The organism is Pseudoflavitalea rhizosphaerae (assembly GCF_003991355.1).
Classification (GTDB): domain Bacteria; phylum Bacteroidota; class Bacteroidia; order Chitinophagales; family Chitinophagaceae; genus Pseudobacter; species Pseudobacter rhizosphaerae.
Window position 1 is genome coordinate 57,672 of sequence record NZ_RCSU01000013.1, and the last position, 57,671, is coordinate 115,342.

Annotated in this window: 47 protein-coding genes (2 of these 47 cut by a window edge); 5 read left to right on the plus strand and 42 right to left on the minus strand. The window is 46.7% G+C overall.

The genetic code is table 11. The annotated features are described in order from the left end of the window. From D9Y29_RS20450 to D9Y29_RS20465, 4 genes are all read right to left on the minus strand, one after another. On the minus strand, positions 1-804 hold the 5' portion of the coding sequence (locus D9Y29_RS20450) for a MutS-related protein (protein WP_127131748.1). It extends 510 nt beyond the left edge of the window; 804 of the gene's 1,314 nt are visible here — the first part of the coding sequence; its start codon is at positions 802-804; the stop codon falls past the left edge of the window. After that, positions 801-2,147, minus strand: coding sequence for a MutS-related protein (locus tag D9Y29_RS20455; protein ID WP_127131750.1), 1,347 nt, complete (start codon positions 2,145-2,147; stop codon positions 801-803). The genes D9Y29_RS20450 and D9Y29_RS20455 overlap by 4 nt, the downstream gene beginning before the upstream one ends. 360 nt (positions 2,148-2,507) lie before the next feature. Further along, positions 2,508-2,915, minus strand: coding sequence for a hypothetical protein (locus D9Y29_RS20460; RefSeq protein WP_127131752.1), 408 nt, complete (start codon positions 2,913-2,915; stop codon positions 2,508-2,510). A gap of 237 nt (positions 2,916-3,152) precedes the next feature. Continuing rightward, entirely contained in the window at positions 3,153-9,470 is a 6,318-nt protein-coding gene (locus D9Y29_RS20465) for a T9SS type A sorting domain-containing protein (protein ID WP_127131754.1), read from the minus strand. Between the two features lie 584 nt (positions 9,471-10,054). Here D9Y29_RS20465 and D9Y29_RS20470 point away from each other — a divergent pair. Beyond that, positions 10,055-10,732, plus strand: a complete 678-nt coding sequence (locus D9Y29_RS20470) for a response regulator (RefSeq protein ID WP_127131756.1) — start codon at positions 10,055-10,057, stop codon at positions 10,730-10,732. A 31-nt stretch (positions 10,733-10,763) separates the two neighbouring features. Beyond that, on the plus strand, positions 10,764-13,319 hold the full coding sequence (locus D9Y29_RS20475) for a T9SS type A sorting domain-containing protein (RefSeq protein ID WP_164735500.1): 2,556 nt from the start codon (positions 10,764-10,766) through the stop codon (positions 13,317-13,319). Between the two features lie 214 nt (positions 13,320-13,533). On the opposite strand, the gene D9Y29_RS20480 is transcribed toward D9Y29_RS20475, so the two are convergent. The 18 genes from D9Y29_RS20480 to D9Y29_RS20565 all read right to left on the minus strand — a co-directional run bounded on the left by D9Y29_RS20480 (position 13,534) and on the right by D9Y29_RS20565 (position 33,906). Further along, positions 13,534-14,637 (minus strand): TlpA disulfide reductase family protein, encoded by a 1,104-nt coding sequence (locus D9Y29_RS20480; RefSeq protein ID WP_164735501.1) that lies wholly within the window; start codon positions 14,635-14,637, stop codon positions 13,534-13,536. Positions 14,638-14,665: 28 nt separating this feature from the next. Next, the gene (locus tag D9Y29_RS20485; protein ID WP_127131762.1) at positions 14,666-16,084 is read right to left on the minus strand and encodes a PKD-like family lipoprotein; all 1,419 of its coding nucleotides are present in this window, start codon (positions 16,082-16,084) and stop codon (positions 14,666-14,668) included. Between the two features lie 27 nt (positions 16,085-16,111). Continuing rightward, positions 16,112-16,915, minus strand: a complete 804-nt coding sequence (locus tag D9Y29_RS20490) for a DUF4843 domain-containing protein (protein WP_127131764.1) — start codon at positions 16,913-16,915, stop codon at positions 16,112-16,114. Between the two features lie 12 nt (positions 16,916-16,927). Continuing rightward, positions 16,928-18,388: a RagB/SusD family nutrient uptake outer membrane protein gene (locus D9Y29_RS20495; protein ID WP_127131766.1), complete on the minus strand. Its 1,461-nt coding sequence runs from the start codon at positions 18,386-18,388 to the stop codon at positions 16,928-16,930. Positions 18,389-18,398: 10 nt separating this feature from the next. Beyond that, a complete protein-coding gene (locus D9Y29_RS20500) occupies positions 18,399-21,749 on the minus strand; it encodes a SusC/RagA family TonB-linked outer membrane protein (protein WP_127131768.1) in 3,351 nt (1,116 codons plus the stop codon). Between the two features lie 261 nt (positions 21,750-22,010). Further along, positions 22,011-23,210, minus strand: coding sequence for a FecR family protein (locus tag D9Y29_RS20505; protein WP_127131770.1), 1,200 nt, complete (start codon positions 23,208-23,210; stop codon positions 22,011-22,013). Positions 23,211-23,285: 75 nt separating this feature from the next. After that, positions 23,286-23,888 carry an RNA polymerase sigma-70 factor gene (locus D9Y29_RS20510; RefSeq protein WP_127131772.1) on the minus strand — a complete coding sequence of 201 codons (603 nt, stop codon included), beginning with the start codon at positions 23,886-23,888 and terminating at the stop codon, positions 23,286-23,288. A gap of 185 nt (positions 23,889-24,073) precedes the next feature. After that, the gene (locus tag D9Y29_RS20515; RefSeq protein ID WP_127131774.1) at positions 24,074-24,436 is read right to left on the minus strand and encodes a nuclear transport factor 2 family protein; all 363 of its coding nucleotides are present in this window, start codon (positions 24,434-24,436) and stop codon (positions 24,074-24,076) included. A gap of 421 nt (positions 24,437-24,857) precedes the next feature. Further along, on the minus strand, positions 24,858-25,688 hold the full coding sequence (locus tag D9Y29_RS20520) for a nucleotidyl transferase AbiEii/AbiGii toxin family protein (RefSeq protein WP_127131776.1): 831 nt from the start codon (positions 25,686-25,688) through the stop codon (positions 24,858-24,860). Then, complete coding sequence (locus D9Y29_RS20525) at positions 25,685-26,506, minus strand: type IV toxin-antitoxin system AbiEi family antitoxin domain-containing protein (protein ID WP_127131777.1); 822 nt, start codon at positions 26,504-26,506, stop codon at positions 25,685-25,687. Before D9Y29_RS20525 ends, D9Y29_RS20520 begins: the two co-directional genes overlap by 4 nt. Before the next feature lie 237 nt (positions 26,507-26,743). Continuing rightward, positions 26,744-27,340 (minus strand): hypothetical protein, encoded by a 597-nt coding sequence (locus D9Y29_RS20530; RefSeq protein ID WP_127131779.1) that lies wholly within the window; start codon positions 27,338-27,340, stop codon positions 26,744-26,746. Positions 27,341-27,350: 10 nt separating this feature from the next. After that, positions 27,351-27,983, minus strand: coding sequence for a hypothetical protein (locus D9Y29_RS20535; RefSeq protein WP_127131781.1), 633 nt, complete (start codon positions 27,981-27,983; stop codon positions 27,351-27,353). 338 nt (positions 27,984-28,321) lie between these two features. Then, entirely contained in the window at positions 28,322-29,707 is a 1,386-nt protein-coding gene (gene mnmE, locus D9Y29_RS20540) for a tRNA uridine-5-carboxymethylaminomethyl(34) synthesis GTPase MnmE (RefSeq protein ID WP_127131783.1), read from the minus strand. Between the two features lie 111 nt (positions 29,708-29,818). After that, positions 29,819-30,649: an energy transducer TonB gene (locus D9Y29_RS20545; protein ID WP_127131785.1), complete on the minus strand. Its 831-nt coding sequence runs from the start codon at positions 30,647-30,649 to the stop codon at positions 29,819-29,821. Positions 30,650-30,786: 137 nt separating this feature from the next. Next, positions 30,787-31,626 carry an energy transducer TonB gene (locus tag D9Y29_RS20550; RefSeq protein WP_127131788.1) on the minus strand — a complete coding sequence of 280 codons (840 nt, stop codon included), beginning with the start codon at positions 31,624-31,626 and terminating at the stop codon, positions 30,787-30,789. Positions 31,627-31,682: 56 nt separating this feature from the next. Beyond that, positions 31,683-32,210: an ExbD/TolR family protein gene (locus D9Y29_RS20555; protein WP_127131790.1), complete on the minus strand. Its 528-nt coding sequence runs from the start codon at positions 32,208-32,210 to the stop codon at positions 31,683-31,685. Between the two features lie 29 nt (positions 32,211-32,239). Then, a complete protein-coding gene (locus D9Y29_RS20560; protein WP_127131792.1) occupies positions 32,240-32,914 on the minus strand; it encodes an ExbD/TolR family protein in 675 nt (224 codons plus the stop codon). A 131-nt stretch (positions 32,915-33,045) separates the two neighbouring features. Then, entirely contained in the window at positions 33,046-33,906 is an 861-nt protein-coding gene (locus D9Y29_RS20565; protein WP_127131794.1) for a MotA/TolQ/ExbB proton channel family protein, read from the minus strand. Positions 33,907-34,218: 312 nt separating this feature from the next. Between D9Y29_RS20565 and D9Y29_RS20570 the strand changes: the two genes are divergently transcribed. Continuing rightward, on the plus strand, positions 34,219-36,753 hold the full coding sequence (locus D9Y29_RS20570; protein WP_127131796.1) for a zinc-dependent metalloprotease: 2,535 nt from the start codon (positions 34,219-34,221) through the stop codon (positions 36,751-36,753). A gap of 839 nt (positions 36,754-37,592) precedes the next feature. On the opposite strand, the gene D9Y29_RS20575 is transcribed toward D9Y29_RS20570, so the two are convergent. The 20 genes from D9Y29_RS20575 to D9Y29_RS20670 form a co-directional block, all read right to left on the minus strand. After that, positions 37,593-38,867 (minus strand): ABC transporter permease, encoded by a 1,275-nt coding sequence (locus tag D9Y29_RS20575; RefSeq protein WP_127131798.1) that lies wholly within the window; start codon positions 38,865-38,867, stop codon positions 37,593-37,595. A 103-nt stretch (positions 38,868-38,970) separates the two neighbouring features. Beyond that, the gene (locus tag D9Y29_RS20580; protein WP_127131800.1) at positions 38,971-40,353 is read right to left on the minus strand and encodes an NADH-quinone oxidoreductase subunit N; all 1,383 of its coding nucleotides are present in this window, start codon (positions 40,351-40,353) and stop codon (positions 38,971-38,973) included. Positions 40,354-40,374: 21 nt separating this feature from the next. After that, complete coding sequence (locus tag D9Y29_RS20585; protein WP_127131802.1) at positions 40,375-41,844, minus strand: complex I subunit 4 family protein; 1,470 nt, start codon at positions 41,842-41,844, stop codon at positions 40,375-40,377. Between the two features lie 10 nt (positions 41,845-41,854). Beyond that, complete coding sequence (gene nuoL, locus D9Y29_RS20590) at positions 41,855-43,789, minus strand: NADH-quinone oxidoreductase subunit L (protein WP_206513835.1); 1,935 nt, start codon at positions 43,787-43,789, stop codon at positions 41,855-41,857. Positions 43,790-43,799: 10 nt separating this feature from the next. Beyond that, positions 43,800-44,129, minus strand: coding sequence for an NADH-quinone oxidoreductase subunit NuoK (gene nuoK / locus D9Y29_RS20595; RefSeq protein WP_127131804.1), 330 nt, complete (start codon positions 44,127-44,129; stop codon positions 43,800-43,802). 19 nt (positions 44,130-44,148) lie between these two features. Next, complete coding sequence (locus D9Y29_RS20600; RefSeq protein WP_127131806.1) at positions 44,149-44,652, minus strand: NADH-quinone oxidoreductase subunit J family protein; 504 nt, start codon at positions 44,650-44,652, stop codon at positions 44,149-44,151. A 16-nt stretch (positions 44,653-44,668) separates the two neighbouring features. Then, a complete protein-coding gene (nuoI, locus tag D9Y29_RS20605; protein ID WP_127131808.1) occupies positions 44,669-45,226 on the minus strand; it encodes an NADH-quinone oxidoreductase subunit NuoI in 558 nt (185 codons plus the stop codon). 23 nt (positions 45,227-45,249) lie between these two features. Then, positions 45,250-46,311, minus strand: coding sequence for an NADH-quinone oxidoreductase subunit NuoH (gene nuoH, locus D9Y29_RS20610; RefSeq protein WP_127131810.1), 1,062 nt, complete (start codon positions 46,309-46,311; stop codon positions 45,250-45,252). Between the two features lie 9 nt (positions 46,312-46,320). Further along, entirely contained in the window at positions 46,321-47,409 is a 1,089-nt protein-coding gene (locus D9Y29_RS20615; protein WP_127131812.1) for an NADH-quinone oxidoreductase subunit G, read from the minus strand. Positions 47,410-47,456: 47 nt separating this feature from the next. After that, positions 47,457-48,815 (minus strand): NADH-quinone oxidoreductase subunit NuoF, encoded by a 1,359-nt coding sequence (nuoF, locus tag D9Y29_RS20620; protein ID WP_127131814.1) that lies wholly within the window; start codon positions 48,813-48,815, stop codon positions 47,457-47,459. 61 nt (positions 48,816-48,876) lie between these two features. Continuing rightward, positions 48,877-49,344, minus strand: a complete 468-nt coding sequence (locus D9Y29_RS20625) for a copper resistance protein NlpE (protein ID WP_127131816.1) — start codon at positions 49,342-49,344, stop codon at positions 48,877-48,879. Between the two features lie 23 nt (positions 49,345-49,367). Then, entirely contained in the window at positions 49,368-49,862 is a 495-nt protein-coding gene (locus tag D9Y29_RS20630) for an NADH-quinone oxidoreductase subunit NuoE family protein (RefSeq protein WP_127131818.1), read from the minus strand. Between the two features lie 15 nt (positions 49,863-49,877). Next, the gene (locus D9Y29_RS20635) at positions 49,878-51,113 is read right to left on the minus strand and encodes an NADH-quinone oxidoreductase subunit D (RefSeq protein WP_127131820.1); all 1,236 of its coding nucleotides are present in this window, start codon (positions 51,111-51,113) and stop codon (positions 49,878-49,880) included. A 9-nt stretch (positions 51,114-51,122) separates the two neighbouring features. Further along, positions 51,123-51,635, minus strand: a complete 513-nt coding sequence (locus D9Y29_RS20640) for an NADH-quinone oxidoreductase subunit C (protein ID WP_127131822.1) — start codon at positions 51,633-51,635, stop codon at positions 51,123-51,125. Positions 51,636-51,637: 2 nt separating this feature from the next. Continuing rightward, positions 51,638-52,213 carry an NADH-quinone oxidoreductase subunit B gene (locus D9Y29_RS20645; protein ID WP_127131824.1) on the minus strand — a complete coding sequence of 192 codons (576 nt, stop codon included), beginning with the start codon at positions 52,211-52,213 and terminating at the stop codon, positions 51,638-51,640. Between the two features lie 46 nt (positions 52,214-52,259). Continuing rightward, on the minus strand, positions 52,260-52,667 hold the full coding sequence (locus D9Y29_RS20650) for an NADH-quinone oxidoreductase subunit A (RefSeq protein WP_241237999.1): 408 nt from the start codon (positions 52,665-52,667) through the stop codon (positions 52,260-52,262). A 134-nt stretch (positions 52,668-52,801) separates the two neighbouring features. Beyond that, entirely contained in the window at positions 52,802-54,505 is a 1,704-nt protein-coding gene (locus D9Y29_RS20655; protein WP_127131826.1) for a tetratricopeptide repeat protein, read from the minus strand. Positions 54,506-54,559: 54 nt separating this feature from the next. Beyond that, positions 54,560-55,495, minus strand: coding sequence for a PstS family phosphate ABC transporter substrate-binding protein (locus tag D9Y29_RS20660; RefSeq protein WP_127131828.1), 936 nt, complete (start codon positions 55,493-55,495; stop codon positions 54,560-54,562). Between the two features lie 13 nt (positions 55,496-55,508). After that, the gene (locus D9Y29_RS20665; RefSeq protein WP_127131830.1) at positions 55,509-55,745 is read right to left on the minus strand and encodes a hypothetical protein; all 237 of its coding nucleotides are present in this window, start codon (positions 55,743-55,745) and stop codon (positions 55,509-55,511) included. Between the two features lie 327 nt (positions 55,746-56,072). Next, a complete protein-coding gene (locus D9Y29_RS20670; protein WP_127131832.1) occupies positions 56,073-56,600 on the minus strand; it encodes a hypothetical protein in 528 nt (175 codons plus the stop codon). A 137-nt stretch (positions 56,601-56,737) separates the two neighbouring features. Between D9Y29_RS20670 and D9Y29_RS20675 the strand changes: the two genes are divergently transcribed. Together D9Y29_RS20675 and hisS are read left to right on the plus strand one after the other, a co-directional pair. Further along, a complete protein-coding gene (locus tag D9Y29_RS20675; protein WP_127131834.1) occupies positions 56,738-57,211 on the plus strand; it encodes a low molecular weight protein-tyrosine-phosphatase in 474 nt (157 codons plus the stop codon). Positions 57,212-57,221: 10 nt separating this feature from the next. Then, positions 57,222-57,671, plus strand: the 5' portion of a protein-coding gene (gene hisS / locus D9Y29_RS20680) for a histidine--tRNA ligase (protein WP_127131836.1). It continues 915 nt past the right edge of the window; the window shows 450 of its 1,365 coding nt (coding positions 1-450); it begins with the start codon at positions 57,222-57,224; the stop codon falls past the right edge of the window.

Here is a 57,671-nt window from a genome sequence, read left to right on the forward strand (position 1 = left end):
GGATTTGCCGGCCATATTGGCCCCGGTGAGAAAGAGAACATTCAGGTCTTCGTGGAGGCTCAGCGGATTGGCTACCGCCTTTTCAAGTGCAGGATGACTCAAAGCCGTAGTCCGGAAAACATAATCCTCCTTTGGCAATGCCTTTGCATAATGCAGATTTTTAGCGCGTGCAGTATCGCTGACGGCAATGTATACATCGAGATGATAAATGAGATCGAGTATCTGCTCTACATCGTCCCGGAGTGCATGACGTATGAGATGATCATACTTCGCAAACTGCAGCAATGCAGGTTTTGTGTTCTGAAACTCCTGCAACCACTTCATCTTTGGACTGGAGAATAATTCCTTAACGGTTTTGAATTGTACAGTATCGGGAAAATTCTTTTCCATTTTTTGCAGGAAGTTGCGCAATACGCTGAACACTTCAACTGCGGCGAGCAGGCCACGTTGCAGGTGTTCATACTGTTCATCCTTCACCGCCATATGCAGGAGTTTTTTCTGCAACAAACTGCCTGCAGCTCCCAGGAAAGTACTGCCAGTACCGGCTCCAAGCCAGGCTTCCGCCTCCTGGAAAGTATTCTGATCGAAAGGAAATTGCAGTTTGCGTTCATGAAAAAATTTGAACACCTCACTGCGACAGTTAATGGCCGCAGGATCGGACAACGGCTGGTTGAACATTTTTTCCAGTAATTTTTCCCCACCCACTGTTTGTGTATGGTTGAAAAGATTGAATATGGATTGAGGTTTGAATTTCCCGGTGATATTGAGGTCGTCCAAAGTTTGTTTATCTGTTACAAAACTCATACTGTCATTGTTTTTCGTGGTTTCCTTTTTCCGTTTTTCAGGATGTGGAGGATCTTTTCGTTTTGAATGATCACCATACCGTGGCGATCTCCTGTAATGCCTTGTTCCAGCGTATAAGTGTATTCAGGCTGGTTGCCATTCATGCGCGTAGGAAGGTATACGAAGTTGATATTCCTGTATTTTTCGCGAAGCACATCCCCTGCTTCGATGATATGAGTTGAGATAACGAAAATACTTTTCCTCTTTTTCGCGAAAGCAGATACAATAGCTATGGTGGCTTCATAAGCGTCTTTCACATTAGTGCCGCGGAAGAGTTCATCGAAAACGATGAAAAGATCTTTCTTCGCTCTCAGTTCCTGCGCCATAAGTTTTACACGTAATACTTCCGCGTAGAAATGGCTGGCGCCCATGCCGAGATTATCAGGCAGATTGATGGTGGTGTACACGCCATCCAATACGGTGAATTCCATATTTTTCGCAGCCACCGGAAACCCTGTATGCGCCAGGTACATAGCGATGCTCAGGGATTTCATGAAAGTGGATTTACCCGCCATATTAGCTCCTGTTAGAAAGATGATATTGCTCTCTGCTGTTACATGGATATTATTCGGCACTGCGTTTTTCAACAAAGGATGATAAAGGCCTTCCAGTTTCAACAGTTGCTGCTGGTTTCCGGTGAGCGCTTTTGGGAACACGAACTTCCTTTCGTTCGCTACTTTGGCAATGGACAGGTAAGCATCGAGATTGTAAATCAGTCGCAACATTTTTTCGATCTGCTCCCTGTGCTTAAAGCGCAGCAGTACATCGAAAGCAGCAATTTGACCGTGCGTTAGCTTTCCTTTGCTGTTCAGGATCTCTGCGAATGCAGGAAGGTGGAGGACTGCCAACAATTCTTCTTTTTCCTCACTGTAAAATTCATTCGAAGTCAACTCGTTCATCAGGTCCAGCGCTTTCTTCATCAGCTCTATGAGTGCCTCTGCTCCTTTGTAGATCAGCTGGGTATTCACATCCATGGCGATCATATTGGTGAGCTTACGGGCAACTGAATTGTCCTGCGTAGTTAGTTTGGACCGTTCATCAGTATTTTCCAGGTAAGGCTCAGCTGCATCGAAGTCCGAACTTTTAAAAGGGAAAACAGTTCCCAGTGCGGCAAAGGATTGAATAATGCTGCAACGTTTGTTGATGGCGTCATGGCTGGAAAGCGGATAACGGAACATTTCTTCCAGCACTGCCGCGCCGCCTCTGGTAGAGCAGCGATTGAAAATATTGTAGATGGATTCGCCGCCATGTTTTCCGAAGATATGCAGATCTTCCAGGGTTTGTTTATCAGTTGTAAATGACATGTGAGAGGGTTGTGTATCCTGGCGAATATCAGATATATTTTCGGAAATGGTGGAGCAGGAATTTTTTTAAATCTTCGGGACATTTTTCAAACTGCTTATGAAAAGCAGTAGCAGAGCCAGTTACAGCAATCAGGCATGAATAAAAAGGATATTGCAATTATTCGGAGAGCAGTCGCTCGCCTCCGGCGAGTGACGAATATTTGTTCGCCTCCGGCGAACACCGCGTCGCCGGAGGCGACTAAATACAAGTCACTCGCCAGAGGCGAGCGACTGCCAGCTCTCCGCCTTTTAAGTCAGCCCCTGGGCACTGCGAAATTGGTTCGGCGATCTTTTCGCAGCTTCATTATTCTTTCAACTATTTTATTGCTCCGAAGGTATCAGCACGATCTTGAATTTAATACCGGTTGTTGGTTTGAAACCATCGCTTCCATCCGAGCCCTGTATACTGATGGTCAATCCGCCGGGCTTATAAAAATACGTGTAGCTAAATCCGCCATATACCTGTGGCAATACTTCATAATTGGTGCCATCGAACAGTGCGGCCACCACTACACCATCGTTCTCAAAAACAACATCATCAATTTCAGGCATATCGATAGCAGTTATATAAGTGCCATCGGATGAGTTAAAGCTCCAGGCGGATGGAGGTACTGTATAAACGATTGTTCGGTTAGGTATTTCCGTTACTTCAGTTGTATAATATTCCTTTTTACAGGAAACGCCAAGTACCAGCACAAACAGCAGCGCAATAATGGATAATTTATTCATACGGTGAGTTTACTGGTTAGACAACAAAGGCTGTGCAGAAATTTCTGCACAGCCTTTGATTAACAAAATTTTGCAAAATACAGGACCAGCAGCGGTACTGACTGCAACGACAAATTCTTATCTGTTAGAATACCTACCAAAATTTCCTAAGAGACTTGAACCTGTCATACTTCCTTCATGAAAGTTGCAGCTTTCGCTCCACTGGTCCTGGTACACCACTTGAAATAGCCCTGAGATTTAACGTTTCAGAACCTTGTGCCTGCTGAATGAACCGTTTTCATTTTGAATGCTCAGAAAATAAACGCCAGGCACATATCGCGACATATCGATTAATAATATCTGGTCTTTTTCAACTGAAATTGATCTTACAACCTGACCTGAGATATTTGTAATACTGATCTTGTTCTTTCCCTTCAGTCCTTCGATCCTGAGCTCACCCACCACCGGATTAGGAGCTACAGTGATATTCAGGGCAGGAGAGAATATTGCCATACTAACCGGACTATATTTAGACCTGCCATCAAGATCTATTTGTTTCAGGCGATAGTAGTTCTTATCAGCGAGCGGCGCATTGTCTACATAAACATAATCTTCCCTGCTACTGCTATTGCCGTTCACAGCCTTCGAGCCAACAAAATCTATACGGCTCCAGGTGTTTCCATCTCCGCTTCGTTCAATCTCGAACCCTTTATTGTTCTGTTCATTTGAAGTAGCCCATTTGAGGATTATGTTATTTTTTCCAGCCTGAGCGTTGAACGACAGCAAGGTAACCGGCAATACCGCGCTCAGATTTTGCGTGGAAGACAGATAAACGAAGCTGGAGCCCAGGGGAACATTATGGAACTCTACGAAATAGATCCCATCTTCCACTCCGGAGGCATCGGGCGCTATTGCTTCAGCCTTTCCTCCCGTGAACAGGCCATTATCGTAAACATCTGTTATTACATCATCTGCACTACCATCATACATGAACCAACCATTGGTCAATGCACCCGGAACATTTGTTGCATTCATCTCGTCTGCGCTATAATAGACTCTCAATTTTCCAGTGGAAACCGGTGAAGGATTATTATCCACGATCGATGCAATGCGCGGCATCAGGTTGGTAGTATGAACAGGTCCGCTATAACCAACTCCTTCAGGAGTGATGGTCACATCAAGGTTATCCAGTTCCGGTCCGGAAACCCCGGATACTCCCAATAACTTTTGTGCCGGATCTCCTGCTTTATTAAACTGGGCCCATTCACCTGTTCCGCAGTTATCATTGTATTCTGTGGTAGTTTCAACAACTTCCGGGAGATATACAGTTCCTGTACTTAATGGTGTTACTCTTCCGAAAGTGAAATAGCTTGCTCCGTTGGGGAAGCCGTGCATTGCCTCATAGTTTGTACCGTTCAATGTAAGGGGGATTGCCGTAACATTGGTGGTGAAGGCTGCATCGTCGGCAAAGATGATAGCATAATCTGCACAGGCATCATTGGCAAGCGTGGTAGTGCCTACTGAAGCCTGCGGGAAGCGGATGAACAACTGATCGGTAATACTGGTATTCTGTACTTTCCAGACGCGGTTCATACGGCGTCCGTTATCCACGCTTCCAGCATAACTGAATGCAGTATAAGTGCCGGCAGTATTGGTCATCGCTTGTGTATTGCCGTTATCTCCCCAGATCAGGAAATTACCATCAGCGATGGTGCCGGTATTCTCCTCATTAGTTGGAGCGATAGTTCCCAGCGCCATGATCACCTGTCCATTGGTATTTGCATGCTGGCTTCTGCTCTGCTTTTGAAGCAGTGCGGAATTGAAGTCGTGACCGATGCCTGCCACATTATTATAGAATCCGGAATTGGCGGCGGCATCCCAGACAACCATATCCTGAGACGTAGTGTAGTTATTACTGTTATGAAGCGTAATACCATATTTGATTGCGAGGTAGGCATCCACTTTGTTACGTTCTGCATCAGTGATAGCGCCATTGCCGTAAATGATCAGCTCCCCGATATTTCCAACAAATCCTGCGTCATCACCTCCGGCAACATTTACAGCATTGGATCCGAACATAAATCCTCCTGTCATCGCTCCCCTGGCAGTATGGTTGTAAATTGCCCCCATTACATTGCCATTAAGCCCTTTACTCATTGAGGTATTGGTAAAACGATGATACATGATGCTGGAAACATTGGTCAGGAAATTGATGTTCCCGGGGTTAGGAGCTCCAAGGCTTCCTCCTGTGTTATCTCTTCTTGCTATTGTACCATTAGTATACAAACCAGGGTGATCCCAGTTGGTTCCATTAAGTGTGGTATTATCCATACCTATATTAAAGAACCTGGTGCCACTCATCCCCTCTTTCGTCATTGTGAAAATGTCAAAGTCAGTTGATGAAAGCGTAGGTTCGGTAATATTACCGATAGACTGGTTGGTAGCGGTAAAGTTGATGCCTGGGTTGAAATTGAAATAAGCAGAGTCCCCGGTTTTGAATTGAGGCAATGCTCCTGTTCCAAGCTGGGCAGTAACAACGCCGGATGTGAAATCCGTCCATTTCACCAGGGTGGTTCCGGTTCCTCCAGATTCAGTCAGTTTATCCGCCCTGTACCAATGGCTCAGACCGTTTGTTACGCCTCCGGGCGCTTGTACAAAAGCAGCAAGCGTAAAATACTGTCCATCGCTCAAGGTAACATCTGCATAGGCATATTCCACTCCATTTACAGTTTGTGTTCCTGCCATGTCTGTGAATACATCAGAGGCATCGAACACATTATCGGGGCTTTGCACCAGCTTCATGTTGGTAAGCCCTTTTGGCCAGGCTACGCGTACAGTACCGATACTGCCGGTGTTTTGAACTTTCCAGATAGCTGCAAAGCGTTTATTGATGCCAGTTACACCGGTCATGTTTTCAGAGGGCGCTTTGGCCAGGTTATTATCGCCCCATACCAGGTACTGACCGTTCGATAATACACCGGTGTTGGCAGCATTGGTATTGGCCAGGCCGGTAGTACTGATCAGCACCTGCCTGCCTGTGTTGGTGCTCCATGATTGCTTTTGTGATAAAGAGCCAAGATCATCACGGCCAATACCGGCAATGTTATAGTGATATCCGTTATTCACTGTGGCATCCCATACGGTGCCATTCATTGAATTCTTATAATCGCGTGTTCCATTGGCGAAAGTAATTCCATACTTAATGGACATGTATGTTTCTACACGGTCCATTTCCGCTACATCCAATTTGTGTTCAAAAACCACCAATTCATTCAGCTGACCGTCCAATGCACCTGTATTGCCATCACGTCCCATCATCATATCACGGCCATTATTATCCGTATTCAGAACATTCAGTATGGCATCTGCAGTTGTGTAGTCTGTGCGGATACCGTTCAGCGATACAGTGGCATTATCCAGGTTGGTGGTTCCGTTCTGCCAGCCTGCTCCTGCGGTAAAATATGATTTGTTCGCAAAAGCATTGCTGCTATATCCAGTGTATGCAGAGCCCGTTCTTGTATAGAACAACAACTTGTTTTCTGCGCCAAATATGTGTAAACCCGCGTCATCATTGCTTTCATTAAATCCAAAGAAACCTGTCTGGTTGACGGTATTTACATATCCTGCAGCATACAGCGATCCATTAGCTCTGTCTATTACCTGGTTCGCAATATCAGGATTGTAATATAATCGTGCATTATTATAAAAGGTAACGGTTGGATTAAAATTCGCCAGGGTTGTTTCGTTGGAGAAACGAGGACGTTGCTGCCCTGCATATTGACTGAAGTTATGTCCTGTACCGCGGTATTCATTCCATTGCTGAACATCCTGTCCGTCGGAAACCACTGTAGTTCCGGCATCAGAGAATAACTGACCAGTTGCATCTGCACGGTACCATGCAGCAGAAGCTACATTACCCGGACCTACAACATAACCGGCAAAAGTGAAATACTGGCCGTCGGGAAGCGTAACATCTGCATAATTATACACCACGCCATTGATGGATAAAGTATTTCCAGTCATGTCTGTTCGCGGATCGGTATCATCAAAGTTGTCGTCTGCACTCTGGATCAAATGTATCCCTGCAACTCCACTGGGCCAGCATACCCGTACAGTACCAATATTACCGGTATTCTGTACTTTCCATATGGCGGCAAAACGCAGGTTCAACTCAGGGATACCTGGATAAATAAACGAAGTTGCCATTGATTTGGCTAAACCATTATCTCCCCAGAGCAGCCACTGGCCCTCTGCCAGCCCGGTTGCATTCAATGCATTCGTATTTGCCAGACCGGTAGTTCCGATCAACACCTGCTGACCGGCAACATTGCTTTGTGATTGCTTCTGGTGAAGGGCGCTGCTTTCATCCCTGGCAAGGCCGGCAATATTCTTATTATAACCGGCATTGACGGTTGCATCCCAAACAACTGAAGAAGCACTATTGAGGTAATTGGGAACACCTGTACCATCCTCCGTTTTCAGCGTGATGCCATATTTTACGGCGAGGTAAGAATTGATCCTTTGCTTTTCATCGCCACCTGAGTTCTGGTGATCAATGCTGTAAGCAAATACTTCGGATATACCTCCCTGGTGATTTTCATTACCACTTCCCTGTACATTGTGCCCTTCGGAACCAATGGCAAAGTTGGCAGGAGTCCTGTTATTGTTCAATGTGCCTATATGTGTGGAAGTAGAGCTGTACGTTTTACCATCGAGATTCATGTAAACGCCATTGATACCAGTTCCACGCCAGGACATACCTCCAATATTTGCCGGCAATGTTCGGGCATCCATATCCGTTGTCATGATCGCACGTCCGTTATCTCTCCATAATTCATATCGTTCATCCCAGCGGAAGAAATTAGGATCATCATCTGCCCATCCGTAAGGCGTGTTCCAGCCACCTCTGCCGGAGTTGAACATTACACCATAAGTAGAGCCCGGGCTATTGATGGTAGGAAAATACAGATCACCTTCCCTGTAGAAGAAATCATTATCTCCGTCGAAATAATAGAAGGGATTGAAATTGAAAGTATAGGTTTTGTTATCGGCTTTGTAAGCATTATCGGTTACCAGTAAAGGCTGGTAGGTTGCGTTATTGTTCTGGGAAACGTCCCTTCCATTGCCAGATACGTCCTGCCATTTATTTTTTGCTCCGGGGGTTACTACGCCATCATCGGCTTTATGCCACATCAGCAGGCCATCCACCACTCCGCCCGGAGAAGGTACTTTGGCTGCGAAAGTAAAAAATTGGCCATCGGATAGAATTACATCAACATAATTATAAATAACGCCATTGATGGTTGTTTCGTTGGCAGACATATCAGAAACAACATCAGTTGCATCAAAAACTGCATCGGAGCTCTGGATCAGTTTCAGGTTTATGAGGCTTTTGGGCCATGCAACGCGTACGGTGCCGACAGAGCCAGTGTTTTGCACTTTCCATGTAGCGGCGAACCTGTGGCTGATGCCCGTGATCCCTGTGATGGGGATATTTGCATTTTTGGAAAGATTATTATCTCCCCAGATTAGATATTGTCCGTCTGTAAGACTGCCTGCATTGGCGGCATTAGTGTTGGCGAGCGATCCAACGCCAATGAGTACCTGCCGGCCTTCATTGGTGCTCCAGGATTGCTTTTGGTAAAGCGCTCCATTATTATCGCGTGCTATACCGGCAATATTGTTATGCCAGCCTGTATTGGCAGCTGCATTCCAAACGGTAGCATTAGTTGAGCTCTTGTAGTCCCGTCCTCCGCTGGCATAGGTTGTACCATATTTAATTGCCAGGTAGGTTTCCACCTGGTCCATCTGACTGCTTGTAAGCCTGTCTTCAAAAACAAGTATCTCATTCAACTGTCCGCTGAAAGCACCGTAGTTATTGTCGCCGCCAATACGCAGATCACGTGCGCCTGTAGAGAGATTTGCATTTTGAAGCTGGCTGCCTGAATAGTCGATTCTGTTTCCGTTCAGAGATACAGTAGCACCGGCATAACTGGCATTAGTACCCGCAGCATTCCTCCAACCAGCACCAGCTGTAAAGAAAGATTTTGCCGCCATGGGCTCAGTACTTTGTCCCTGGTATCCGGGACCGCCGGTAAAGAAAAGTAAATGGAAGTTTGAAGCATAGGCATGCAGGCCGGGATAGTCCATAGATGGATGAAAGCCAAGCATGCCACTGCGTTTTTGTACATTCATGAAGCCTGCTGCATACAAAGAGCCTTCAGCTCTGTCTATTATGTTGATCCCTGTTCCGGCAGTGAATTGCATCCAATCGTTACTGCCATCGAAGGTTAGGGTTGGATTAAAGTTAGCAAGGGTTGTGGCATTGGAGAAAACAGGTCTTGAACCTGATGTTGTCTGCAACAAATTAAATCCTGTGCCGGAATATTCGTTCCACCTGTAAACCGTGCTGTTGTCAGACACCTGGGTGGTGCCATTGTCTGTAAATAATCCTGAAATTATATCAGCCCGGTACCAGGCTGCGGCAGGAACTCCGCCGGGTGATTGTCCTTTAAGGGAAAGGGTCGACAGCAATATACCCGCCAGCCCCAAAGAGCAGATCTTTCTTGTGTGCATAAGAAGAAGGAATTTGAAAAGGAAAATGGATGATTAACCGTCCGCACTGGTTCTCGTATTAAAAATAGTCACATTATGACGATCCGCTTTGAGATACAGTAATACCTGAGGTTAACAATAGTACTTTCCCTATAATAGAAAACCCGTATGCCCGGATAAGGTTAATCATCTAACAAGATAGAAGCCAGGTACGAAGGAGAATTTTTTCTAACAAGCATTTTCATGAATGCCGCATTCCATAAGGGTTTCCCTTTATAAACCAATGAACTGCATCAATAGACTGTGGCTGATATGAAAGAGGTAACCCCATTATTCGTCCATAAACGTATACAGTACTTCTTCAACTCACCAATTCAATAAATTATATACTACAGTTATCCATATAGTTAATTCATTAGTTTTGTCCAGTATAAGCCTATAACCAACCTCTTAATGATTCGTATTGGTTTATTGATGGCCCTTTTTCCCGTTGCAGATGAAAAATCCGGAAAAAAGCAGTTCATCAGAAATGAACAATCGGATATAGTGATAATGGAAAATGAGACAACCCCTTCACGTCAATTAAACAAATATCCTCTTAACCAATGGAAAGCAAACAGGCCAGGTACAATTCAGTATTAGTCATAGATGATCATAAGATGGTGGCCAATGGTATAAAGTTGTTGATAGGAGATCTTTTTGAAAATTTCTACATGGCTCATGATGGTGCGAGTGGCATGAGTAAAGCTTTACAGCATTTCCCTAAACTGATCATTGTTGATTATTCCCTTCCCGATACTACAGGTGAAATACTGGTACGGGAACTGAAATATAAGATCCCATCAGCCAGGGTATTGGCATATACTTATACCTATTCCGCCGAAACGATTGTAAAGATGTTTCAATCCGGGATCAACGGCTATGTGATCAAAAAAGAGAATGATGATGATTTCATCCGGGCAATACATGTGTTGATGGAAGGCCGTGATTATTTCTGCAGTGAAGCCCGGGCGCATATTCTGAATCGTTTTTCCAACACAGACGAAGATCATACCATCAGACATCTGATAGCAAACACAAAGTTCTCAGGAAAAGAACTTGAGCTGATCAGATTATTGTGCAGACAAATGACCACCAAAGAAATAAGCAGTCATTTATACCTTTCTGAGCGGACCGTGGAACAATACCGGAGCAGTATAACCAGACGTATAGGAGCCAGGAATCTTGCAGGGGTTATCAAATTTGCCTTACAGAACGGCATCATTCAACTCGACGAATTATGATACCTACCGTCACTATATCAATCCTATGCATATGCTTACGAAGAAAGCACAATCAACAAAACAATTCTTAAACAAAATCAACCCAACACTTCTTCTCTTATTTCTCATTTTTTACACATCAACCTTACAGGCTCAAAATTGCACAATCAATGCGGGCGGAAATGCGATCGTCTGCGGCTCAACCACTACCTTAACAGGAACAGAAAGCGGCACAACCGGTGCCGGAACGCCTGTATGGACCTTTGTATCCGGGCCGGTGGTCCCCACTATCGCCACCCCCAATTCCCTGGTTACCAATATAACCGGAATGACAATGGATGGCAATTATGTATTCCAGCTTTCCCGCGCCTGCGGAACCGGCACCGCCATTTCAACGGTTACGATCACCGCCCATCCGCGTCCGGCAAGTTTTACTGCCGGCCCTGAAATTACCAATGTTTGCGCAACGGTAGGCACAACCCCGTTGGCTGGTGTTATACCTGCAGGATTTACAGGCGCCTGGAGGTCAGTGAATATTTATTCCTGGAGCAGGTATAGTACAGTGGTCAATACCAATTCCAGCTTTGACAATACCACTACAGCCACTCCTGTCTTTTCACTGATCAATAAAGCCAACCATACGATTGATCCGTCTTATTACGCCATTTTGAGAATTACGTCTGCCGATAATACATGTAGTTATGAAGACACGACAATTGTAAGATTTGTTCCGAATCCTGTTCTGGTGTATACCGGCACCACCAGCCTTTGCCGGGATGCAGGTAATGACCGGACAGTCATTTTCCCAGCAGCCGGCTCACCAATAGTGGCAACAAATTATCCCAACACTTCCGGAGCGGCAAGCTCGGGTACTGCCATTTCCATCAATGTGGTCAGCCAGCCTGCCGGAGCCAACCTTACGTTTGACCGTATCAGTGATGAAGGAAGACTTTTCCTTGCAGGTGGTACTATTCCGGGTACCTATCAAATCCAACTAACGGTCACGAATAGCTGTGGAACCCACACTACACCAACATTGACTTACAACTTTACCGGCGTCAAGCCACACTTCGTTAATTTTCAGCCTGCCGGGCACGAAGCTCCGGAACAACTGACGATCTACTCCAATGCCGGATCCGGGGGAGAGGTCCATTGCAGCAGCAAGGCAGGGACTACAACTCCCGAAACATTTTATTTCAGTATCGATCCGGCAGATCCCGCTACAGTGGTTACTACAGTTACAAACAGAGGCATCACCCCTCCGGGAGGAGCGCCTACCATAGCGCTGTCTGGCGCCGGGACCTACGACAGAATGGTTACCGTAACGCCTCCTGCGGGAGGATGGAGCGTTGGAACATATTCATTTTCGGTATCAACATCCAATGGCGCCTGTGAGGTAAACCAGTCCTATTTTATTCATATCACCGATAATGGCCGTACGAATGTTGGAGTGCCGGACGTGAGCGCCTGCTACACGGCTGCAGGAGCCGTAATATCGGCAACTGTTCCGCTTCCTGCGGTGTACAAGGGTGTTGTGAATTCAAGCTATCTGCAGGAATTTGGTGGCTACTACAATTTTGCTGTAGTTTCCAAACCAGCAGGGTCTGCCAATCCAACTTATACCTCTACAAGTTTACGCAGCCTTACCAGCACAAGCACTACCATTTCCAATCTCAACATGCCTGGTGATTATGTATTCAGCATCACAGCCATGAATGGGCCCGGAGCTGGTCCGATCATGGCGGCAGAATATGGTTGCAGCGGCGCCTCATTGTCGGGCAATTTCACCATTCACGTTGAAGAAAAGATAAACCCGAATGCAGGTTCCGATCTGACCAGTTGTACGCAGTCAGTGCCGCTGCTGGGTAATTCAGCTGGGGCTGGAACGGGCCTATGGACTTTCATTGATGGACCTGCCGGCGCCAGTCCAACTATTGCATCGCCGGGAAGTCCTTCCACTACAGCCAGCAATCTTGATTTTATCGGGCAGTACCGCTTTGCCTGGAATATCACAACACCTTTGGGAGGATGCACCGGGCAGGATATTGTAACTTACGATATCACCTGTGCATTACCGGTAAGCTTAACCGAATTTACCGCCACCAGGCAATCCGCTGCTGTAGTCCTCAACTGGTCCACTGCTTCGGAATCAAATAACCGTGGCTTTTCTATTGAACATTCCACAGATGGCAGCACCTGGACCTCAATCGGCTTCCAGCCCTCAAAAGCAGAAGGAGGAAATAGTTCCGGGACAATCGCCTACAGTTATAAACACAATAGCCCGGCAAACAGTACCAATTTCTACAGGTTGAAGCAGATCGACTTCGACGGGAAATGGGAATACAGTCCAGTCCGCCAGATAAGGGTGAATGGACAAAGTATTCTCGTTTATCCCAATCCTGCAAAGGATATCATAACAATTCAGGGTCTGGCGGGCAATGAAACGATCCAGGTATTCGATGCAACCGGCAGGAAGGTCAAACAGCTTAGCGGCATGCCGCAACAGCAGAAGATCTCCATTGCCGATCTGCGAGAAGGGACCTATCATATCATTGTGGTAACCCGGGAAGGAAATATGTCATCGCATAAGATCACCAAGCTGAAGTAATATTCGCCAGGAAGAATTATGGGACTGACTAAAAAGCTACCATCTTAGAATTTCGGTGAGCCCACTCGCTCGCCTCTGGCGAGTGAGTTTTGTTTAGTCGCCTCCGGCGACGCGGTGTTCGCCGGAGGCGAACTAATACAAGTCACTCGCCGGGAGGCGAGCGACTGCCAGCTCTCTGACCTTTTTAGTCAGCCCCATTAACCTGTCTGCAGGTTTATTTGAAAATCTCTTTCAGTTTTTGATTGAGCGCTTCACCACGAAGGTCCTGCGCAATGATGGTCCCTGAGGGATCGATCAGGAAATTGGCAGGCACTGCTTTTACACCATATGCAACTGCAATAGCGTTGTTCCATCCTTTGAGGTCGCTCACCTGCGTCCAGGTGAGGCCATCCTTATCAATGGCTTTGATCCAGGGATCGCGGGATTTATCGAGGGATACACCCAGTACATTGAATCCTTTGGCCCCGAAGATATCCATCTGTTTACGAAGGTTGGGGTTCTCGGCGCGGCAAGGCCCACACCAGGAAGCCCAGAATTCGAGCAGTACATATTTCCCCTTGTAGGTATCGAGTGTTATCGTTTGTCCATCAACGGCAGTTTGGGCAAAAGGCAGTGCTTTATTCCCGGTTTTAATTTTACTGAGCAATTCCATGCGACGCGTCAGCTCCTGTCCCTGCAATGAAGATTTCACTGTTGCATGGAGCGCATCGTACATCGGCCTGCATTCATCCAGCGTTTTGTTGTTCACATACATCAGCAATTCCCTGGCGCTGACAGGACTTGATGGATGCTGCCTGATGAAATTCCTGCGGATCTCGTATTCATAAGCATACCATTTGCCGCCATCGGCTTCCAGTAGTCTGGCCCTGGCTGTATCGCCGGCCTGTTTTGCATTCCAGGCTTCGGTATAAATATTGTTCACCCATTTCCTGTTGCTCATGATCTCCTGGTTGAACCGGGCATATTCATTCACCACAGCAGAGCCGCTTACTTTCAGATTGTCTGGGGCGCCACTTATTTCAACCTGCCCTTTGTCTACAAAGAGGTCCAGGCGCAGTTTATAATCGCGTGAGAAGAGCATGCCCTGCACGGGCTCTTCCACACGGCCCTTGAAAGAGAATTTGCCATTGATCACTTTTGCGCTGTCCATTTTTGTATCGTCGAAAACTCCGTAGGTGAGGTAAACAATGCTGTCTTTGAATCCGGAAAGATTACCGCTCACTGCAAATGCTTCCGGTTTGCCGGTCTGTTGCCAGGACAATGCAGAGAGAGATGCCGTAATGAAGAGGGCCAGTACAATATTCTTGTTTATGTTCATTGTTGTTTTTTTAGAAATTGAATGATGATTACAGGTCATTGCGGATCACAGCGTCAATGGTGAGCCCCGGAATGCCTGTTTGCTTTTTGATGATGTCTCCAAATTTACCGGTGCTTACGTCCAGGTGATAGAGTGTTCCTTCTGTTCCGGCTAACATGGTATTGCCACCATCTATCAGTTTGATCATGGTCACATCCTTTCCTTCGAAATTGGTGGTGAGCACCCGGAAGTCTTCGTTCGCAGGATTATAGCGGTAGATCTTATCGCCAGAAGTGAAATAGAATATTTCGCCGGGTGAATTGGTCCATTTGGTAGTTGCTGTGACCAGGTTGGGTTGTGAGAAGTTGCGGATATATTCCGGTTTGATCAGGATGATGCCCATGAATTCCACACCGAATTTGATCTCCTTCAAAGTACCGGAAGCATCTTTACCTACGGCAAAACAGTTACCATCGTTCACCTGTACAAAGAAAAGCAGGTCCAGGCCCACACTGCGTGGATCGAAGGCGCTGCCCACCACCTGGTAACCGGTACCGATGAATGCAGGATTACCAAAATTGGTGAAAGCCACTATTTGTTTTTTCACTTTATCATAGCCCAGGAAGTAAGGCATTACGGAATTGAAAGCAGCCTGCTCAAACAGGTTATAGTCGCCTTCCGCAGGATTGCCGAACATATTGTAGAGAGGGTTCTTGTTCCAGGTCTGCGTCATGCCCACATACAGTTTTCCATTGATCACACCATTCATGGATTCCATCTGTGTGGGAGAAAAATTGCCGGGTGTTACTGTTGCGGGTGGAATGAAGAAATTACCGGAAAGGTTTTTTATCTTTTTCATGGTGTAAGAATCTATCTGTACACCTTTTTCACCTTCATCGGTAAACACCCAGTAGCTGGTAGTGTGCCAGGGTTCGATACTGGCATGGCGAAGACCGATCAGTTGCCTTGGTTTTCCACCAAGCTTTTCCCCGAGATTAGCAGCTTCATAAATATCGGGCTGCACGGTCCCGTCTGGTTTGATGAACGAAAGTTTGGTTTCTCCGTTGTAAACACTGAGTACAGTAGTACCCTGGGAAAAGCTCGTTTTACCACTTACAATGAAATCATGGAAATATTTCATTCCATTGCTGTTATTGGTAATGGTGAGTTTACCGCGGTACCTGTTGGCGCCCAAGCCGAATACGGTCCTGATTTCCGGGCCTGTGAAACTGAGGTCGGAAGCCAGCTCGGGAATAGCGATCGTCCAATCGAAAGCAAGTTGGCTCTGATTGCTGAATTGAATGGTGGGTTTGATGATCAGGCTATCTCCCACGTATACGGAATAAACAGTATCCAGGTTAGTGATGATGGGTTTTTCGGGAAGATTGTAATCGTAGTTCCCTTTGTCTTTGTAACAAGCCGCCAGCAAGGCGAGCAGGGCGGCTGTTATGAATAATCGGTTACGCATTGAAGTATGTTTTTGACAGTTGCAGTATTAGTTGATGTCCAGTCCGTTCTCATCCACGAAATAGAATCTTCCTGACCCGGCATCTTTCCGGACCATGATCAGTTTGGCCGGATTGGTGGTAGCATAGAAATCGTAATTGCCATCATCGCGAAGAGTGAGCACATACCCTTTATCTGGATTGTTGTTCACCCAGGTGAAAGGATCTGCCGTCATGGCATTCAATTTTCCTACCAGGAACAGGTTGCGCGGAGCATCCAGGCCGTCTTTGGTCATTGAAGTAACACCGGTTGCGATCATGAACAATTCATGCTTCACGCGTGAGTAAGCGCCCAGGGGCCAGGTATTCCACCAGTCAGGCTGTTCCAGTTTGCTGCTGAGGATCACCCTGGCTTTGATCAGTTTATTGATACCGGTATCCAAACCTGCGCCTGGTTTCAATTTCAAAGCAAGCTTTACAGATTTCGATTGCAGGGATGGATCAGTATTGTACAGGACCACCGGAAGCCTGAACACACCTGAATCTGCTGGCAAGGTGTAGTTGGCTTTGAATGGTTCATAATGTACGCCTGCCTGTGCGGTTGTATTGCTGTCTACCACTATCACTCCGAACTGGCGGAGGCTGTCTGCTCTCAGTCCGGACAGTTTCACCGGAAGGAAAACAGTATCGCTACCCAGTTCGGGTCTGTAAGCAAAAGTGTACACAACACTATCTTCCGGGTTAATATCGAAATACACATTCTGCATTGGCGCCTGGTAAATGAAATCCGGTGTTTTCTTACAGGCAACACCAACAAACAGGACCAGTATGGTAAAGAAAATTTTAGGTTTCATGTTCACATCAGTTTAATGTTGTCCGTATTCTAATTCGTCATTGGGGAAAGGCAGCATGAAGATCTTGTCTGAAGGTGGCGTGGTGGCGCCGTTCTCCTGGAGAATTCCCCTGTTGAGACGTTTGTACAGGTAGAATAACTGGCCTTCAGCATAAGTTTCTTTGCGAACTTCCTTTACCAGTTCATCCATGAACATGGTTTTTGATGTGGTATTCACCGGCACATTGATGCCCCTTGCAGCACGTACCAGGTTGAGGTAATCCTGTGCTTTGGCAGGGTCTGAATCCCAGCTTGCTTCCGCTGCGATATAATACATTTCGCTCAACCTGATGGCAGGATGCACCAATGGATGCCTGTTGGTTTCCTTATCCCGCTTGTATTTCAGGAGCTCATAGCGGACCATCGAGTTATCATTGATGAGATTGAACCATTGTTTGAACCGACGGTCTTCACCGCCAACGCCGCCTTTCTCATACAGTTTGTCTCCTGCATCGGCCTTGATATAGAAACCTGCAAAACCAGATTCAAAACGCCTTGCATAATCTTCTGTATGCCAGTTGTCGTACCAGCAAAAAACCAGTTCAGGGTACATGATCCTGTCTTTCAGTTTTACATCTGCATTGATGAAGTCCTGCTCTTTTGTGAAAGGGAATTTCTTTGCATCGATCACTTCTTTTGCATTTGACAGCGCTTCCTGCTTTTTATCGAGATACAGATATACCCTTGCCAGTGCGCCACAAACGGCATAATAATTCAACCTGTGACGTCTGTTTTGCTGGAACAATACGGGAGACACCAATTCTTTGGAAGCTGTATCACTGGGATAGCCCACAACGTAAGCTCCTTTCAGAATGGGATCTGACGTTCTGAGCAAATCTTTTGCTGCTGTAAGGTCTGCCGCCATTTTATTCAATGCTTCAGTAACGTTAGACAAAGGCGTAACCTTATTGGAAAATGTGGTAACATAAGGAATGGCCTTACCGGTTGGCGCGGAGGCAAAAGATGGGCCAAATAACCTGAGGATATCGAAATGCAGAAACGCCCTCAATGCCAGCGCCTCACCATGGATAAGCTGGCGGTTCACGTCTGTAAAAGACACGCTATTATTGATATTCTCCAGGATCAGGTTACAATTGGCGATGGAAGTATACATCCTGCGCCAGATCTTGTCTTTACGATCAATAAAACGGAGATCAATATAGTTGTAAATCGATGCCTGTTTGTATCCATCCCTGTCGTTCGGCTCAAAATGATAATTCTGAGCCAGCACTTCAGGCAGTCCGGTAGACAGTTCCAGGCCATACAGTTCCTCGTGTGCACAGGAAGTGTAAACACCGTTCAGCGCTTCCATGAAACCTGATTCTGTTTTGAACAGTTCATCTTTGGTTACCTGGTCTTCCGGTTTCACATCAAACCATTTGTTGCAGGAGGCCAACAGGAAGAGCGTTGCTATGATGATAGAATATTTTTTCATATCGAATGAGTTAGAAACTTGTTTGAATGGAGAAAGTGAATGACCGTGCGAATGGATATTCCAGTCCTCTTTCGATTGTCATCGAAGACCACCTGTAAACATCGTTCATGGTGAAGGATGCGCGGAGGTTGCGCATAGACAGTCTTTTGCAGAAGGCTTTGTTGAAATCGTATGAGCAATAAATGGAACTCAGCTCCAGCACATTGTCTTTTTGTACAAAACGATCAGACACCATGGTGGTGCCGGTACTGGCGATGTCTTTATATTTGGCGATATCACCGGGTTTTTTCCATCTTTCTCCCAATACGCGACTGTCTACATTGTAGCGTGGGTCTGCATTTTCCACACGGTCTACCAGGGTCTGGTTATAATCCTTACCACCAAACCTGGTATAGAACTGCACCTGCATCATAAAATTCTTCCAGGTTACGGAGCCTCCGAAGAAGCCATCGGCAGTGGGCGTATTGTCGGCTACAGCAACAATGTCTTTTACATTCCAATCATAAGTATATGTGCCATCCTTTTTGAGGAAGACCTCCCGTCCGTTTTCCGGATCGATGCCCATGGAGCGGACGGCAAAGATGGTATTGAGTGATTGTCCTTCCACATATCGCACCAGTGGAGTACCTCCGTAGGTGGAGGATTGAGCTTCATCTACTTTATCGTTATAAGCTTTGAGAGCATTGGAGATAAGCACGATCTTGTTAGTATTGCGCGCCATATTGAGGGTCAGGTTCACCATCCAGTCTTTCGTTTTAACCACAGCAGCTTTCAGGTTCAGTTCATACCCTTCATTGAGCATATCGCCCAGGTTGGCTTTGTAAAAACCGAAACCGGTAGAAGGCGCCAGTGTGATGTCTGACAGCATCCCTTTGGTAAGCTTGTGATAATAGCGAGGGGAGATCATGATACGGTCATTGAACAGACCGAGATCAACACCTGCATCTACGTTGATGGTTTGCTGCCATCTCAGATCGGGATTGCCGTAATTGGCAACGATGGATCCCATACCGGTAGAGTACCAGTCTGACCAATAATTGAAAGTGGTCTTGGCCATATTGGGCGCGAAATTGACGGTGCCTGTTTTTCCGGTGCTTGCGCGCAGTTTCAGCAAACTGATGATGCGGCTGTTGAAATTGGCTTCCTTATGAACATTCCAGCCAACGCCGAGCGACCAGAAGGTAGCGATCTTCTTTTCTGTGCCGAACTTGGATGAACCATCGCTTCGTATAGTAGCGTCGAAGAGATATTTGTTCTTGTAAGTATAGTTCCCGCTGAGGAAAGTTCCGCCGAGCCTTTCAACGGTAGATAAACCTCCCGGGGCAGCGCCTTCGGCATATCCGAGCGCGAAGCCGATATTCGTGAACCTGTCATTCGGGAACCCAATGGCCGTAAATGAAGTAAAATCCTGCCTGGTAGTTCTGATATTGGCTCCCAGCGTAGCATTGAAGAAGTGATCGCCTACCTGTTTGTTGTAACCCAGTGTAATATTTCCGTCCACATAGGTTTCATCGGAGGTGGTGTAAGTATAACTTCCCCTTTCATTCAATTTATCAGGCGCAGTGAAATAGTAGTAATTGTCGTTAGGTGAAGTGTACTGATCATATGTGTATTTGCGCTTGGTCAAACTGAAAAGTCCGCGCAGCCTGATACCATCGGCAATATTCCATTCGGCAGAAAAAGCATCGATGAATTCCGTGTACTTGTTCTTGTCGAATGAATGCAGTGTACTCTTGTACATAGGATTGAGCACCACATCTGTAACAAACTGATCTGCGCCGTTGCGACGTGTATCGATCAACCAGCTGTCCAGCGACTGCAGGATATTACCGAGAGAATCCGTCTTGGGATAATATGGATTCATCCGCACATAATCATTGAAATTTCCCCAGGGAGATTGGGTGGCATTCATCTGCGTAACGGTGAGTGTATTCTTGAAAAGGAAGGTAGTGCTGGGATTGTATGCGAGGTCAACGCCCACACTGTAGCGGTCACGCGTGGACCCTTTCATTACACCCGGTTGCGCCTGGTAACGGAGGTCCAGTCCATAACGGATGCCATTGCCGCCACCTTCGAGATAGATGGTATGTTTTTGTCCGAGAGCAACACGCAATGGCTGAGATAACCAGTAGGTGTTGACGCCACCTATCACATTCTGTTTTTTACGATAATAAAGTTCTTCCTGCATATCCGAACTGCGCTCTCCCACTGAGTTGTAGAGGCCAGCCAGGCGTTCGTATTCCAGTTTTTGTTCTGCATTCAGCAAATGATAATCGGTAAGGTCAGGAGCGTTCACGGTAAAATCACCATTATAATATACCTGCAGCTTACCGGCCTTTGGTTGTTTGGTAGTGATCACCACTACTCCATTGGCTGCACGTGAACCATAAACTGCTGTAGCCGCAGCGTCTTTCAGTAGTGTGATGCTTTGGATGCGGGAGTTGTCAAGGTCATACACCTTTTCCACCGATACTTCGTATCCATCAAGGATGAAGGTTGGCATGTTCACATTGCTTTGCAGGTTAGCCCGGCTGAGAATATTTCCGGTGCTGGTGGGCAATGCCGTACTGCCACGAAGATTGATATTGGGAAGACGGTTGGGATTGGAGCCTGAAAGGTTATTCTCCAATACACGGAAAGAAGGATCGAAAGCCTGGATACTTTGCAATACATTTACTGGATTCACTTTTCTCAGTTCTTCGCCTGTTACTGTTACGGCATTTCCTGTGAAGCTTTCTTTATTGATGAACTGGTAACCTGTGACTACCACATTGGCCATCGGATCTTTTGCATGCTGCTTCAACCTTACCTGGATAGTATTGGCATTATGAATGATGATGGTCTGTAATTCATATCCCACATAGCTGATTTCCAGCCTTGCTCCCGTTTTTGCTGCAATGGAAAAGCTGCCTTTGCTATTTGACGCCACGCCTTTTTTGGTGCCGCGTATGATCACACTGGCCCCTTCGATGGGGCGCGAAGTGCTGTCATCCACAATAACGCCGGTAACAATGAACCCGGAAGGAACAGTGTCTCTGACAACTGGGATTTCTTCCAGCTCCTCCTTTCTTTTTGCGCTGATCACAATGGTGCGGTTCACGATCTTGAAACTGAGTGGCTGGTTCTTTAGAACGAGTTCCAACACATCTTTCATCTCCACATCCTTCACTGACAAAGTAACTGGTGCAGCATCATTCAGCAGGCGGGCATTGTAAAAGAAGAGAAAGCCTGTTTGCTTTTTGATGTCTGTGAATACTTTTTTCAGCGACGCGTTCTCCCGGTGTATGCTTACTTTTTGTGCATTTCCGGAAGCTGATACCTGCAAACAGCCTGCAAGCAGCAGCATAGCTGTCAATCTCATAACCAGGTTAATTTTGGGCTTTGCAAGCTGCTTTTGGCGCACAGCTTTGCAAAGAATGATAAAAATCATACTTTTAAACAGTTGGGTTAAACAATATAGGTTCAAACAGACAGAGAACTGGTTTTACCCATCATATGGCCGTCGACGTTGGCGCGTTGGCGGCTTTTTATTGGGTAATCTTTTTCGTACCATATTTTTCAGTACGGCTATTGCATCGGTGATTGTACTTTCATGGAGGATAAGAAATGCGATCGTTGTTTATCAGGGTATCACTGTAACCTTACGGCCTTCCACCTTGAAATGAATGGCGCTTAGTTCCAATATTTTGAACACTTCAGCAAGTGTGCTGTTCATCGAAATTTCTCCATCGAACTTTTCATTTGGCAAGACACCTTCATACACCACATCCACATCATACCAGCGGGCCAGTTGCCGCATCACCGTTTTGATATCGGCATTACTGAAATTGAAAAGCCCGTTTTTCCAGGCGATCACTTCATCGGTATCCACCTGTCTTAATTGAAAATTGCCTGCACTTCCCTGGCCATGGGAGAAGATAGATTGCATTCCGCGTGTGAGTATTGCCGGTTGCTGTCCGCTATTCCGGCCGCCATTGGAGACTTTTACCTTTCCTTCCACCAGGGTGGTTTTTACTGTGGGCTCATTATCGTAGGCGTTCACATTGAACCCGGTGCCGAGCACTTCAACGGTATTCAACTCACGGCCATGGGCATCCGTAGCTTCTACGATAAAAGGCATTGCCGGATCTTTTGCTACATCAAAATAGGCTTCGCCGGAAAGTTGCACCTTTCTTTCTGATCCCGTAAATGCGATCGGGAATCTCAGTACAGTGGCGGCATTCAACCAGGCACGTGTACCATCGGGCAAAACCACCTGGTATTGTCCGCCATTGGGTGTGCGGATAGTATTGTAAGATGAAGCGGAACCTGTAGTTTTTTTGTGAGCATCTTTATAGGCCAGTTCACCATTGTTAAGTTTGATGATTCTTGTAGCGCCCTGCTGCGCCAGTAAAGTATTGCCGGCAGTATCGAGTATGATGGTGGAGCCATCTGCCAGCGTAAGCGTGGCTTTGTTGCCACCGGGAAGAATCGCATCCGGATTGGTAACCACGATCTCCTGTTCTTTGAGATCAGCGTTTGGTTTGCTGAGTGTAAACCAGGCAGCCGCTCCCAGCAGGAGAAGTACTGATGCTGCGATTTGCCAACTTCGTTTGCGGTAAAATGGAATCGATTTGGGGAAAGATGAAGCATGGATCTCCGTCTGCAATTTGCGCAACATACGGACTTTGATCTCCTCCGGTTCGCCCTGATGGTTCACGGGCCATTCCACCGGATATTGGTTAGTGGAGTTGTACCATTGGTTGAGCTCCGCTTCTTCCATTGCGGATGCAGTATTGCTCAGGTATTTTTCCAATAATTGCTGAAGCCTTTCAGGGGTCATGCGTTAGTTTTGGTTGGCCGCAAGCACGGCGTTAAAATGATGTACCCACCAAAAAGGCATTACCCTGTATGGATGTCAAAATTTTTTCAGAAAAATGTGAACGGCAGTGGCTGCCAACGTAAAGAAACGGTAATTCCCCAACAGGTTTCTGAGTGTTTTAAGCGCCCTGGTGAGATGAGACTCAACGGTTTTGGGGGACAGGTTCAGTGTTGCAGCGATCTCTTTCGTGGAAAGCTGATGATCGCGACTATACACAAAAACGAGGCGGCATTGTTCAGGCAGGCCGGCAACAAGACCATCTACATACTCTTTCAGGAATTTTGCCTGGATGATCTCTTCATCGAAAGCGGCAGTTTGATGTTCCGGAGAATGTAGTTTCAGCAGGTCTTTCCGCCGGTTTTCACGCGTAAGGGATTTGAAAACGGAGAATTTCACGGCGGTGGCGAGCCAGGCGGCCAGGCGATCGATCTCCATTTCATGCCGGCGGTTCCAGAGACTTAGCAACACATCATGCACTATCTCCTCTGCCAGCTCCTTGTTACGGGCATGGTTGTAGCCGATGGCAAGTAGTTTGTCCCAATAACGATGATAAATTTCTTTGAAAGCCTCTTCATCATCATTGCATAACAAAACTACCAGTTGTTCGTCGGAATAGCTACTATACAGAGATGTTCTCATGGATGTTACCACGCGCTCAAGTTAAGGAAAAAAACGATTTAGCAAGGATCTGAAAGGAGACGCAACGGGATTTATCAGGCCCCAGGCAGGCGGTAAGCTACCTTTCATTACTGCGAATGTTGCAAGTAAGATTCATGGAACGAATGATCCGCCATAAATGTGTTGGCGAAATAATCAGGCGGAACCTATTTCTGTTTTTTAACTGCCTGCCTGGCGATAAGTTTCCAGCTATCTTCCTGTCTGAACCAGACCAGGAGAACATAGAGATGGGCTTCACCTGCTTTTTGCTCATCAAAGGTTTGTGCATCTAGTTCATGGCGAACAATGGCGAAGTTATCAGTTTCAGTGATGGTTTGGGCAGTCAGGTCCATAGTGAGGAATTTGTAGGTGCCGTCACTGAGTTTGTTGATGAAATCATTTTTTCCTTCTACATGGCCATCGGAATGTCCATAGCTTAGCTCGTCGGATAATAGTTGGTGGAGAAGAGAGGAATTGGACCCGAGAATTGCATTTCTGAATTGGTTTATGGTGGTGGTGATGTTTTGCATGATTATTCAATTAGGGTGTCAAGTTACAGATTGTCAGTTTCAGTGTTTGCTTTTTATACTGGCTGGCATTTCATATATGGAAGCGGATAATACTGTTATCAATCAGCAGCATTTTCAGTGAATTGCCAATGGCTGTTCTACAATTCGTTTACGCTAAGTTTGCACATCTGCCTTCAAATTGAATAGTATTTTCAAGAAATAGAAATTCACCGCTTTGAAATAAGATCAGAAAGGAAATTCATTACTTACTATTTCTTCGTCTAGTTTGGTTGACACCCTATATAGCCGGGTATCGTTGTATAAATCAGTGTTGCCCGAAATTCATGGACTTTACTTTAATCTGCTCGTGGTCAGCTGGGAGGCTTCAAATGAGATGTGACCGAGCTCAATGCCTTTATCTATAATACTCATGTTTATTTTATTATAGTTTCTTGAACTGATTATAATCGATTGAGGTATCTTCAATTTTCTCCAGCAACTCCGTACGCACTAATTCAAAAGCGGTTGCCTGGTCATATTTTTCTGTGGGTCGTATCAGTGCTGCCAGGTCGCCTATAAATTCATCGTCCTGCATTTTGGCATCCATATTTTGCAGATAAACTTTCTGTGTTGGAGGTTCGTCTACTACAAAATCCATGTAGGCATGATAGCATTGGAGCAGGGCCTCTTTATTCATATCGGGTGCCTGCACCAGTGCCTTGTAGAGATCATATAAATCACGGCCTTTCCTGCGTTGGTATAAAGCCCTGAGTTTTGTTCCCAGTAATTCCTCCAATTGGTAGGTGGTGATGTAGCAAGCACCGGTAAACCATGAGGAATTTACCTGAAAGGGAAATTGCTGATAGCCCAATACGGTGAAGTGTTCCCGGCAATTGGTTTCTACTTTGAGGCGGAGGTTTTGCACCGGAGGAAACTCAGATTCAAAACGGTAGTGCAGCGTAAAATTGTTTTCTTTCTGCTTGCGTGCAGGGTCACCTAAAAAGGTCAGCCTTTCTCGTAAACGGTCCACTACAGGGCCGAAAGGTTCTGCTGTGATTTGCACTAAATCAATATCCTCGGAGTAGCGGGGTTGTGGATTTAAATACAACTTGTGTAAGGCAGTGCCACCCCTGAATGCAAGACTTTTTGCCAGAAACTCATCGGAGAATATTTCTACCAAGGCACGGCAAATCACCAGGTCTTGTTCTACCTGTTCGTTGGTTTGCCAGGGCACCTCATTGGCCCACTCTGTTATGTATGCCTGCGGTATCATTCGTCAAGTTCTATTGTAGTGTTTACGATTACTTTCCATCTTTCGTCTGATGCAAAACCTTTGGCCGGTGCTGAGGCTTTTAATGGTATCCTAAACAAAGGAGCACTGTTGTTTTGCAAGGCCTTGTACAAGGTATTGGCCAGCCGCTGATTGTCAAATATTTTATCCAGCAAATACCCTAATCGCTGTAAGGCAGTTACCGGAACATGCTGCAGCAAATTGGCATCAAATGCATCGGACTTAATACTCTCTGCTAATTCAGCCAAAACAGTAGCCACCCTGTTGATGCCACCTACCCTTTTGGCGTATTGTATCAGATCGGTAGCTGTTAGTGCAGGGTTTGAAATTTTCAAGTACCCGGCCTCGGTTTTTCGGGTGTCTAATAGTGTTGCCGGTATTTCTTTTTTGCTGATGTAGTTCAGTTTCAGCCCTTTTTTCTGCATAGGCCGCAGCACAGGAAAACCTGTGACCACAAAGAACTCCTGTGGCTGCTGGTGCGATGCTCCATGATAGGCTGCTGCGTTTAACAAAGCCAGGTAATAAGGCCGGTCCAATTCCTTCATAAACGCATCTAAAAACAAGGTGGGGGGAAGGATTCCCTTTGACCTGTATTGGGGCGGTATGATGAGATAATAACCTTTGTGAATGGAAATAATCTGTTCTTTATCTACCAGCCTCTTGAGTGCTGATTTATTTGCAGCTTCAGATTGCCCAGGAAAAGTAGAACGCAGCTCTTGCAGGGCAAAAGCATATTTACCCTGTGCCAAAAGATCATTTGTCCAGTCTTCTATACTTCCGTTGCGCTTTGTCTCATCCAAAAGAGTAATTTTTTGCGAAAAGTAGTGAAAATTGACCCTTTTTGCAAAAAAAAACTTTTCCAATAAGAAACGTCAATGAAACCTGGAAAGAGAATGCCGGGCAACAAATTCTCCTTTCGGGCAACAACAAAGCCGAAAAAGAGCAAATAACAGAAGGAAAAAAGTCGGAGAATTCACTAAAACCACTTTTCAAAAATAAAGAGAAAACAAAGCCAAAGGGATTTCACTTTCACCCATTTATCGAATATTTACTTTCAACTTCTTTGGGTCTTGTAGTGTATCAAAAGAATATTTATCATTTCGAATTGCACTTCTTGAAATCGAATATTCATGCTCTTTGTCAAAAACTGTCAAATCATTAATTTGAAACCTCTCTGAATAATCTTTAAAAATTTCGTCGGCCAATAGTACTAATTTATCCTTGTCCTCAAAAATTCCCTTATTGTCCAGAAATAATGTACCATAACAAAAGTTTTTTTGAATTATGATAGATAAAATGCTATTCGACAAATCCACACCACTTACCTTGTTTTCATATTTTTTAATCTCGACACCAAATCCACGCGAAACAATTTCTCCGTTTAATCCATAAGCAAACCAGTCGCCGATAGGCTTACCGTTTTTATAATTGTGAGTAGAGGCAATTCTTCCGTCCTCTAATTTTTCAACTACTTTGCCATTGACCAATTTATTTGTTCCCTTGATAAATCTCAAACCATGTTCACGCTCTTCGATGTTACTCATGTCAATGCTACTACATCCTACAATAAAAAATAAAAGTATAGAGATGGAGGATACTTTGGAAAAAGCATTTATGCTTAAGTAGTCTTGCATATGTAAGGATTCACAATTCTTGTTTAGGCAATTTTTCAATATCAGGGAAAAACTCATCTGGGATTTTTTCGTAGTTAATTCTTGTTGCAATTCCTTTGGAAATATATTGATCAGTCTCCAATATATACATTAAGTAGAGTGATTTCATTCTGGAGTAAATCAAATCATAATAACCTCCTTTCGTTTTACTGAACCAATCAGGGTTAATCTTGATATCCGGGCTATATATAAAGGTTAATGTCATTTTAACTGTTCTCAATGTTAATCTGTTACAAGCTTTTCCTAAGATGGTGTCTGTATTCTCTTGGCTTGTTATTGAAAGAACAGAATCCTGTTCCGGAGTTCGTTTTTCATAGGAATAATATAACAAAGTATCAACTCCACGTATTTTATACAATTGCAAATTACGGACATGATTGAAACATTGGTATTCGATCATGCCTGTATCAAGCTTGTCAACCCAATTGCCATTTTTAAAATAGAAAACTGATTGTTTCGCAGGATAAGAAACAATACTTTTAAGATCAAAAGAAGGGTCTTTCTTTTCAATTTCGAAGCGGAACCCTATCTCTCCTTCAAAATAATCTTGACCAAAAATAATGTTAGAAACAAGCAACAGAAAGCTTATTAAAAAATATCTCATAGTGATAATCGATCTAATTATGAATTTTCGGTATCAAACAATCTTACAACCATATCGTTTGTTGATCCCCGCTTACTTGCAAAGTACTGATCCTACTACTCATATTCCTGATAGTTTATACTTCCCCCCCCATCAAACTGTATCAGACCGCATCATACCGTATCATACCGTATCATTTTTTCAGGGTAGTGACCATAAACTTCCTGCAAATTTCAAGTAGTAACCAACTTAACAACTACCATCAGGCTAATAAAGGCAGAGATCGGCAAAGAAAGGCAAATTGAATCCTTTCATTATCAGTATAGATCGCCTAAAATCCGCATCACCAGTACATGCGTCTACTTCCCGATACAAAACTTACTAAATATATAATCCAACCGATCCTCATTAGATATCTCTCCCGTTATTTCCCCCAAATAATGCAGACATCTCCTTATATCCAACGCCAGCAGATCACCTGGTATCTTATCGTCCAATCCTCTGTGAATATCAGACAATGAACTGGCAACCTGTTGCAACGCATGCTGATGTCTTGCATTGGTAACCACCGTTCCTTCTGTTTGCACAGCCCCATGCAAGACCATCTCCACCAATTGATTTTTCAACTCATCTACGTTCCAACCTGACTTCGCAGAAATGAAAATCTTTGGATCGATGGATACGTAAGTTGACAACAAAGTATTTTCTGAAGATTTATCCGCTTTATTACCCACCAGCAAGAATTCAATTGATTGCTTTTTGAAATCATTAACCAGTGTAGCCAATTCATCCGCACTCATTTCATTGGCATCGAACAAATACACTACTACATCGGCCTGCCGCATTTTCTCCAGGCTCTTTTCCACGCCGATACTTTCAATCACATCACTGGTATGTTCCCTTATCCCGGCAGTGTCTATCAAGCGGAACAGGATCCCATTGATATTGAGCGTTTCTTCAATCGTATCGCGGGTTGTTCCTGCGATATCGCTGACGATTGCTCGGTTCTCATTCAGCAATGTGTTCAGCAAAGTTGATTTACCTGCATTGGGTTTCCCGATGATCGCTACTTGTACGCCGTTCTTGATCACATTGCCAAGCTGGAATGATTGCAGCAAATGCTGAACAGTTCTTTCCGCTTCGTTGATCAGGTTGTAGAACTGCGTTCTGTCGGCAAATTCTACATCTTCCTGCGAGAAATCAAGTTCCAGTTCTATCAATGCAGAAAAGGTAAGCATGCGTTCGCGCAAGCCCTGCAACACGGCAGAGAAACCACCTCGTATATTGTGTAAGGCCGCTTTGCGGGATGCTTCTGTATTGGAAGCGATAAGATCAGCAACTGCTTCGGCCTGCACCAAATCCAGTTTGCCATGTAAGAAAGCACGTTGTGTGAATTCACCGGGCTTTGCCAGTCGGGCACCCCGGCTAACACATGCATTGATCACCTGTTCCTGGATAAACGGAGAACCATGACAGGAGATCTCCACCACATCTTCGCCAGTATATGATTTCGGACCTTTAAACAATGCCACCACCACTTCATCTAACGCGGTTTCAGCGTCTTTAATAAAGCCCACATGTAAAGTATGACTGGGTTGCTGCTGCAGGTTTTTAGAAGGGAATAGTTCATTTACAATCGAAAAGGCGGCGGGCCCGCTCAGGCGGATCACCCCGATAGCCCCAACTCCGGATGGTGTAGCCAATGCAACAATCGTATCGTCCCAACCTGAAAGCTTTCCCAGCATATGTATCAATTTCGTCAAAAGTAAGACGGAACCAACAATAAAAATCCTCCCGGCCTTATGGCGGGGAGGAAGGGATAAAGATTCGGAGTCTACTATGATACCCGGAACGGATCATTCATTAGCCAGCAAGAAGCCAATAGGCTGTTTTTTATAGGATTTTACATGGCGTTTATTCTGTACTGCGGGGATCCATTTGCCGCTTTTCTGTATCACCCTGATAGCAGCATCACGCAGTTCTTCAGGCCCGCTGAGCGCTTCCACATTGCTTACATTGCCTTCTGCGTCCACAATGAACTGGATGATCACTGTTCCCTGGATCCCATTGTCTATGGCGTCCTGCGGATAATTGCGCTGGAGCTGCTTGATAAGAAACCTTCTCCAGGCTTCGGGCCCTCCGGGATAAGAAGATTCGATCTCTACTTTCATGAAAGGCGCATCTGATTCTTTTTTCACTACTTCTTCTATCACTCCTGTTGATACGCCTTCACCTTTCATTGAAGGTGGGGCCTCTATACCATCATCCGGATTACCATCAATGTTTTGAGTACCGATCTTCACATCCTCCAGCTCCGCATTTTCCGGTGGCTTTTCTTCCGGCCTCACTTCATTGCTGATCACCGGAGCAGTGTAAATCCTGGTGGCCACCTGTTTGGGAGGCTCTGGTGGTTTGGGAGGAGGTGGGGGTTTCACTTCTTCTTTCTCCGTATTCACCTTTTCTAGCTCGATATCCTCCACGTTCATGAGAATGGCCTGCTGCTCCTTTTTGTTATTTGCCAGCAACATGGTGCCAATCAGGAACAGGATGATAGTGAACATACCGGCAAGGCTCAATAACATACGGCGCTTATAAGTCTTGCGTAACTCATAGGCACCGTATGATTTATTCTTGCCATCGAAGATGATGTCTAAGACATCTGCAGTCAGAATGTTTGAAATTTCCATGGCTATACGTTTTGATATAAGACGCGTCACCACTGCATTTCCATACAATTTCAAACAATTTTCGGGTATGCATTTACGTAATAAAAAAAATCCTTTCGTTGTGCACGAAAGGATTTCGAATATGCTTTACTGTCAGATCAATAACCATCTGTTTCGAGACGGAAGACGATAGGTTGCTTCTTGTAGGATTTCACCTTACGGCCGTTCTGTACAGCAGGTTCCCACTTACCGCTCTTCTTGATTACGCGGATAGCTTCTGACCTGAGTTCTTCCGGACCGCTGATGGCTTCCACTTCGGATACCATACCTTCTTTGTCTACGATGAACTGGATTACCACAGTACCCTGAACCTCATTGTCGATTGCTTCCTGAGGATAGCGAAGGGTTTTGTTCAGGTAACGCATCCAGGCAGGGGCGCCACCGGGATATTCTGATTCGATCTCCACTTTGGTGAAGGTCTTATCCCAGTCTTCTTCTACTTTCTTTGGCGCTTCTACCACACCCTTACCGGCATCTTCTACCGGAGGGGCTACGATACCTTCATCTTTCACACCTTCCTGGTTCACTGTACCGATCTTGGTTTCTTCCAGTTTTTCAACTTCTGGTGGCTTCTCCTCTTCCTTTACTTCCTCGTCTTTCACGATTTTAGGAGGAGTGAATTTAGCCATTTCCACTTTGGGGGGATCTGGTGGTTTTGGGGGAGGCGGAGGCGGCGGTTCTTCCCGCTTTTCCTCTTGCTTGATCTCCTCCAACTGCACGTCCTGCACCACCATTTCCTTGGTTTCCTCTCCCTTGTTCAGGGAGTTGGCGAGGATGTAACCCGCGAACAACAGGATACAAACTGACGCCGTGGTAATAAGCGCGATGCTGAGACGCTTATTATAGGTTTTGCGCAGTTGATAAGCTCCATAGTCCTTGTTCCGTCCATCGAAGACGATATCAAGGATATCAGAACTTAATATTTTGTTACTTTCCATACTTGTTCTTTGTTATAAGATGCAATGTCTGAATGATTCCACAGGAAAAATCCTGTTTATTTCTGAGAAGCCGCCATCAAAGCGAGCTCCTGATCAAAGATATCAACCAGTGCATAACGCTTTACTTCGTTGATAGCCATTTCATCGAGCATATCTACAGTATTCTTGTAAGTAGACTCGGGGCCTGGCTTGATCACTACTACGAAATCTTCAGGATTGGTGGTTTTCTTTTTATCGATAATCACCTGACGGATTTCTTTGAACGTAGCACTCTTGAAATTGGAACCATCCGGAAGGAGCTCACCTGAATAATAAAAGACCTGGTTATCCTTTCCAAGCATGATGGAAAGCGCGCCGGATGCTTTTATCTTATTCTGCTCTTCAGGTTTTTCCGTGTCTTTCGGCAGGAAAAGCCTCATAGCAGTAGGTTCACTCATGGTAGTCGTAAAAATGAAGAACGTAATCAGGAGGAAACCCAGGTCCACCATGGGAGTAAGGTCTACTCGCGTAGAGAGCTTCTTCCCTTTCTTGACGCCTGGCCCCTTCTTATGTCCCCCACCCGACGAGGTATCCATTTCTGCCATATCGCAATTTTTTTAAATTAATAATAGATTTAATCATTGTCAGCGGCCTTGCCACCGGTCCTTTGCTGTGTTTTCCAAAGATCAGTTCCTTCAGGAGCTCCTTTGGGATCAGTGATCATAGAGAACTTGAAGATCTCGTTCTTTTTCAATGCCGTCATAATGCCCTTGAATGAGGGGTATTTGGCATCGTTATCACCTTTCACGAAAAGATTCATCTTCTCTCCCTGGAAAGCGCTGTTTACAGCTCTCATCCACACTTCCATCTCATTGTTGGCAGTGTCTGTAACGGGTATTCCGTCAGCCTTAAAGTTTTTCAACTGTTCAGGGGTCAACTGCAGGTAAGACTTCAGTTGAGAGAATGGAACGCCAATATAGGAACCGGTTGCTCTGAACGATTTCTTTTCTGCATCAGTAAGGTTCAGTGATTTCCACTGGCTTACCAGATCCAGGATAGCGTCTTTCTGTTCAGTGTTCTCATCACCGATAGAGAGATAAGCCTTTCCTTCTTTGTCCATCGTTATGATAACCATGTTCTTGGAATCCACAGGCTTGGTAGATACAGACTTGGGAGTTGTAACAGCCAGGGCTTCGGTGGGTTTGAACTTGGTAGTAAGGATGAAGAACGACAGCAAAAGAAAAGCCACATCGCACATCGCGGTCATGTCTACTGAAGTACTCTTCCGTGGGACTTTAACTTTTGGCATGATGTAATAGTTTCTGTTTGTTTTTAGATGCTTGTTCAGCCAATTTCCATATCACGTTTCGAAAATAACCTGAAAAATTTCCATATGATGGGTTCATGCAGGTACGGGATCGGGAAGGTTGGCTCCTCTCCTTATTTATAAAGAGAAGCGAAGCTTTGAGTCAAAGTGAAACCTGATTCATCGATACCGTATGTGATAGCGTCGATCCTGGTAGTAAAGATGTTATAGAAGATGATCGCTAACGCTGAAGTACCGATACCGAGGGCTGTATTGTACAGGGCCTCAGAGATACCGCGTGACAGTTCTGCAGCAGCAGCACCACCACCTTCAGCACCAAGCGCAGCGAAAGATGTGATCATACCAAGTACAGTTCCCAACAGACCGATCAGGGTTGCCACTGATGCGATAGTTGACAGGAACACCAGGTTCTTTTCCAGCATAGGCAGTTCAAGCGCAGTTGCTTCTTCAACTTCTTTCTGGATAGCCAGTACTTTCTGCTCAGTGTCCAGCTCAGTGTTGCTGATCATTTCTTTGTACTTGCGGAGGCCAGCTTTCATTACATTACCTACGCTTCCTTTTTGTTTGTCGCACTCAGAAATAGCCTGATCAACATTCTTGTTAGCCAGATGATATTGAACTTTGCGGATGAACTCAGCAATGTTACCAGCACCGGTAGCTTTGCTGATAGTCAGCGCGCGCTCGATTACGAAAGTTACTACGATGAGGAAAGTTGCAATAAGGAAAGGCACGATAATACCACCCTCGTACATTTTTACCAAGCCACCCTTTGGTCCCTGGTGATGAGGCCAGAAGCCGCCACTGAGATCCGGATTTGTAAAGTTTGATGGGTTACCCAGAATGAACCTCCAGATCACATAACCACCCAGGATACACAGAAATGGAGCCAGCCAGGAAATTGCATTGCTCTTCTTTTTGGGTTGAACCGATGTACTACTCTTCACGGGAGTGGCAGTTGGTTTTGTCTCAGCCATGATTGTTTGTTTTTTTTAGTGTTTGAAAAAAATTAAGTCTATCTGTAGTTAAAATTCGGCCCACAATTCTAACGAAAACTAAAATTTTTCCAATAAATAAATTGGAAAAATTTTTTCAGCAAAGGCTCACAAGATAAGGAATTTGTTGTATGTGGTGCTAAAAATAAGGCAATTGGTTGAATAAAACCATGTGCTTCCTTATCTTAATTTAAAAACAATTTAATTGATCACAGGATTTCGACCACTTGTGTAATCTACGGCCATAATGTGAATTTGTTTTTAATAACTTCAGCAACCTAAACACATCTTAACATGAGAAGAAACCGCTGCTTGCAAAAAGCGCTGATCCTGTTGGCGGCAGGCTGCATCACGCTCACAGCCACTGCCCAGGATAAAAAGTCCGCACCTCCCCCCGGAACTGTGCCCCCAACAGTGCCGCAGGCTCCACCCAAAACCGGCCCCAAACCTTACAAAGAAGTTATCACAGACAAAGCCATTACCCGTAAAGGTCTTTTCAACGTTCATAAAGTGGACGATAAATGGCTGATCGAAATCGGAGACTCTATCCTCAACAGGGATATCCTGGTAGTCAACAGGATCTCCAAAGCCCCGATCGGAACGCGCGCCGGGTTCACCGGTTTCGCAGGCGATGCGATCAACGAGAATGTTATCCGTTTTGAAAAAGGTCCCAACAACAAGATCTTCATCCGGAACATCTCCTACTCGGTATACGCAAAAGACAGCACCAAACCGATGTACAAATCAGTAGAGGTGAACAATATTCAGCCCATCGCAGCTGCTTTCGATGTGAAAGCCTATGCGCCGGGAAATAATGGCTCCGTGATCGATCTCACAGACTTCATCGCAGGCGATAATGATCTCTTCTTCTTCGCGCCCTCCATCAAATCCGCCCTCCGACTCGGCGGCGTTCAGTCAGACAAATCGTATACGCTGGACATCAGAACCTACCCCATCAATACGGAAATCAAAACCGTAAAAACGTATTCAAAATCTCCCGCGCCTTCCCCCATCCCGGGCATGCAGCCCGCAGGCCCCGGAGGTAATGCCACTTTCGAACTGAACACCTCACTCGTCATTCTTCCAAAAGTGCCCATGAAGCCTCGTTACTACGACGACAGGGTTGCATATTTCACTACTGAATATACAGACTTTGATGCTGATCCGCAAGGAGTGAAAGACATCAGCGTAGTAACACGCTGGAGACTGGAACCCAAACCGGAAGATGTTGAAAAGATGAAACGCGGCGAACTGGTTGAGCCCATCAAACCCATCATATTTTATATCGATCCCACCACTCCCTCCAAATGGGTCCCCTATCTTATCCAGGGCGTGAACGACTGGCAGAAAGCTTTTGAAAAAGCAGGCTTCAAAAACGCCATCATGGCCAAAGTAGCGCCCTCAAAAGACCAGGACAGCTCCTGGAGCCTCGAAGATGCCCGCTACTCGGCCATCGTATACAAACCGTCCACCATCCCCAACGCGATGGGCCCCCACGTGCATGACCCGCGCAGCGGCGAGATCATAGAATCGCATATCAACTGGTACCATAATGTAATGCGCCTTCTCCGCAACTGGTACCTCATCCAGGCATCACCCAGCGACCCAAAAGCACGCAAAGCCAATTTCGACGACGAAACAATGGGACAACTCATCCGCTTCGTATCTTCTCACGAGGTAGGACATACGCTCGGCCTGCCCCACAATATGGGTTCCTCAGCAGCAACGCCGGTTGAGAAACTGCGCAACAAAGCCTGGGTTGAAGCCAATGGCCATACTTCTTCCATCATGGACTACGCACGTTTCAACTATGTTGCGCAACCAGAAGACAATATCGGGCCCGCAGGAATCTATCCGCGTATCGGTGAATATGACAACTGGTCAATCGAATGGGGCTACAAACCTATCTTCGATAAAACAGAAGATGAAGAAAAAGCCATCCTCAACAACTGGGTGAAAGCCCGCTACAGCAATCCGGCACTTCGCTTCATCCACCAGGATGGTATGGACCCACGCGCTCAAACCGAGTGCCTTGGCGACAATAACATGAAAGCCAACGAATATGGCATCAGGAACCTGAAATGGATAATACCTAAATTACAGGGATGGTTAAACGAACAAGGAGAAGACTATACCACACTTAAAGAAGTGTATGATGAGATCGTGAGTACTTTCCAGCGTTATATCGGTCATTCCGTAACCTATATCGGTGGCGTATATACGGATTCCAAAACCACTGATCAACCAGGCAATGTTTACACCGTTGTACCCAAAGCACTGCAGAAAGAAGCCATGGCATTCATCAGCAAACAGGTTCTCGAAACACCCACCTGGCTCCTGGAAAAAAGTATCCTCGACAAAACCACCTCACCCACATCTGATCGCATCAGCTCATTGCAGGACAATGTCCTCGGCGGACTGATCCAGAACGGCCGTCTCCAGAGACTGATCTCCGCGGCTAACCGGGAAAACGGCACCTACAAACCGGAAGAATTTATGGACGATGTGAAGAAAGCTGTCTTCACTGAACTGACCACCCGGAAGCCCATCGACAACTATCGCCGTAACCTCCAGAAAGCCTATGTAGAAAGAGTGGGCGCACTGCTTACTCCCGCCCCCGCACCATCAGGCGGCAGCGGATTCCTGATCATGATGGGAGGAGGAAGTAATTCCAAAAACTCTGATATCCCTTCACTCCTGAAAGGAACTCTCAGATCACTGAAAGCAGAGATCACTGCAGCCATCCCTGCGTACTCTGATAGAATGACGCGCTATCACCTGCAGGACCTTAATGATCGAATCGAAAAAATCCTCAAAACGGATAAGTGAGTTGTGGGCCGCCTCTTGTTGGGGCGGCTTTTTTATTTTCATTTCCGGGGGAGCAAAGGGGTATGCGAATCCGGTTGTGAAACGTACCAGCGCAGTTTGTTGTTGGATGAGCTATGGGTTGGTGGGATTGGGCTGTAGTACAGAGCCGGACTTCTTCGCTTACGTTTCGAAGACCGGATTCACATACCCGCTTTGCTCCTCTGGCTCCCCGAAAATGCAACATAAAAAGCCACTTACACAAGAGACGGTGTGAGTAGAGAGATGGGGGTAAAACTTCGAATAGTCCGCACTGATAGCAACTTACTAACGGCGATGCCAATATGTATTTACTTTGATTAACAGGGGCGCAATGTGTGGATGTAATTTGCTTTGCTATTTATGCGCGTATAGGTAGCTTTAATTTGGGGGGATGTATGCGCGAATGAAATGGATTGAATTAATTCGTTTTGTTGTGGATGCCAGATCTGTATGACTATCTAAATTCAGTAGCAACTCTTACCGTTGAATTTCATTGAGAAAACCATCACCCAAGCAACGCAGTTCCCATTACTCCCGCTGACGCACTCTTTTACCATCCCACCCCATCCATCCTGCGAAAAAGTGATGAAGCGGACACCCAATGAAACTATGCGGTACGAACAGCAATGATGCACCCCAACAGGCTGGCCGTTTTGGGGCTATATGTTGCAAGGGCCTTTGAAACATAAGCGAAAAAGTTCAACAGCATTACCACAGCCCAATCCAACCAAACCACAGCTCAAAAAATATTCTCCCGCGCTGGTTTGTTTCAACAGCCCGCGCAGCATATAGCCCCAAAACGGCCCCAAGAAAGAAAGAATTTATTCGTACCGCAACGCCTCAATCGGGTTCAGCCTCGAAGCTTTTTGCGCAGGATATAACCCCGCCAGCAGCCCAACCAGTGTGCAGATAATGATACCGGTGATGGTCCAGAACCAGGGGATCACAAAGCCGGTATTCAGGTACATGGAGAAGAGATTACCTACCATCACGCCGAGGATGATGCCGAAGAAGGCCCCGAACAGGCTGATGATGGTGGATTCAAAAAGGAATTGCCATTTGATATTGGCTTCCTTGCCGCCGATTGCTTTTGCCAGCCCGATCTCTTTGGTGCGCTCGGTTACGGCAACTAGCATGATGTTGGTGAGGCCAATGGCGGCTCCCAGCAAAGTGATGAAGCCAATGATGAGCGCGGCGCCGGTGAGACTGCTGAGCAGCCCTATCAGCATTTCAGCGAAGCTGTCGCTTTTATCGATGGCAAAATTATCGTCTTCAGTAGTGGTGAGTTTACGGATGGGACGGAAAGTGGCGGTGGCCTGGCCCGTGGCTGCATCCATCAGTTTGATGTCGGCCACTTTTACCTGGATGTTGAAACTCGCATTGGGATTGGAATTGAAGAAACGACGGACATTGTTGTAGGAAGTGATGACAGCATTGTCCCAGCTCATGCCCAGGGTACTACCCTTAGGATTGAGGGTGCCTACCACACGGAAAGGAATATTGTTTATTTTAATGACCTGGTCAAGGGGACGCTCAAGGTCATCTCCAAAGAATTTCCTGGCAACATCGGTACCGATGAGACAGACATTGCGCGCAGTCTGGATATCGAGGGTATTGAGATTGCGGCCATAGGCAATGCTGAACCCGTTTTGGTCTACCCAGTTCTCATCCCCGCCGTATATGCGTGTGGTGGGATTCGATTTCTTTCCGCCATGCGATATCACAGCATTGTTGGAGCCGAACATGGTGAGGCTGACCTGCGCAGGAAAATTGAAATTCGCTTTGAAGGCTTCCGCCTGCTGACGGGTAATGGGCTTGCCGATATTCGATTTCTTTTCTTTCTTTTCACCCTTCTTCTCCTTTTTCAACTCCTGTCCACCGAAACGGAAACGAGGCTCTTTATACCGCACCGTAAAGCCTGTGGCGCCCATGGAAGAGAAGCTCTCCACAAATTTCTGCTCCATGGCGGCAATAGCAGTTCTGATACCTACCAGGGCCATGATGCCAAAGGCAATTATAGCCACGGTAAGACCTGTGCGCAATTTGTTGCCGCGAACCGTACGGTATGCCAGTGAAAAAGTATCCCGGAATTTCATATCAGAATATGTCTTACTAATGTAAGAAATATTACGGGATCCCTGCAGAAACTACCGGAGTTTGGTACCAGCGGTAAGCCGGCTACAGCAAAATGCCCATGAATTAGAAAATGAAATCATACAACATTTGGATCACCCACTGCGGGAAAATGCCGATGAACACCACGAAGGCAGCCATCAGGATCAGCAGTCCCTTGTGGAAACCGGAAGTTTCCATTTCCCGGGGTTCTCCATCCTTGAAGTACATGGCCTGGATCACGCGGAAATAGTAGTACACGCTGATAGCAGCGCAAAGGATACCAACTATCACCAGCCACATCACATGACCATTCTGAATGGCTGCAGACAGCATATAGAACTTACCCATGAAGCCTGCAGTGGCGGGAATACCGGCCAGGGAAAGCAGGAAGATGGTAGTTACAGCTGCCAGAACAGGCTGGTGTTTGGCCAGTCCGTTGAAGCCTTCGAATGTGTAATCCTTCATGCGCACCAAAATGGCGAAAATGCCGATGGTAGGTACGCTGTATGCTAAAGTGTAGTAAAGCAGACCTTCTTTTCCGATGCCGTTCATGGCCACAAGGGCAAAGAGCATGAAGCCCGCCTGCGCGATACTGGAATAAGCCAGCATCCTTTTCACGCTCTGCTGGAATACAGCAGTGAGGTTACCGATGATGAGCGTGGCGGCAGTGATGATGGCGATCAATGTTTGCCATTGAGGATGCATTGTTTCGAATGCACCTTCGAACAACCTGATGAAAGCGATGAACAGACCGGCTTTCACAATAGTTGCCATGAAAGAAGTGAATACGGTAGGCGCTCCGTCGTACACATCCGGCGTCCAGAAGTGGAAGGGAGCGGCAGATACCTTGAATGCCATGGAGAACATCAGCAGCAGCAATCCCGCACCGATCATGGGTGTGAGTGCAGTAGTGCCCAGCGCTATCTGTTCGATATTGAAAGTTCCTTTTGCACCGTAGATCAGACAGATACCCATCAGCATAATACCGGTGGAGAAAGAACCCATGAGGAAATATTTCAAACTGGCTTCGTTGCTCTTCAGGTTTCGTTTGTCCGTTCCGGTGAGAATGTACAAAGGAATGGAAATGATCTCGATTCCGAGGAAGAGCATCAGCAGCGAGCTGAAGCTGGAAGAGATGCAGATACCAGCGAGAACAAAGAAGATCAGTGCATAGTACTCGGCAACATGCAGTCCCACTTTTTCCATATCGCGGCCATTGAGGAGGAAGTACACGGCGGTACATCCAATGGCAAAAGTGTTGAACAACAATCCGAAATTGTCGAAGGCCAGCATGCCGGTGGTATTCACATCAAACAGCCTGGTGCCGTAAAGCTCCAGCAGGTTCACAGCAAACAGCAACAAGATGCCGAAAACAGACAAATTGCGGGCCGTTGCGTTGCTCTTGCTGAACGCACCACTAAACATCATTACCACTCCCCAGATAGCCGATATTACAATTGCATTCATAACTAAAAACTATGCTTTCGCTTAAATTGGATGTTTAATTATCATTTTGGACATGATGGCATCAACAGTGCCCTGCGTCAGCTCCAGGAACGGTTTGGGATATACGCCGATGATCAGGATCGCCACTACCAGGATACCAAGCACCAGCTTTTCATTTGGACGGATATCCCTTGCATTGGCAGTAAGCTGATTGGTGTTGCCATAAAACACCCTTTGTATCATATTGAGTGTATACACAGCTGAAAGGATGATGCTCAACGCAGCAACCGCCGTGAATACCGGACCCATTTTGGAAACGGAAGAAGTGAATACACCGGTGAACAGGAGGAACTCACCGATGAACGCATTGGTGAGCGGCAGCGCGACATTTGCCAGTGCCACCACTACCAGCAGGATCGCCAGTGCGGGCGCTTTCTGCGCCAGTCCACCCAGTTCAGAGATCTTGCGTGTTTTGAACTGACGCTCTATCAGCTCCACTACGATCCACAATCCGATCACGTTGATACCGTGGTTGAACATCTGGATCATCACGCCCTGCATTCCTTTTTCTGAGGTAACGAAAATGGCCAGGCACATCAGTCCAACGTGCGCGATGGATGAATAAGCGATCAGTCGTTTCAGATCATCCTGCTGCATAGCGAGGATGCTGGCGTAGATCATACCGATCACGCAGAGCAGACCAACTGTATCGCCTTGTTGCCAGGTGGCCATCGGCAGTACAGGAGCCAGCCAGCGGATCACACCGAGAAGGCCCATCTTCACCATCACACCACTCAGCACCATGGTTGTGGCAGTGGGTGATTGTTCGTAGGTATCGGGCTGCCAGGTATGGAGGGGGAAGATCGGCATCTTCACAGCAAATGCAATGAAGAAGAGCCAGAAGAGCCAGTCCTGTTCTTTGGGAGAGAGGGCTGCTTTATAGAAATCTTCCAGAGCAAAGCTTTGTCCGGGCGTATGGAAGTATACATAGATAATTCCGATCAGCATGAACAGTGAGCCCACGAAAGTATAGATGAAGAACTTCATGGTTACCGCGATCCTTCTTTCTCCACCCCATTGTGAACAGAGGAAGTAAGCAGGGATCAGCGCCAGCTCCCAGAAGAAGTAGAACAGTAACGCATCGTATGCGAGGAACACACCCATCAGACCGGCTTGCGACAGCAGCATGAGGGCATGGAAATTTTTCGCATTCTTATAAGTTGCATTCCAGGTGGCGCCAAAGATCATCGGGAAGGCCACTGCCGTGAGCAGGCAGAGGATCTGACCCATTCCATCGAGTGTTACTGCAAAGCTGCTGCCGAGCAGCGGCAGCCATTCCAGGTTGGCAGACAAAGCAGACTGATCTTTCACTACTGTGATCCCCAGTACAGAGATAACGAGTGTGATCAGGGAAGAGAAGAGAGACCATGTCTTCGCTCCCTTTTCCTGTTTGATAAGGAAAGTAGCCAATCCACTCAGTAACGGAATTACGATCAGTAAAACAGGTATCATTTAATTACAATTATTTCTTCAGGAAAAACTGGATCACAAAGAATACCAGTATGCTTAACACCATTAATAAAACGTAGCTGCCCACCTGTCCACTCTGCACCAGACGCACCTGCCGGCTGAGGTATTGTACGGAACGGCCTACTCCATTCACGATGGCATCGATCAATCCGCGTTCCACCCACTTGTTCATGAACTTGCCGAGCCAGTTGAGCGGGCGAACGAATACACCATTGTAAGCCTCATCAACATACCACTTGTTCGCAAGCACCTGGCCGAAACCGGTAGGTTCACTGAGATCAGGTTTTCTGCTGAATTTATAAATAGCATAGATGACAGCGATAGCTGCGAGACCAACAGATGCAGCCATCAAACCATATTCAGTTGAATGATCCAGGTGATGAGCATGTGCATGTTTAGTGCTTTCAGCAAAGATGGGACTGAGGAAATGCTCCAGCGAATGCGCATTCGGCATCAACACTTCGGGGATCCCTACAAAACCTGCTACTGCTGCAAGGATAGCCAGCACAATCAACGGAAGTGTCATAGAGAACGGGCTCTCATGCAGATGAAGTTTTTGTTCTTCTGTTCCGCGGAATGAACCGAGGAAAGTAGTAGCATATAAACGGAACATATAGAAGGCCGTCATTACAGCACCGATTACACCAAGGCCCCAGAAGATCGGATTGTTGGCGAATGCTGCAGCGAGGATCTCATCTTTTGAAAAGAAACCAGAGAATGGAGGGATACCGGCGATGGCAATACAGCCTACCAGGAAAGTAATATGCGTGATGGGCAATTTCTTTTTCAATCCCCCCATATTGCGGATATCCTGCTCATGGTGCATGGCGTGGATCACGGAGCCGGCGCCAAGGAACAACAGGGCTTTGAAGAAAGCGTGTGTCATTACGTGGAATACCGCGCCTGTATAAGCGCCAACGCCCAGTGCGAGGAACATATAACCCAGCTGGCTAACCGTAGAGTAAGCCAGTACTTTTTTGATATCGTTTTGTTTGAGCGCGATGGATGCAGCAAGCAAGGCTGTAGCCAGACCGATCACTGCCACCACAGTTTGAGTAACAGGAGCAAGCGTGTACAGGATATTGCTGCGCGCGATCATGTAGATACCAGCAGTTACCATCGTTGCCGCGTGGATCAGTGCAGACACGGGTGTGGGACCGGCCATCGCATCGGGCAACCAGGTGTAAAGAGGTATCTGTGCACTCTTACCGGTAGCACCCAGGAAGAGCAACAGGGTAATGCCGGTGATATCGAAATTGGTGATGGTGCCTTTCGCATACAGATCAGCGATCACATCCAGCACACCTTTATGATCAGTAGTAGTATAGTTGATGGTGCCGAGTTTCAGGATCATCCACATGATGGCGAGCAGGAAACCAAAGTCACCGATACGGTTCATGATGAAGGCTTTCTTTGCAGCATTGCCGTACTCGATATTCTTGAACCAGTAACCGATAAGAAGATAAGAGCAGAGGCCCACACCTTCCCAGCCGATGAACATGATCACATAGTTGGCACCGAGGATCAGCAGCAACATAGAGAACACGAAGAGATTGAGATAAGCGAAGTAACGCGCATAATGCTGTCCTTCCTCTTCATGCATGTAAGCCGTAGAATATAAATGGATGAGGAAGCCCACACCAGTTACTACCAGGAGCCAGAGCGCAGAGAGCTGATCGGCCTGGAAAGCGAATGGGATGGAGAAATCCTTCACCTTAATAAAATCGAAATAATGGATAACACCCGTATTACCGTTCTTCACGTCTATGAAGATCAGGATGCTGATCACAAAGGACGCCAGCACTGTACCACAGCCAACGAGGTTCACCAGTGATTTGGAAAGCTGCTTGCGGAATAGACCGTTGATCAGAAAACCGATCAGCGGAAGTACAGGCACTAACCAGACTAATTGTAAAATGTTCTTCATAAATCGGGCATCAATGTTTCAACCTGTTCAAAAAATTAACATCAACTGAATGCACATTCCGGTACATCATCACAATGATCGCCAGGCCCACACTCACTTCAGCAGCAGCTACCACCATGATGAAGAACACGAAGAGTTGTCCATCTATCCCTGCCATGGGATTGGCGGCTGCGCCTGCGAGGTGGTGCATTTTTGAGAATGCCACCAGCAAAAGGTTCACTGCGTTCAGCATCAGCTCAATGCACATAAAGATGATAATGGCATTGCGGCGTGTAAGCACACCGGCAATACCGATGCAGAATAGCGCGAGTGACAATACGATGTAATATTCGATCTTCATAACTCAATTTGAAAATTCATTAATCGCCCTTCTTACCTATCACTACTGCACCCACCATTGCACTGAGGAAGAGTATGGAGCTGATCTCAAAAGGCACAACAAAATCTGTGAACAATGCTTTTCCGAGGTTCTCGATGAGGCCGATATTCCCTTCATTGATCTGAACCATCTCGCCTTTCACTTCTGCTGATTTCAATGCTGCCACCATTACCAGTAACAAACATCCGCCGGATACAACGCCGGCCAGTTTCAGCCATTTGTTCTTCTTGGGTTCCGATTCCGCATTCAGGTTCATCAGCATGATCACGAAGAGGAAGAGCACCATGATGGCGCCTGCATACACGATCAGGTTAACGATACCGATGAACTGCGCATTCATCAGGATATAGTGCCCGGAAATAGCAAAGAATGTCGAGATCAACCACAATACACTGTAAACAGGATTGCGACTGATAACCACCATAATTGCACTACCGAGTGCCAGCACGCTGAGAAAATAGAATAAAAAAACTGTTACGCTCATTGTAGTGTATGGTTAATTAGTTCTCCTTTTCTTTTTGATTAGCACGGTTGCCCAGCGCTTTCTTGTATTCCTCTGGTTTGGTAACGGGATCGGGTATCAGCAGATCCGGTTTGCCATAGATCAGGCCCTTGCGCTGGTAATTGCTGGGGGCAAAGGTTTCGCTGAGATAGATGGCATCTTTCGGGCATGCTTCCTCGCAGAGACCGCAGAAGATGCAACGCAGCATATTGATCTCGTACTTGGCAGCGTACTTCTCTTCACGATACAGGTTCTCTTCACCCGGCAGGCGCTCGGCAGCTTCCATGGTGATGGCTTCTGCCGGACAGGCAACAGCGCAGAGACCGCAGGCAGTGCAGCGTTCACGGCCTTCTTCATCGCGGTTCAATACATGCAGACCACGAAACACGGGGCTGAACTCACGCTTCTGTTCAGGATAGCTAATGGTGGCTTTCTTCTTGAAGAAATGCTTCAGCGTGATCATCATGCCTTTGAAGATCTCCCATATGTAGATCCTTTCCAGGAAGGTCATGGGCCTTCTGTCCACCTGTTTCGCTCTGCTCGTTAATGATTGCATATAACTAATGTTACTGTGTTCTATTATTTTTTGAAATACAATACCACGGCGGCAGTGATGATCATGTTAGCAAGCGCCAAAGGTATCAATCTTTTCCAGCACAGGTTCATGAGCTGGTCATAACGGAACCTCGGGATAGTCCAGCGGACCCACATGAACAGGAAGATGAAGCCGGCTGTTTTCGCAAACAGGCTCAGTCCCTGTAACAGTACGGTCCAGTTCTGCCCGATGCTCTCTGCCAGTTTTGCATCACTCACAAACGGAATATCATAACCACCGAAGAAGAGGGTAGCCATGATCACGCTGCTGATGAACATATTGATGTATTCTGCAAAGAGATAGAATCCGAGTTTCATGGAAGAGTACTCCTGGTGGTAACCGAAGTTCAGTTCGTTCTCCGCCTCAGGAAGGTCGAATGGTGTACGGTTACATTCGGCGAATGCGCAAACCAGGAAGATGAAGAAGCCCAGCGGTTGCCAGAGTACGTTATATACGCCATCGATCTGCTGGCCAACGATGGTGCTCATTTTGAGAGAACCGGTGAGCAGCAGTAATGCGATCAGGGAGAGGCCCATGGGCAGCTCGTAGCTGATCACCTGCGAAGCTCCGCGCAGTGCAGCGAGGAGAGAGAATTTATTGTTGGATGCCCAGCCTCCGATCATGATACCATACACACCCATGCTCACCACACCGAAGATGTAGAGGATACCGATATTGATATCTGTGATCTGAAGGGGAACAGCTCTTCCGAAGAAATCGAGGGTACCGCCCCAGGGGATCACTGCGGAAGTCATCATGGCAGTGAGCATAGCCAGGCAGGGACCGAGGATGAAGAGCATCCTGTTGGAAGTGTTGGGGATGATCTCTTCTTTCATGAAGAGTTTCATACCATCAGCCAGCGGCTGTAAAAGACCGATGGGACCCGCCCTGTTGGGGCCAACACGGTCCTGGATGAATGCCGCCACTTTACGTTCAGCCCATGTTTCGTACATGGCGATAACGAGTGATACGGATATAATGCCGATGATCAACACCAACTTTTCAATGAGGAAAAACCAATCGAATGCTAACAATGTAATCTGCATTATATTCAATTATGATTTCTTGGGAAAATCTGTGCTATGTGCAGGCCCGGGCAATGCGCTCAGGTCTACATCGGGTCTGTTCACTTCGCTCACAGAGTGAATGTCCATCAGCAGTCTTGGCTGACGGCCACCCATCACTTCCGGCATGGTTTCTCTGGGCATCTCCAGGTTTTGATAATGCCCCTGTGAGATCACGCTCTGACGGCTCACGGCGGTTGGTCCTTCAATGATCCAGTCGGAGGTTTTCTTTTTCTCGAAACGGCATTCGTTACAGATCCAGTCTTCCACTTCACCCCACTGGTCTTTGCGTGCAGTAACGCGGAATACTTCTTCGCCGCGGTACCAGAGGGTAACCTTGCCTTTGCATTTTGTACACTCACAGTGAGCATCAACCGGTTTCAGGAACCATACGCGGTTCTTGAAGCGGAATGTTTTATCGGTGAGGGCGCCAACGGGGCAAACATCGATCACGTTACCGATGAAGTCGTTGTCCAGTGATTTCTCGATATAGGTAGCGATCTCAGCATGGTCACCCCTGTCGAGTACGCCATGCACGCGCTTGTTGGTGAGCTGATCTGCCGTGAACACACAGCGGTAGCAGAGGATGCAGCGCGTCATGTGCAGCTGGATATAAGGGCCGAGATCATGTTTCTTGAAAGTACGGCGCTGGAATTCGAAGCGGGTACCTTCTTTACCGTGATCATAGCTGAGATCCTGCAGGTGACATTCACCGGCCTGATCGCAGATGGGGCAATCCAGCGGGTGATTGATCAGGAGGAATTCCACTACGCCATTACGGGCGTCTATCACGCGTTCGCTGGTGATATTCTTCACCACCATTCCATCCATGACATTGGTACGGCAACTGGCCACCAGTTTGGGCATGGGGCGTGGATCCGCAGTAGAGCCTGCTGCTACTTCCACCAGGCAGGTACGGCATTTACCACCGCTGCCTTTGAGTTTGGAATAATAGCACATGGCAGGTGGAGCAACATCACCTCCGATCATACGCGCAGCATTCAGGATGCTGGTGCCAGGCTCCACTTCAATGGTGATATTGTCTATCGTAACCTTAAATAATTTCTTTTCCTCGGCCATATATATTGATTTCGGTTAGGGCAGGTAGTTAGTCTGCCTTAACCAGTTTACGCTGTTACTGGTACGGGCAGTGGGTCTGCATAATGGGCCAGACCAAAATTCCTTTGCTGGCTTTCTACAGGGTTCTTCACATGCCACTCAAATTCATCGCGGAAATGGCGGATAGCTGCGGCAACGGGCCAGGCAGCTGCATCACCGAGCGGGCAGATGGTATTGCCTTCGATCTTGCGCTGGATATCCCAGAGCAGGTCGATATCGCTCATCTTTCCTTTTCCGGTTTCGATATTCTTCAGGATCTTTTCCATCCAGCCTGTTCCTTCACGGCAGGGGGAACATTGTCCGCAACTTTCGTGACGGTAGAAACGTGCGAGTGTGAGGGTGTTGCGCACCACGCACTGGTCTTCGTCCAGTACAATGAAACCACCGGAGCCCATCATAGAGCCGGTTGCAAAGCCGCCATCGGCGAGGCTTTCATAGTTCATCATACGCTGCTCACCTTTTGCTGTTTTCAGCAGGAGGTTGGCAGGAAGGATGGGAACGGAAGAACCACCGGGGATACAGGCTTTGAGCCTTTTTCCGTTGGGGATGCCTCCGCAGTATTCGTCGCTGTAAATGAATTCTTCAACAGAGATGGTCATATCGATCTCATAAACGCCGGGCTTGTTGATATTGCCGCAGGCTGAGATCAGTTTGGTGCCGGTGCTCTTCCCTACTCCGATCTTCGCATACTCTTCGCCACCGATTTGAATAATAGGAACAACCGCAGCCAGCGTTTCCACGTTGTTCACTACGGTTGGACAATCCCAAACACCTTTAACCGCCGGGAACGGAGGTTTGATACGGGGGTTGCCGCGTTTGCCTTCGAGAGATTCGATGAGGGCGGTTTCTTCGCCGCAGATATAGGCGCCGGCGCCGCGTTGTACATAGATCTGGCAATTGAATCCGGTGCCGAGGATATTCTTTCCGAGGAATCCGGCCTTATTGGCTTCGGCGATGGCGGCTTCGAGGATATCCACGATCCAGGCGTATTCACCACGGATATAGATATATGTTCTTTCTGAACCTAACGCGTATGAAGCTACGATGAGACCTTCGATGAGCAGGTGGGGAATGAATTCCATCAGGTAGCGGTCCTTGAAGGTACCGGGCTCTGATTCGTCGGCATTACATACGAGGAAGCGGGGTACACCTTCGGGTTTGGCGAGGAAGCTCCATTTCATACCGGCAGGGAAACCTGCACCACCACGGCCGCGGAGACCGCTTTTCTTCACTTCTTCCGTTACCTGGTCCGGAGACATTGTCTTCAGTGCTTTTTCAACACTGGCGTAGCCACCTTCACGACGGTATACTTCGTAGGTACGAATGCCTTCGACGTGTGCTTTTTCTAATAATAACTTGCGTCCCATCAGATTCTAAGATATTAGTCAGTTGGGCCAATGTGGATATTGGTCCAACTGACTGTGATAACTATTTTTTCGTCATGATGTACTTGTCGGCCAGTGTACCTGTGATCTCCTTTCCTTCCTGGTCAAGGAGCCAGAGTTTGTTCTCGCCGGCTTTGTACTGCACCCTGCGGTCTTGTAATTCCTTATCGAACTGCAGTGTGATGGTATTCTCGTGCACCACCCATTTTCCTTTTGAGCTGAATGCCGCCGGCGATTTTTTGCCGAGGTATTCTTCCTTGAGGGTAAAGAGTGAGTCTTTGTTCAGATTCAACGTGGTTTTGATCCCTTCGCAATCGGCGCATGGCAGAGTTCCCTCATATTCGCCTTCAAGGTCCAGCGAGTTGGCTGCGTTGTGCATATCAACCGGCTGGCTAACGGCGGAAGTATCTGCTGCATTGTCCGTGGTAGTTGGTTCCTGTTTACCCGGATCGTTACAGGCTGCGATACTAAGAGAGGCTGCAATGGCCATCATAACAAGCGTTCTGTTCATATAACCAGGTTTTTGGTGACAGATCAGTTCGCTGCCTTTGCACGCAGTTCCGCGATGATATCATCCACTTTTTGTTTGGTGAGATGTTCGCGGTAATGCTTTCCTAATTGCATCATGGGCGCATAGCCACAAGCACCGAGACATTCAACTGTCTTGAGTGTAAAGAGACCGTCGGTAGTGGTTTCACCCACACCGATCCCCAGTGTCGATTTAATATAATCGATGATATCGTCACTTCCCTTCACCATGCATGGCCCTGTCTGGCAGACTTCGAAAACGTAACGGCCTACGGGTTTAAGGTTGTACATGGAGTAGAAAGTGGCTACTTCGTATACTTCGATGGGTTCGAGTTTCAGGAGAGATGCTACATAGTCCATGGTCTCTGCACTGAGCCATCCTCCGAAAGTTTCCTGTGCCAGGTGCAGAACCGGGATCAGGGCGCTTTTTTGTTTACCGTCCGGATAGCGTGCAACGATCTCCTGCACCTTCTTTAACTGTTCATCTGAAAACTGTACCATAAATAATTCTATGATTTATGCGTCCATCTCCCCTGCGATCAGGTTGAGAGAACTCAATACAATGATGGCGTCGCTGAGCATGGCTCCTTTGGTGATCTCTTCAAAAGCCTGGTAATAGATAAAGCAGGGTCTGCGGAAATGCAGTCTGTACGGCGTTCTGCCGCCATCGCTGATCAGGTAAAAACCCAATTCACCGTTGCCTCCTTCTACAGGGAGGTACAGTTCACCCTTAGGGATATCTACTTCACCCATCACGATCTTGAAGTGCCAGATCAGGGCTTCCATCTTCGTATATACATCGCCTTTAGGAGGCAGATAATATTCGGGAGCATCAGCATGGTACACATCATGTTCAGTGCCTTTGAAAGATTGTACTTTCCTGTAAGCCTGTTCAATGATGCTGAGTGATTGCCACATTTCCTGGTTGCGGACGAGGAACCGGTCATAGCAGTCACCGGTAGTACCAACGGGGATGTCGAATTCAAAATCCTGGTAGCTGCTGTATGGGGTATGAACGCGTACGTCGTAGTCTACACCGGCAGCGCGGAGATTGGGGCCGGTGAAACCGTAGTTCAGTGCTCTTTCAGCACTGATAGGGCCTGCGCCGATAAGGCGTTCCATGAAGATGCGGTTGCGTGTGAAAAGGTTCTCGAATTCCTTCAGCACTTTTGGATATTCAGCCAGGAATTTCTCGAGCTTTTCAAAAGCGGCCGGCGTGAAGTCTCTTTCGAATCCGCCGATACGGCCCATATTGGTGGTGAGGCGTGATCCGCAGATCTCTTCATAGATCTCATAGATCAGCTCACGGTATTGCATAACGTAGAGGAAGCCTGTGAATGCTCCTGTATCCACACCTACGATGGAATTACAGATCAGGTGATCCGAGATCCGCGCCAGCTCCATAACGATCACGCGGAGATAGTCTACGCGTTTGGGCGTTTTCACTCCCAGCAATTTCTCGCAGGTGAGGTGCCAGCCCATATTGTTGATGGGTGAGGAGCAATAATTGAGGCGGTCTGTGAGGGTGGTGATCTGGTAGAGCGGTCTTCTTTCTGCAAGCTTTTCAAATGCGCGGTGGATATAGCCTACAGTTGATTCAGAAGAGAGGATACGCTCCCCATCGAGTTCCAGGATATTTTGGAATACGCCGTGTGTTGCGGGGTGTGTGGGACCGAGATTGAGCGTGGTGGTCGTTTTCTCGATGGACCCTTCCGGCAACCGGATATTCTTATGATGTATTACGTCAGACATATATTAATGTTAATAGCTCTTTCCACGGCCGAACATATCGTCGTCCTTGTCGATCCTGGTCTGATCTTCCAGCGGAAATTCTTTCCGCATGGGGAAGTAGTCCATTTCGTCCACGTTCAGAATTCGTTTCAGGTTAGGGTGTCCTACGAAGTTCACACCAAAGAAATCGTAGGTTTCTCTCTCCATCCAGTTGGCGGCTGCATACAGGGCAGTTGCGCTGAATACATCGGGACTGGAGATATTCGTATATACTTTAAACCGGATACGCACATTGGCCTGCAGGTTGTGAAGGTGGTAAACCACTGCCAGTTCCCTGCCGGTATTATCGGGGTAATGCACGGCCTGCAGATCGGTCAGAAAACGGAACTGCAATCCCTCATCATCATAAAGGAATTGCAATACTTTCAGGTTGATCTCTTTCGGCGCTTCGAAGGTGAGCATTTCGAATGGTTCTTCGAAGTTGGTGACCTGTTCGCCGAATTTCTCTGTGAGCCGTTGCTTGATATAGTCGTTGTTCAACATGCTTATTGGATTCCGTAGCTTGCCATTAATTCTTGATAACGTGCGCCATTCCTTCTTCTCAGGCTTTCATTACCTACCAGGTCCTGGATGCGCATGAAGCCATCGATCACCGCTTCGGGTCTTGGAGGGCAACCGGGAACGTAAACGTCTACAGGGATGATCTGATCAATACCCTGGAGTACGCTGTAAGTATCAAAGATACCGCCGCTGGAAGCGCAGGCTCCCATAGCGAGTACCCAACGGGGTTCTGCCAACTGAAGATATACCTGTTTAACAACGGGCGCCATCTTTTTGGCGATGGTGCCCATCACCATCATCAGGTCGCACTGACGGGGGGAGAAGCCAACCCTTTCAGCGCCGAAGCGGGCCAGGTCGTAGTGCGCTCCCATGGTTGCCATGAACTCGATACCACAACAGGAGGTAGCGAAAGGCATTGGCCAGAGAGAGTTTTTGCGGCCGAGGCCAACTACTTTGTCCAGCGTAGTGGTGAAGAAACCATCGCCCTGATAACCTTCAGGTGCATCAACCAGCTTTATATCAGTCTGGCCGTAAATATTATATTGAACGGGACGTGCCATAAAATTGGATTTAATTCTTTTTACTGTTATTCAATCTCACAAGCAATTACTCTTCCCATTTGATCGCTCCCTTCTTGAGGATATAAGTGAATCCGCAAAGGAAGAAGCCAACAAACATCAATACAGCAAAGAAGCCGTTCCATCCCAGCTCTCTGAAGTTGACAGCATAGGGATAGAAGAAGATCACTTCCACATCGAACAAAACAAAAAGGATGGCAACCAGGAAGTATTTGATGGCCATCGGGTGCCTGGCGTCACCATGACTGGCGATACCACTGGCAAAGTTCTCTAATTTATCAGATGTCTTGCGTTTAGGGCCTAACAAATGTGAACCCACCATCATGACTACAATAATTCCTATAGCTACGAGGAGTTGAAGACCTACGGGAAAAAACCAGAAGGCATTGTCAGGATTTTGGGCAACGGCGGAGGCTTGCAACAGGTACATGTTCATAACCCGTTTAGTTTATCGGCAAAAATAAGGTAGCATGTAACAAAAACCAATTTCAAGTCAAAAAACTGTAAAATAAAATCCCTGCAGAAGACTGCAGGGATTTGGTTGAAAATGAATTCTATGTTAAGCTGTGGTTATTTACCACTACTTGATTTAGCGCCTGTTCCTCCGGCAGCACTGCTGCTTCCGGTACGTGGTTTGGGCTGTGATGCAGGTTTGCCGGCTCTTTCAAGAATGTCTTTGAACTTGAGGGCAGTTGCATTACCCGGATCAACTACCAGGATCTTGTCCAGGTAATCGAGCGCAGTTTCCCTTTCTTTTTTAATGTCATTATAATATTGAACGAGGTAGAAATAAGAAGAAACAATCTGTGCTTTGAATTTCACTGAATCGATCTGTGTTGCTTTTTCTGCCAGTAATTTGTAAGCGTCCACCGCCAGGCCATTGGTATTCACAGAATCGTCCTGTGCCTGTTTGGAGCGGGCGCACCAGAGATATCCATAGATCTCATCAGGATATTTGGTTTGATAAATGCCACAGAAGATGCTGTCAGAGGCGGGATAATCAGCAGCCTGATAATGGGCCATACCCCAGTTATAAAGGTCAGTTTGCGTTGGCTCAGGTTTCAGGTGATACGCTGTACCCAGCCATTTTGCTTCTTCAATCCGGTTACCCTGTGCTTTGGCCATGTTGGCAGCGATATTGATGTATTTTACTTTATTTTCCAGCAGCGTGTCCAGGGCAACAGCTTTCTGCAGGTTGGCGAATGCGTTCTGCTCGTTTCCGGGAGTTTTGGAATCGATTTTGGCCATCTCCACGTAATCTGCAGGAACGATATCTTCCTGCTCCACTTTAGCGAAGTAAGTATCCATCGCTTTTCTGGCTCCGGCAATATCACCGAGTGTATCGGCTGCATATGCCACCATCTTGTACATACGTGGTTTTACTTTTTCGCCATATTGCCGGATGAGTTGTTCAGCTTTTGCGCGTGCGCCTGCAAAATCACCTTTTGCATAGGTGAAGTCGGTTCTCAGGTATTCTACTTCCGGGCCTGGATCGGTATTGGCGATGTATTTATCCAAATACAGCGGCGCCTTGGTTTCAACATCTCTCGTATACCAGTATACGAAGAGTTCATAGTAGGTAGGCGCATATGCGGGATCGGCCTGGATTGCTTCTTCGAAGGCAGGCAGGAAGAAATCGGGATTGTTCTGGGTGAGATAAACTTTCGCGATCTTATGCTTGGCGGCAGCGAGCTTATCATCGAGCTGGAATGCTTTGTTATAAGCCTGCACAGCTTCGCCTCCGTTGATCAGTTTTCTGTAGGCGTCTCCCATCAGCAGGTAGGTTTCAGGATCTTTGAATCCTCTCAACTGTGTTGCCTGGTTTAGCTTTTCAATAGCGTAGTTGGCATCGCCTGGTTTGGCATTGATGTTGGCTCTTGCGATTGCATTGAGCACATCGATGTCTTTTCCTTTGGTGAGGTTCACCGCCATTTCAAAACGCTGACGCGCATCGTTCACCTTGCCTTCCATCAGTTCGATCTGACCGATACCGGCGAGGACAAGCGGGGCGCTGCCATTTTGTTGCAATAATTTCTGGTACAGATTTTTTGCTCCCACAGAGTCTTTCGGAGACTGTGAAAGAAGGGTTTGCCCCAACCAATAAACAGCATCGATGTTATTGGGATTGGCGGACAGCACACTTTCCAGCGCATCTTTAGCACTTTTATATCTTTCGTAGTACAAGAACTTTTTGCCGTCTTCAACTTTCTGGGCAAAAAGCAGAGTGCTTCCCATGACAAACGCTACTAATAAGCTAAGGGATCGTTTCATCATTGTCACTTGCTGTTTTGAATGAATGTTTGTTTGTGTTAGTATCTCAAAAACGAATTACTCCAAATTGGTTTTCCTGATCTCGAAATTCATACGTGCCGGCCACAAATATGCCCTGCTGAAGATCCTTTGTCCTTTTTCATAGATGAGGAAATTGGTGAACCCGTTCCCTAATCCATCATAATTTTCCTTTAAAATGTACCAGAGTGTCCGGATCATCGGATACCTGTTGGTTGCGATATTGTACTGTACAGGATCAACATACGTGCCATTACATCCCCTGCACTCAATTTGTGCGATCCTTACCTTCTTCAGGAAGCTGAGTTGGGTAGAATCCTCCCTGTTTCCGACCCAGCTTACACCCACCAGTCCGATGGCATCAGTATTATTGGATACATAATCGATCACTGCTTCGCTGCTGCTTGCGGCCACAACATTTTTGCCCATTGCCTGACCTTTGAGCAGAGAGTCCGTCAGGAAGCGAACAGTAGAGGTGCTGGTAGTTCCATCCAGCAATACCTTATACTTGTATCCACTGATACCTTTAGCCATGCCGCGTATATCCTGCATGGTGAAAAGCGTGTCTTTGCTTTTGCTGTTTACCAGTACTGCGATAGCATCAAATGCCAGGGGGCCCCAGCCAGGTTGGAAGCTGTTACGTGCGGCCATTGTTTTAGCTTCATCTTCCGTAAGACCGCGCGTTACGATCACCATCCGGATACTGTCTACATTAAGATCTCGCAGACATTCTGCTTCCGGTTTGTAGTGAACAATGATTTTCGCTTCAGGGTTTTGAGATTCGAATACCTGGATCTGTGAATCGATCACCGGCTTGAAACTCTCGTCTGCACTGATATGTATGGTTCCTGATGTTGTAGTGTCACCTGATCCTCTTTTCTTCTCGCCTGTAGCGCAGGCACTCATCATCAGGATTGCCGGTGCCAATACCATCCACAACATCCTGTTCAAATATTGAAAGAATTGTTTGTTCATTTGTTTTCTCAGGCTATTGATAATAATTTTTTTTGATACCTCTGTAAATGCGGAAGCCGCCATACAGCAGGCACAATCCACCGAATATGTAGGAAAAAGGTGCAGGTGGAAACTCCAGCGCGAAACCAAGTTGCTGGCTGAAAGCCAGTATCAGGCCGATCACAGCATAAATGAAACCCATTCCAATATCCATTATCGATCTGCGCGTGATATACGCTTTCATTTTTTTATCGTCAAAATCTTGTGCCATCCTTAATTATATGGGTTCGGGCAAGATAAGAAATTACCAGCAAACCAAGTCTTCAATTGTTAATTTACTCAAAATTTAATCGACACCTGTATTGTGTTTTTCGTTGCACCTTAGCCCCTTATTCCTCAACAAGTAAGATTATGATTGGCAGTCCCTGATACATCGGAACAGGTTTTCCATTTCTTGTTCCGGGTATCCATTTCGGCATCGCTTCCAATACCCGCCGGACCTCAGTTTGATATGGCTCAAATACCGGGCGGGGAAAACCAATGTCTGTAATTTGACCATCAGCATCTACCCTGAATTGCACGTATATTGTTGTACATCCTATTCCGGCGATGTTTCAATACATGAACCCCAAAAAAGATCATGCTCAACCGAATCCTTAGATGCAGCATCCGTGCCAATTCCTTCGGGTAGCGGTTCAAGTGGAATAGGACATCTGATAATTCCAGGAATTTCTTCACGAATCCTGACAACAGGCAGGTCTTCTGATTCCGCGTAGACATTGTCTGCTATTGAATCAGGCACCATCAACGGAACCGCGATCCCGCGGTTGATACAGGCCAAACCAGGTTTTATTGACTCCCCTTCAAATGCAGTGTCTAATTCAATAAGAGCAAAACTGCAGGTAATCAGGTCATCAGCATTAACCTCGATTTTACCCATCACCTCTTTCCCTCCCCACCAATAATATCCTCCCATACAAAGAACTACTACCAAACACATCCCCACACACCCTTTTATTAGCTGACGATTGTATGCTTTCCTCAACGCATATGCGCCATATTCCTTATTGCGATGCTCAAACAACAGGTCCAGGTGACCGGATTGCGAATCATTTTCTGCTTCCATCGTTCAGCAGTTTAGGATAATGAAATCGGGTTTTGAACAACGCGCGCGTAACCCTATGATGCATCGCCACCATCATTTCCATATTCGCATCATTCTCAATTGCGAACGTCTGCGATCCGCGCAGTATCTTTGCACCCATGAAAATCCTGATGGTTTGTTTGGGAAATATCTGCCGGAGCCCGCTGGCAGAAGGAATTCTGCAATTTAAAGTGCAGGAAGCCGGGCTCGACTGGACAATTGACAGTGCCGGAACCAATGGATACCATATCGGCGATGCTCCCCATCCTCTCAGTCAGAAAGTGGCCCTCCTCAACGGCATCGATATCAGTTGCCAGCGAGCCAGGCGCTTCAGGGCTGATGATTTCAAACATTATGACATGATCTACGCCCTTGCAGGCGATGTGCTCCGCGAGATCAAACGCATGGCCGGCAACCAGTACGAGGCCTCCAAAGTGCAACTGCTCATGGATACGCTCCATCCCGGCAAACAGCTGGATGTACCTGATCCTTACTACGGGGAGGAACCCGGCTACCACGAAGTTTTCGAACTCATCAGCAATGCCTGCGATCAGATCATTCAACAGTTCGCACCCATTCAACGCAACCAGTAACAAAGCAACAATGACAAAACCTTCAATTCCCCGGGGAACAAGAGATTTCGGACCGGAAGTAGTACGCAAAAGACAATATATCTTCAATACCATTCGAAACGTATTTGAACTATACGGCTTTCAACCACTCGAAACGCCGGCCATGGAAAATATCGAAACCCTTATGGGCAAGTACGGAGAAGAAGGAGATAAACTCATCTTCAAGATCCTCAACAATGGACTGGACAATAAAGACAAGGAAGAAAAAACACGCGCAGCCCTGGAGAAAGTGCTGCAAGGCAAAACCACCGCAGACCTGACTGAACGGGCACTGAAATATGATCTTACCATTCCCTTTGCACGTTACGTAGCGATGAACCATAATCAGCTCACCTTCCCTTTCAAGCGCTACCAGATACAACCCGTCTGGAGGGCAGACAACCCGCAACGTGGGCGTTACCGTGAGTTCACGCAATGTGAT

Coding starts and splice junctions, on each gene's coding strand:
- D9Y29_RS20455 (WP_127131750.1), bottom strand. CDS start 2,147: ATGTCATTTACAACTGATAAACAAACCCTGGAAGATCTGCATATCTTC.
- D9Y29_RS20460 (WP_127131752.1), bottom strand. CDS start 2,915: ATGAATAAATTATCCATTATTGCGCTGCTGTTTGTGCTGGTACTTGGC.
- D9Y29_RS20465 (WP_127131754.1), bottom strand. CDS start 9,470: ATGCACACAAGAAAGATCTGCTCTTTGGGGCTGGCGGGTATATTGCTG.
- D9Y29_RS20470 (WP_127131756.1), top strand. CDS start 10,055: ATGGAAAGCAAACAGGCCAGGTACAATTCAGTATTAGTCATAGATGAT.
- D9Y29_RS20475 (WP_164735500.1), top strand. CDS start 10,764: ATGCTTACGAAGAAAGCACAATCAACAAAACAATTCTTAAACAAAATC.
- D9Y29_RS20480 (WP_164735501.1), bottom strand. CDS start 14,637: ATGAACATAAACAAGAATATTGTACTGGCCCTCTTCATTACGGCATCT.
- D9Y29_RS20485 (WP_127131762.1), bottom strand. CDS start 16,084: ATGCGTAACCGATTATTCATAACAGCCGCCCTGCTCGCCTTGCTGGCG.
- D9Y29_RS20490 (WP_127131764.1), bottom strand. CDS start 16,915: ATGAAACCTAAAATTTTCTTTACCATACTGGTCCTGTTTGTTGGTGTT.
- D9Y29_RS20495 (WP_127131766.1), bottom strand. CDS start 18,388: ATGAAAAAATATTCTATCATCATAGCAACGCTCTTCCTGTTGGCCTCC.
- D9Y29_RS20500 (WP_127131768.1), bottom strand. CDS start 21,749: ATGAGATTGACAGCTATGCTGCTGCTTGCAGGCTGTTTGCAGGTATCA.
- D9Y29_RS20505 (WP_127131770.1), bottom strand. CDS start 23,210: ATGACCCCTGAAAGGCTTCAGCAATTATTGGAAAAATACCTGAGCAAT.
- D9Y29_RS20510 (WP_127131772.1), bottom strand. CDS start 23,888: ATGAGAACATCTCTGTATAGTAGCTATTCCGACGAACAACTGGTAGTT.
- D9Y29_RS20515 (WP_127131774.1), bottom strand. CDS start 24,436: ATGCAAAACATCACCACCACCATAAACCAATTCAGAAATGCAATTCTC.
- D9Y29_RS20520 (WP_127131776.1), bottom strand. CDS start 25,688: ATGATACCGCAGGCATACATAACAGAGTGGGCCAATGAGGTGCCCTGG.
- D9Y29_RS20530 (WP_127131779.1), bottom strand. CDS start 27,340: ATGCAAGACTACTTAAGCATAAATGCTTTTTCCAAAGTATCCTCCATC.
- D9Y29_RS20535 (WP_127131781.1), bottom strand. CDS start 27,983: ATGAGATATTTTTTAATAAGCTTTCTGTTGCTTGTTTCTAACATTATT.
- mnmE (WP_127131783.1), bottom strand. CDS start 29,707: ATGCTGGGAAAGCTTTCAGGTTGGGACGATACGATTGTTGCATTGGCT.
- D9Y29_RS20545 (WP_127131785.1), bottom strand. CDS start 30,649: ATGGAAATTTCAAACATTCTGACTGCAGATGTCTTAGACATCATCTTC.
- D9Y29_RS20550 (WP_127131788.1), bottom strand. CDS start 31,626: ATGGAAAGTAACAAAATATTAAGTTCTGATATCCTTGATATCGTCTTC.
- D9Y29_RS20555 (WP_127131790.1), bottom strand. CDS start 32,210: ATGGCAGAAATGGATACCTCGTCGGGTGGGGGACATAAGAAGGGGCCA.
- D9Y29_RS20560 (WP_127131792.1), bottom strand. CDS start 32,914: ATGCCAAAAGTTAAAGTCCCACGGAAGAGTACTTCAGTAGACATGACC.
- D9Y29_RS20565 (WP_127131794.1), bottom strand. CDS start 33,906: ATGGCTGAGACAAAACCAACTGCCACTCCCGTGAAGAGTAGTACATCG.
- D9Y29_RS20570 (WP_127131796.1), top strand. CDS start 34,219: ATGAGAAGAAACCGCTGCTTGCAAAAAGCGCTGATCCTGTTGGCGGCA.
- D9Y29_RS20575 (WP_127131798.1), bottom strand. CDS start 38,867: ATGAAATTCCGGGATACTTTTTCACTGGCATACCGTACGGTTCGCGGC.
- D9Y29_RS20580 (WP_127131800.1), bottom strand. CDS start 40,353: ATGAATGCAATTGTAATATCGGCTATCTGGGGAGTGGTAATGATGTTT.
- D9Y29_RS20585 (WP_127131802.1), bottom strand. CDS start 41,844: ATGATACCTGTTTTACTGATCGTAATTCCGTTACTGAGTGGATTGGCT.
- nuoL (WP_206513835.1), bottom strand. CDS start 43,789: ATGAAGAACATTTTACAATTAGTCTGGTTAGTGCCTGTACTTCCGCTG.
- nuoK (WP_127131804.1), bottom strand. CDS start 44,129: ATGAAGATCGAATATTACATCGTATTGTCACTCGCGCTATTCTGCATC.
- D9Y29_RS20600 (WP_127131806.1), bottom strand. CDS start 44,652: ATGAGCGTAACAGTTTTTTTATTCTATTTTCTCAGCGTGCTGGCACTC.
- nuoI (WP_127131808.1), bottom strand. CDS start 45,226: ATGCAATCATTAACGAGCAGAGCGAAACAGGTGGACAGAAGGCCCATG.
- nuoH (WP_127131810.1), bottom strand. CDS start 46,311: ATGCAGATTACATTGTTAGCATTCGATTGGTTTTTCCTCATTGAAAAG.
- D9Y29_RS20615 (WP_127131812.1), bottom strand. CDS start 47,409: ATGGCCGAGGAAAAGAAATTATTTAAGGTTACGATAGACAATATCACC.
- nuoF (WP_127131814.1), bottom strand. CDS start 48,815: ATGGGACGCAAGTTATTATTAGAAAAAGCACACGTCGAAGGCATTCGT.
- D9Y29_RS20625 (WP_127131816.1), bottom strand. CDS start 49,344: ATGAACAGAACGCTTGTTATGATGGCCATTGCAGCCTCTCTTAGTATC.
- D9Y29_RS20630 (WP_127131818.1), bottom strand. CDS start 49,862: ATGGTACAGTTTTCAGATGAACAGTTAAAGAAGGTGCAGGAGATCGTT.
- D9Y29_RS20635 (WP_127131820.1), bottom strand. CDS start 51,113: ATGTCTGACGTAATACATCATAAGAATATCCGGTTGCCGGAAGGGTCC.
- D9Y29_RS20640 (WP_127131822.1), bottom strand. CDS start 51,635: ATGTTGAACAACGACTATATCAAGCAACGGCTCACAGAGAAATTCGGC.
- D9Y29_RS20645 (WP_127131824.1), bottom strand. CDS start 52,213: ATGGCACGTCCCGTTCAATATAATATTTACGGCCAGACTGATATAAAG.
- D9Y29_RS20650 (WP_241237999.1), bottom strand. CDS start 52,667: ATGAACATGTACCTGTTGCAAGCCTCCGCCGTTGCCCAAAATCCTGAC.
- D9Y29_RS20655 (WP_127131826.1), bottom strand. CDS start 54,505: ATGATGAAACGATCCCTTAGCTTATTAGTAGCGTTTGTCATGGGAAGC.
- D9Y29_RS20660 (WP_127131828.1), bottom strand. CDS start 55,495: ATGAACAAACAATTCTTTCAATATTTGAACAGGATGTTGTGGATGGTA.
- D9Y29_RS20665 (WP_127131830.1), bottom strand. CDS start 55,745: ATGGCACAAGATTTTGACGATAAAAAAATGAAAGCGTATATCACGCGC.
- D9Y29_RS20670 (WP_127131832.1), bottom strand. CDS start 56,600: ATGGAAGCAGAAAATGATTCGCAATCCGGTCACCTGGACCTGTTGTTT.
- D9Y29_RS20675 (WP_127131834.1), top strand. CDS start 56,738: ATGAAAATCCTGATGGTTTGTTTGGGAAATATCTGCCGGAGCCCGCTG.